We start from the raw sequence: 54,472 nt of genomic DNA, 5'->3' as shown, positions 1-54,472 counted from the left end.
TTGGCGCCGCACAGGCCGAAGATATTGCCGGGCTGGCTGCAGCGGGTCACGCCTCGGGACAGGCGGGTGCCGTCCTCCGGGTCGGTGAAGTCGGCGACCGGCAGCGGGGGGACGGCACAGGTGGGGCTGATCCAGCCGTCCACGGTTCGCAGACGCTCACGCATCACGGCGCATAGCGCCTGCTGGCGGCGGAGGGCGCGTATGTATTCGTCTGCCGTGATATCGAGCGCCGCAGCAATGCGGGCGGCCACCACGGGGTCCATATCCGCGCGGTGCGCCTCGAAGCGCTCGCGGCCCAGTGTCGCCAGTACTTCGGTGCCCAGAATGGCGGGTATGAGCTGCTCGCGTTCTTCAGCCTCGGGCAGGGGGACGTCTTCGATCGTAATGCCGGCGGCCTGCAACTGCGCGACCGCGGTCTCGAAGGCCGCATGAACATCGGGATCGATCTGTTCATCCATGTAACCGCGTATGCGGCCCAGCCGCAGTTGGCCGGGTTCGGGCGTCGGTCGGCTCGGATGGCTGCCGGGCGTCAGAGCCGCGAGCGCGACGGCCGCGTCGTCGGCGTCGCGGGTGAGCAGGCCGATGCTGTCCAGCGTGGTCGACAAGGGGAACACGCCTTGCGTGGGCCAGAGTCCGACCGTGGTCTTCAAGCCGAAGATGCCGCACATGGCCGCGGGCACGCGCACCGAGCCGCCGGTATCGGTGCCGATGGCGAAGGCACACAGTCCGGCCGCGACAGCGACCGCCGAGCCGCTGCTCGAGCCGCCCGGAAGCCGATGGATCTGCGCGTCCCAGGGGTTCCACGGCGTGCCTCGAACGCTGTTGATGCCGGCCGCGCCGAACGCGCATTCAACCGTTTTTGTCACGCCCAGTATCACGCAGCCGGCGCGCTTGAGGGTTTGCACGAACGGGCCTTCGTCACCGATCACGTCGCCCAGCGGCATGCGCGAGCCGGCGGTCACCGGCATGCCGTTAATGGCGAACAGGTCCTTGACCGCAATCGGCACGCCCATGAGCGGGCCGAGATCGACGCCGCTGGCGAGCAGGGCATCCATGGCGCGGGCCTGATGTATCGCGGCATCGGCCGCGACGTATTCGAATGCACCCAGTCGGGCGTCGAGTGCTTCGATGCGTGCCAGGCAGGCACGGGTGACGCTTTCGGCGCTCGTCTGGCCGGCGCGAAGCTGTCGCGCAAAACATTCCAGGCCGCCGTCGGCGAAAGGATCGGCAACCAGCGTGCGTGAATAATCTTCAGGCATCTCGAGGCGTGTTCGCGGGCTGAAGGATGCAGCCTAGCGTATTGCGCGTCGTGTTTGAGCCGGCTGTGTTTTAAACGAGCGAGGCGCGCTTGCCTTGTGGCAAATAAAAACGCGCCAGCCCCCGTGGACTGACGCGCCCGCACGTCACCTGTTTTCGATTATCGCGAGGGCGATGGCCAGGCGGCCCGTGCGCTTCGCGACATCGGTAATGATTCAGCTACGACGTTGGCGCATGCCGAACATCATCATCAGCAAAGCACCCAGACCGAGTATGGCCAGTGAGCCCGGTTCGGGCACGTCCTGGGCCGAGGCCGGCGAGAAGTTGTCGCCGAACGCCAAGTCGGTGAAACGGATCGTGGAGCCGCTGGCGCCGCGGGCACGCAGAGCCACATCGTTGAAGTCGAAATCGATGCCGGCGTTCTTGAAGATATCGCTGGAGCGCTGCTCGCCGTCGAAGGTCGCAAAGATCGTGCTATCGGCGGTCTTGCCCAGCACGACGTCGTGGCTTACCGCGTCACGAGGCGTGGTGTAGAACAGATACTGTTCGTTTGTGCTGCGTTCGGCGCCAGTGCCATAGGTCGCAACGGCGGTCTGTGTGGCGCCGAACAGCGAGCCGGCCGCGATGCGCGGCTGACCGGTTGCGGTTTCATCCTGAATGGCGAAATCGATGTTCTGGCCGGCGATGCCCGTGTCCAGAAACGAGAACGAGATGAACGGTGTGCCGTTGGCGTTGATGGGGGACGGGCCGTTGCCGCCGCCCGGCAGACGGTTCACATGTACGCCGAAGGCGGCGTCGCTGTCGGGCGTGAGCAGCAGATCGTCGTTGCTGTCGACCACGGCGGTGCCGTTGCCCTGGGTTTCGAACGAGACGCCTTTCCAGTTGATCATGGCGCCGAAAGCGCTGCCGGATCCGACGACGAGCGTCAGGGCGGTCACGGTTGCTGCCGCGGCGCGCGTCAAAGACGCGTAGCGATATTCAGACATTGAGGTCCCCTTGAATTTTATTGGTAAGAACAGCCCCGCACGGGCCGTGCTCTTGTATCGATTTGTCTGGTGCGCCTGGTCTTCTCGTGGCTTTTTTAAGCGTCCGGTGGTCCGGGTTATGTTCTTGCCTGTGCCGCTGAGTTGACTAGAGCGCCGATGAAACGTCTGCGTGCGTATGCCGGGTGGTTCACATCATTCGTCGTGCCTCGGCATTGCCATCGAGTTAGCATTTTTCGTGCCGGGAAAAATAGTTATTTGTTTTCATTTTGTTGCGCTTTTTCGGACTGTTGTGACCGCATTAGCTGTAATTTTTTCCGGCAGTAGGACAGTTCGGATTCGGACGTTTATGCTTGCCGCATGATCAGACCGATTCATGCCGGCGTGCTCGACGTGGCCTATCGCGAGGCAGGCGTGCCGGCGGGCGTACCCGTGATTCTGCTGCACGGCTTTCCGTACGACGTGCATGCCTATGACGACGCCGAGCGCGAACTGGCGGCCGCCGGTTGTCGCGTATTGACGCCCTACCTGCGTGGTTACGGGCCGACGCGGTTCCGCTCGCCGGATACGCCGCGCTCGGGCCAGCAGGCCGCCCTGGCCCATGACCTGCTGGCATTCATGGACGCGCTGGCCCTGCCCAGAGCTGTACTGGCCGGGTTCGACTGGGGCGGCCGGGCGGCCTGCATCGTGGCGGCCCTGTGGCCGCACCGCGTGTCGGGTCTGGTGTCCTGCGGCGGTTATAACATTCAGAACATTGCTGCGGCGGGGCGACCGCAGGCGCCAGCGCATGAATACCAGTACTGGTATCAATACTATTTTCATTCCGAGCGTGGCCGGCTGGGTCTGTCTGAAAACCGTGCCGAGTTCTGCCGCCTGCTCTGGACACTGTGGTCGCCCACCTGGGATTTCGACGACGCTCTCTACGCGCAGACGGCGGCGGCGTTCGAGAATCCGGATTTCGTTGACGTCGTCATCCACTCCTATCGACACCGGTTCGGTCTGGTGGCGGGCGATCCGGCCTTGGAAGACAGCGAGCGTCTGCTGGCAAACCAGCCGGATATTTCCGTGCCCAGCATCGTGCTCGACGGTGGCGCGGACGGTATTCCGGCTCTGGGTTCGCCGGCAGAACATGCCCGTCATTTCACTGGTTTCTTCGAACGGCGGCTGCTGGAGAATGTGGGTCATAATCCGCCGCAGGAGGCGCCGGTGGCGTTTGCCGACGCCGTGCTCGGCGTGATCGCGGCGGCAGGGCAAAAGCCGGAACCGGGGCCGGCCTGAGATACCCCGCGCGAGCGCTTCTGTTCTCTGCCGATGTCGACTGCAGCCGCAGCGCGTGCGGTTTCAAACACGTGGTTCAGAGCCGGGTGTTCGTCACCAACATGGGCCACTTCGACGAGGTGAACGGCGTGTATGCCAGCTACTTCGAAGACCCGTTGCCCACGCGTACCTGTGTCGGCGTGACCGGGCTCGCCGGGGGTGCCGACGTCGAGGTGGATATGATCGCCTGGATTCCGCCTCGCGCAGCCGCGTCCTGATGGTTCGAAGTCCGTCGCGTCGGTAAACAGGGACCGAGCATGTGCGCCCGGTCGGCTCAGCTGCGCAACGCCTGGCGTAGATCCTCGATCAGCGAATCGATGAGAGCCGGCGTGGTGTTCCAGCTGCACACGAAGCGCGCGCCGCCTTCGCCAATGAAGGTGTAGAACGTCCAGTGGCTGTCGCGCAGCGCCTGCTGGGTGGCGGGCGCGAGTTCCAGAAACACGCTGTTCGCCTGGACCGGGAACATGAGGCGCACGCCGTCGAGCGCTTCAACGCCGGCCGCCAGACGGCGGGCCATGGCGTTGGCGTGCTGCGCGTTGCTCAGCCAGGCGCCGCTCTCCAGCAACCCGAGCCAGGGCGCGGAGAGAAAGCGCATCTTCGATGCCAGTTGACCGGCCTGCTTGCAGCGGTAGCCGAAGTCCTCTGCCAGTTCGCGGTCGAAGAAGATGACGGCCTCGCCGAAGCCGAGCCCGTTCTTGGTGCCGGAAAAACACAGCACGTCCACGCCGGCGCGCCAGGTCAGATCCGCGGGCGAGGCATCGAGGCCGGCACAGGCGTTGGCGAAACGCGCGCCGTCCATATGGATGCGCAGACCGTGCTGGTCGGCGACGTCGTGAATCGCGTGCAGTTCGTCCAGCGCGTAGACAGTGCCGACTTCGGTAGCCTGGGTCAGCGAAACCGCCCTGGGCCGCGGATAGTGGATATCGCCCCGGCGCGTCACCGTGGTGGCGATGCGCTCCGGGGTGACGCGGCCGTTGTCGCCGGCGACCGTCAACAGTTTCGAGCCGTTGGAGAAGAACTCGGGCCCGCCGCATTCGTCGGTCTCGATATGGGCGAGCTGGTGGCAGATCACGCTGTGGTAAGACTGGCAGGTCGAGGCCAGCGCCAATGAGTTGGCAGCGGTGCCGTTGAAGACGAAAAAGACCTCGCAGTCGGTTTCGAACAGCTCGCGGAAACGATCACTCGCCTTCGCTGTCCAGCGATCGTTGCCGTAGGCCAGGTCGTCGACCTGATTCGCCTGCACCAGATACTCCATCGCCTCGGGGCAGATGCCGGAGGTGTTGTCGCTGGCGAGAAAGCGCGGCGCGCCAGGGTCGTCCACGGGCGTTGCGGACGACGTGGTGGTGGGCACGGAGTTGGGCATGGTGCGGTGTTTCTACCTGAAGCTGTAGACGTGATCACGTTATGACGATCGAGTACGGCGGGCAAGCCGCGATCAACGGCATTTTCGGTATTGCGGTCAGTATCGTGTGAAGAACACGACCGGCTCGAACCCACGCGGGTGATCGCCGCGGCCGGGTTGTCGCCGGCTCACGGATCCAGCGGCACCGGAGCTCTTTTGACGTACTCGTCGAAGAAGTCGATGAACGCTCGAACCCTGGGTGGCACGAACTGCTGATAGTGATAGACGGCGCTGATGTCGGCACTCGGCAACACGTAGTCGGCGAGCAGTTCTACCAGTTCGCCGCAGGCGATGTGGCGGGACACCTCCCACTCGGCGCGCTGGATCACGCCATGCCCCGCCAGCGCCCAGGCGACAATGCTTTCGCCGTCGTTGCAGGACAGGTTGCCGCTGACTCTGACCGCGATGTCACGGCCGGCATGTTCGAATTTCCAGATCGAGAAGGTGTCCTCGTTCTGGCGCAGGATCAGGCAGTTGTGTTCGGCGAGCTGGTCGGGGTGCGTGGGTGTGCCGTGGCGGGCGATATAGGCCGGCGCGGCACAGATCAGGCGGCGGTGAGAGACGAGCTTGCGCGCATGCAGGGTCGAATCCGGCAATTCGCCGAAGCGGATGCCGATATCGTAGGACGAGGCGACGAGATCGAGCGGATGATCCGATAGATGCATCTGTATTTCGACTTTCGGGTAGCGCGCGATGAATTCGGACACCATGGCGGCCATATACTTTCGTCCAAATCCGAGCGATGCATTGAGCCGCAGCAGGCCGTGAATATCACCGCTTTGCTGATTCAGGCGGTTCTCCAGCGCCTCGACGCTGTGCGCGATCTTGCGTGCCTCCTCGACATAGATCTCGCCGGCGGCGGTCAAGCTCATCGTCCGCGTGTTGCGGTTAAGTAACTGAACGCCCAGGCGTTTCTCGATGCCGGCCAAACGCTTGCTGGTCGCAGCCGCGCTGACATCCAGCTCGCGCGCCGCGGCGGACAGACTGCCTTTCTGGCAGAGCAGCACGAAGAATTCCAGATCTCGTAGCGCGTCCATATTCAACTTCCCGGTTGAAACTCAAATGAGCCGGCTGTCGTTGCCGCGCTCCGACTGTCCCCCTAGGCTCGGGTCGACTATAAATCCCGAAACCGGTCGCCAGCGCTTGGCCAAGGCTAGCGGCGGCGGCCCAGCATAGTGCGCCAGGAGCGTTTCATCATGAGAAAGCATCGCATCGCAGTCATCCCGGGCGACGGCATCGGCCTGGAGGTCATCGAGGCCGGCAAGAAAGTGCTCGAGGAACTGGCCGAGAAGAGCGGCGAGATCCAGTTCGATTTCAAGGATTTCGACTGGAGCTCGAAACGCTATCTGGAACAGGGCCACTATATTCCCGAGGGCGGCCTGGACGAGCTCAAGACCTTCGACGCCATCTATTTCGGCGCCGTGGGCAGCCAGGAAGTGCCCGATCACGTCTCGCTTTGGGATCTGCGCCTGGCCATCTGCCAGGGGTTCGATCAATACGCGAATGTGCGCCCGGCGCGGGTGCTGCCCGGCGTGACCAGCCGCCTGCAGGGCGCGGACAAGATCGACTGGGTGATCGTGCGCGAGAACAGCGAAGGCGAATACTCGGGCAACGGTGGGCGCGTGCATCAAGGCCTGCCCGACGAGATCGGCACCGAGGTGTCGATCTTCTCGCGCAAGGGCGTGGAGCGGATTCATCGCTTTGCCTTCGAACTGGCGATGACGCGCCCGCGCAAGAAACTGCTGCTGGTGACCAAATCCAACGCCCAGCGCCATGGCATGGTGCTGTGGGACCAGATCTTCTTCGAGGTCGCCCGGGATTTCCCGGAAGTCGAGATCCAGCGTGAACTGGTGGATGCGGTAACCACCCGCATGGTACTCAAGCCCGAGACCATGGACGTGATCGTGGCCACCAACCTGCACGCCGACATCATCTCCGATCTGGCCGCGGCCCTGAGCGGCAGCCTCGGCATCGCGCCGACCGCCAATCTCAATCCGGAACGCACCTTTCCATCGATGTTCGAGCCCATCCACGGTTCGGCCTTCGATATCGCCGGCCAGGGCATCGCCAACCCGATCGGTGCCTTCTGGACCGCGGTGATGATGCTCGAACACCTGGGCGAGGAGACCTCGGCCCGGCGCCTCATGGATGCCATCGAAGCCGTGACCCGTTCCGAGCTGCATGCCCGCGATCTGGGCGGCGCCGCCACCACCGCCGAGATTACCGACGCCGTCTGCCAGCACATCGACGAGCAGATGCGCGCGAAGACCGCCACCGGCTAGCGGCTGACCCCACCCCAGAAATAAAAGATCGCGAATCCGGCCCGTCGTCCGAACGACGGGTCGGTCGCGGCGTGCGCTGAAAAAGAGGAGAAACCGATGACACCTGCCATCCTGACGCTGGCGATCCTGCTGGTCGCCGTAGTCCTGTTCGTTACCGAAAAGATACCGCTGGCGGTGACCGCCATGCTGGTACTGATCAGCCTCGTGCTGAGCCATATTCTGACGCCGGAAGAAGCGTTTCAGGGCTTCGTCAACAAGAACGTGATCCTGTTCTGTGCCATGTTCGTGGTCGGCGGGGCGCTGTTCGAGACCGGCATGGCCAACCGCATCGGCGGGCTGGTCACCCATTTCGCCAAGACCGAACGCCAGCTGCTGGCCGGTGTGATGATCGTGGTGGCCTTGCTGTCCGGCTTTCTGTCCAACACCGGTACTGCCGCGGTGATGATTCCCGCGGTGCTCGGCATCGCCAGCCGCTCCGGCATCCGTCGTTCCAAGCTGTTGATGCCGCTGGCGTTCGCCTCGGCCATGGGTGGCAATCTGTCGCTCATCGGCGCGCCGGGCAATCTCATCGTCGACAGCACACTGGCGCAAATGGGCGATGGCGCCCATTTCGGGTTCTTCTCCTTCGCCCTGATCGGCCTGCCGATGATGATCGTCGCGCTGATCTATTTTCTGTCGGTGGGCTACAAGCTGCTGCCCGATCACGACGTGCCCGACGACGGCGCGTTCAGCGATCACGTGGTCGAATCGGCCCCCTGGAAACAGTACTTCGCGCTCGCGATTCTGGTTGCCACCGTGCTCGCCATGGTGTTCCAGAGCTTCATCGGCTTCGGCATGCACGTGATCGGCGTTGTCGGCGCGCTGCTGCTGATCCTGGTCGGCATCATGTCCGAGACCAAGGCCCTGCGGGCCATCGACGCGCGAGTCATTTTTCTGTTCGCCGGCATGTTGCCGATGGCGACCGCCATGCAGAAGACCGGGCTGGGCACGATGCTGGCCGAGAACGTGGTCGAGCAGCTCGGGCACGCGCCGTCGCCGCGGCTGTTGTTGAGCGTGCTGTTCGTGATCTCCGCGGGGTTGTCGCAGTTCATGTCCAACACCGCGACCACGGCCCTGCTGGCGCCGATCGGCGGCGCGATTGCCGTGGGCCTGGGGGCGGATCCGAGCGCGGTGCTCATGGCCATCGTCATCGGCGGTTCCTGCGCCTTCGCGACGCCGCTGGGCATGCCGGCGAACACCATGGTGCTGGGTCTGGGCGGCTACAGCTTCAATGACTATGTGAAGGCGGGACTGCCGCTGGTCGTGGTGGGTTATCTGGTCAGCGTGATTCTGCTGCCGATGATCTGGCCGTTCTACCCCAACGGGTGACTGCCGGGCATATCCGCAGGACGCCGAATCCGGAAGATAACGATGAAATCGGTCAGCTGTCCGTCTGCTTCACGCGTCGTGCGGCGACGGACTGGCGCGCGACAAAGCAGACGCGCAGCATCCGCCCATGAGCGGCGGGTCATGGGCGTGCGGACCGTCAGCGCAGCAGCTGTCCGCCGTCCACGGTCACGGTCTGCCCGGTGATCCACGACGCCAACGGCGACGCCAGGAACACCGCCGTGTTGGCGATTTCCTCGGGATGGCCGAAACGGCCGAAGGGAATACTGGCGCGGGTGTTCTCGTAGAGCGTCGGGTTGGCCGCCTTGCGCTGTTGCCAGAGACCGCCCGGGAAGTCGATCGAGCCGGGCGCGATGGCGTTCACGCGGATGCGTTGTGGTGCCAGTTCGGAGGCCTGCGACTGGGTGTACTGGATCAGCGCGGCCTTGATCGCGCCGTAGGCGGCGGTGCGCGCGGAGGCGGCCTGACCGGCGATCGAGGCGATATGAATGATGCTGCCCTGTTCGCTTTTCTCCAGCCACGGTCGGGCGGCCCGGGTGGCGCGGATGCTGCCGAGCAGATCCACGTTGATGCTCGCGGCCCAGCCTTCCTCGGTATCGCCGACGCCGAAGCCGGAGGCGTTGTTGACCAGGATATCGATGCCGCCGAGCGCGCTGGCGGCCGCGTCGATATAGCCTTCGATCGCCGCTGCATCGGCCACGTCGCACTGCGCGGCGTGAACGGTGGTGCCATGAGCGGCCAGTTGCTCGCGCGCGGTTTCCAGCGTATCGGCGCCGCGCCCGCAGATCGATACATGCGCGCCTTCGGCGGCGAGTGCGTCCGCGATCGCCAGGCCGATGCCGCGGCTACCGCCGGTGATCACTGCGCGGCGGCCGGCCAGATTGCTTTGCATGACGATCTTCACTGTAACGAGGATTGGATGTCGGGTGGGGCCCGAGGGTATCGCCGGATATTGCCTTATTCGTCGGCTGCAGAAAATCGCTGACGTGGGTCGGAAGTGAAAAAGCTGTACGTGGAAGCGCGGGCAACGTCGGATGTGACGGGGTTATACTGACAACTCGCGAATGCCGGCATCCCGTTGCCTATACCCGGAGTTCGAATGCGCGCGTTGCTTTGTTGTGGACTTGTTATCGTCCTGGCCGGCTGTGCCAGCCATCCGCGCGACCAGCGGCAGGCGGCGTACGAGGCCTACTGGAACTGCGCCTTCGCCGAGGCCCGGCCGTATATAGACGATCACCAGGTGTCGCCCAGTGCCGCGGCGATGCGCGCGCAGGCGCAGTGCAACGACTCCTATGCCCAATATCGGACGGTGAACTCAGACTATGTCCGGTCGGTGGTGCGCCCGGATGGTTATGAGATGGCGACTCGGCTCGCGGATCAGTCCGCGCTGCAGAAACGGCGGGACCTGACCCAGCGTCTGACCACCTGGGTGGCACAGGCGCGTCGTTGAACGACGCGCCATACGGCGCGTGCTGGACTCCCTTGCACGCGCCGTGCATCAGCGCTGCCGTTAAGCGACGTGCGCTGTCACTGACTCGAGCGGCGTCACTCGTGTTCGGAAAACGTCATCACCATGCGGGTCGTCAGATAGAGCCGTGGCGCGATCTGCACATGACCACGAATTCGTCCTGGCTGCAGTAGCGCCCGCCCACCAGAACCGCTTATCCAAGCACGGCCGGCTTTTTTCCTTGCGCCACGCATAGCCGGCGCTCGTGCCGCCACCGATTGGAATTCCGGGCACAGATGTGCCCTTCGGATCGAATGTCTTGTCTGGAAGACGCGGTTCGCGTGAGTCGATGACGACTCAGAACACCGTTCTCAGGATGATGAACACGAGGGCGCTCATGATCGCCGCAGCGGGCAGGGTGATGACCCAGGCCAGCGCGATGGGCTTCATCAGACCCCAGTTGGTGGAATGATTCACCAGCCCGATACCCAGCACGGAGCCGATCAGGATATGGGTGCTGGAGACCGGCAGGCCCAGCAGCGACGCAATCATCACCACGGCGGCTGCCGACAGCTCGGCGGAAAAGCCGGACGCCGGATGCATCCTGGTCAGGTTGTGGCCGACGGTGGCGATCACTTCCTTGCCGATGAACCACAGCCCGACGATGAGCGCGACGCCGAAGGTGAGCATGGTGACGGTAGGCACGGTGGCCTCTGACCCGATGGCGTTAGTGCGCATGACATCGAGAATCGCCGCGAACGGCCCGATCGCGTTGGCGATGTCGTTGGAGCCGTGGCTGAAGGCAAAGCCGGCGGCGGTGAACACCTGCATCCAGCTGAACAGCAGGAACGTCGAACGGCCCAGGGTGGCGCCCTTGAGCGTCTTCGCGAAGATGAAGATGGCCATCCAGACCACCGCACCGATCATGCCCACGATCATGTAGTTGTGCAGCGTGGTCAGGCCCAGATGCAGGTTCTTCAGGCCCTTGAACAGCATCATCGCCGAGATGATCATGGCCCCCAGGGCGGCGATCAGCGGCACCCAGTTCTGCAGCGCGCGATAGGCGTGTACGTTGTCGCGCCGGCGTTCGATATGGTGCATCTTGCGGAAATACTCCGACTCGAGTTCCTCCGGGTCGAAGTCGTCGTCGGTCATCACCGAGATGTCACGGGTCATGGCGTGGGTGTAGGAGATCTGCTGGATCTCGTCGAGGCGCTCGAAGGCCTGCTTGTGCGCTTCCTTGTGGGCTCGTTTTTCCTGGCGTATCTCGTCGAGATGGGCTTCGGCCTGCTCGTTGTAGCTCAGGATATGTTTCTTGATCTGGTAGAACAGCGCGTAGGAAAACAGCCCGCCGAGTACCGGCGAGAGCACCCACGAGATCGCGATCTGGCCGATCTTGCCCCACTGCACCAGGGCAAACGCGGAGCCGCCGCCGTCGAGGATGATGCCGAGCGTGATCGAGCTGCCGACCACGGCGCCGATGATCGAATGCGTCGTCGAGACCGGCCAGCCGCGCCGGGAGGCGAACAGCAGCCACAGCGCGCCGGCAACCAGCGCCGACATCATGATGTAGATGAAATCCAGCGGCTGCACGGTAATCGTCGACAGATCGACGATGCCGCCGCGGATGGTGTCGGTCACCTCGCCGCCGGCGATCACCGCGCCGCTGATCTCGAACACGGCCGCCACCAGCAGCGCCTGCTTGATCGTCAGCGTGCCCGCACCGACGCTGGTGCCGAAGGAGTTGGCGACGTCGTTGCCGCCGATGTTGAAGGCCATGAACACGCCGAACAGCGTGGCCAGCACGAACAGCACCACGTAGTTGTGGTTCGTGTACCCGAACCCCCAGTAGATGAAATACGCGGTGACGGCCAGCAGCACCGCGCCAAAGAAGAAGCTGAGCCTTGGCTCCGAATACGCCGTTTCGCCGGAGCCGATCGCGCCGATCGAGGAATCTGCCATGTGAGCCCCTTGTTGTTGTAAACCCGCGCGCTATCGCGAATCTTCAAAACAATGAGTGTTGGCAGTACAGGTGAATAATTGACGATCTTTGGATGAAACTTTCGTGACAGAAAGCTGGCGTGCCTCGCTGTTCAAGCCAGGCGGAAACAAGAACGCCTCCCGAAGGAGGCGTTCCGGATTGCGACTTGCCTGGCGCTATTCGTTTTCGCGCAGGATCTTGAGCATGCGCTTGAGCGGCTCGGCGGCGCCCCACAATAGTTGGTCGCCGACCGTGAACGCGGATAGATATTCGCCGCCCATGGCCAGCTTGCGTAGTCGCCCGACCGGAATGGTCAGGGTGCCGGAGACCGCGGTGGGGGTCAGCTCGCGCAGCGTGGCCTCTTTTTCATTGGGCACGACCTTGACCCATTCGTTGTGATTGGCGATGAGATCCTCGATCTCGTCGACCGGCACGTCCTTCTTCAATTTAATTGTGAAGGCCTGGCTGTGGCAACGCATCGAGCCGATGCGTACGCACAGTCCGTCCACGGGGATCGGGTCGCCGTTGCGGCCGAGAATCTTGTTGCTCTCGACGCCGGCTTTCCATTCTTCCTTGGATTGACCGCTTTCCATGATGGTGTCGATCCAGGGCAGGGCGCTGCCGGCCAGCGGATAGCCGAACTGCTCCACCGGGAAGTCCGTGGCTCGCATGCGGGCGGTGACGTCGCGATCGAGATCCAGGATCGCGGACGACGGGGTCGCCAGCTGGTCGGAGACGCAATCACGCAGGTCGCCCATCTGCACGAGCAGTTCGCGCATGTGCTGAGCGCCCGAGCCGGAGGCCGCCTGATAGGTCATCGCCGACATCCATTCGACCAGGCCGGCTTCGAACAGGCCGCCCAGGCCCATCAGCATCAGGCTGACGGTGCAGTTGCCGCCGCAGAAGGTCTTGGTACCGCGGGCGAGTTCCTTGTCGATGACGTCGCGGTTGACCGGGTCGAGCACGATCGTGGCGTCGTCGGCCATGCGCAGCGTGCTGGCGGCGTCGATCCAGTAGCCGGCCCAGCCGGCCTCGCGCAGGGGCGCGTAGACCGCATTGGTGTAGTCGCCGCCTTGGCAGGTGACGATGACGTCCATCGCCTTGAGCGCGTCGATGTCATTGGCGTCCTGCAGCTTGGGGACATCCATGCCGATGTCCGGGCCGTCCTGGCCGGCCTGCGAAGTGGAGAAGAACACCGGCTCCAAGCCCTGGTAGTCGTTGTCGTCCAGCATGCGCTGCATGAGCACGGAACCGACCATGCCACGCCAACCAACGAATCCGACTTTCAACATCCTGTTACCTCTTTGAATCGGGTGGGTCACACCCAAAGTGATGCCCTATTCTAACGCGGACTCGGAATACGAGCGCGTCGCCGGCGATCGCATCCAATCGAGGGCCGGATGGCTCCGATCAGCGGGCGAGAGGCCGGGCCGGGCGGATATCGCGCTCGATGATGAGCTCAGGCGGCCCGCATCATGAGATATCCGGCGAATATCCGCGGGCCGGCCGTGACCAAGAAATGACCAAAACAAACGACTCCGGGTCGTGATATCGCCGACATGCCGATTCCGGCAGCGAGCGAATGATTGCCTTGCAACTAAAGTTGCATTTACCAGTAACGCACGCGCTACTTAGTTTATTAGCAGTCTTAAATCAAGGCGATAACGAGGGGGAGTGGACGTGAGCGATAAAAAGAAGACTTGGATCGACACATCGATCAGCCGGCGCGGCCTGTTGAAAAGCAGCTCGATGGCGATGGGTGGCGTGCTCGCCACCTCGATGTTCCCGGGACGGGTACTGGCGGCGGACGGGTCGCCGCTGGGCAACTATCCCGTTGGCGTCGCCAAGGACAGCTGCTTCATCGGTCTGGGCTGTGAAACAACCGGCCCGTACAGCGCTCAGGGCGGCGACATGCTCAAGGGCTTTCAGTTGGCCATCGAGCATCTGAACGACGGCAACGAACTGATGCGCGCAATCTCGCCGAATTCCAAGAAAGGCATTCTCGGCAAGCGCGTCAAATACGGCAATGTGGATACCGCGTCCAAACCGGATCTGGCGATTCAGGGCATGACCCGTTTCATCAATCAGGACAAGGCGATCATGACCGCGGGCAGTGTGAGTTCTGCAGTGGCCATCGCCTGCGAGAAGCTGGCCCAGCGCGAAAAGGTGATCTACCTGGCCGGTATTTCCGGCTCCAACGACACCACGGGCGCGGATTGCCAGCGTTACGGTTTCCGCTCCTGTGTGTTCGGTTACAGCGCGGCCAAGGCGTTGCTGCCGGTGCTGGAAAAAGAAATTGGCAAGGACAAGAAAGTCGCCTACCTGATTCCGGACTACACCTACGGTCATACCGTGCGCGACTCGATGAAGGAGTTCACCCAGCAGATCGGCTGGTCGCCGGCCACCGAGCAGCTGTCTCCGCTGGGCACCAGCGACTTCAGCTCCTATCTGCTCAACGCCGCCGCCTCCGGCGCGGATGTGTTCGTCAACATCTGCTTCGGCGCCGATGCGGTCAACTCGATCAAGCAGGCCAAGAACTTCGGTATTCTCGACAAGATGACCATGGTCATTCCCTACATGACGCCGTTCCTGGCCAAGGAAGTGGGCGAGGACGTCATGCAGGGCATCTACTGCGTCACCGATTTCTGGTGGACGCAGGCCGAGAAGAACGAGCTGGCGCAGTCGTTCGTCTCCCAGTTCGAGAAGAAGAACGGCTACAAGCCGGAGTGGGGCGCCGAGGCGGCCTATCTGCAGACGGCCATGTATGCCGAGGCCTGCGAGCGGGCCGACACCTTCCGTCCGGAAGAGGTCATCAAGGCCTATGAGGCCGGCAAGGAACTCGAGACCATGCTCGGCAAGGTGCATATGCGCGCCGAAGATCATCAGCTCGTGCACGACGTGCCGATCATCCGCGGCAAGAAGCCGAGCGACATGCGCTCCAGTGACGACTACTTCGATCTGGTCAGCCTCACGCCGGGCGACGACGTCATGCCGCCGCCGGATCTGTTGGGCTGCAAACTGGGTTCGTATACCTGATTTCAGGTTTGTGCGGAGTGTCTGTCGGCTTCGGCCGGCAGCCTCCGCTTTTCGTCTATCCGGTCCGTAGAAAACGACCGTTGCTCAGGCAGCACCTCATACGATGCTCACCGATTTCATAAACAGCCTGCCGCCCTGGGGGCTGGTGGAAGCGCAGATGTTCAACGGTCTGCAGCAGGGCATGTTGCTCGCGCTGATCAGCACCGGTCTGACGATTGTGTACGGCACGCTCGGCGTGTTGAACGTCGCACACGGCGCGCTCTATACCCTGGGCGGGTATGCCGGTTACGTGGCGTATCAGGCCACCGGCTCGTTCCTGTCCGCCATTGCCGCGGGTGCACTGTGCACCCTGTTCATCGGCCTGGTGCTCGAGCGCTGCATCATTCGCTACTACTACAAGCGGCCCGACGAGGACCAGATCATCGTCACCTTTGGTCTGGGCATTATCATCGTCGAGTCGATCCGTACCTTCTTCGGCGGCACCAGTCAGAACATGCCCACGCCCAGTTGGGGCCAGGGTGCGTCGCAGCTGGGTTTCCTCGAGTATCCGTTCCCGCTCTACAAGATAGAGACGATCGCGATCTCCGCGGTGATTCTGCTGATCTTCTATCTGGTGCTTTATCGGACCAAACTCGGCCTCGTGGTGCGTGCCGGCATCGAGGACTCGGGCATGGTCAGCCTGCTGGGCGTCAATGTCTTCCGGGCATTCTTCGTGGTCTTCGCCATCGGCGCGATGGCGGCCGGCCTGGCCGGGGTCATCAACGGCCCGATCACGGCGCCCACGCCGGATGGTGGCGAGAAGTTTCTGGTGTTCTCGTTCGTGGTCGTGGTGTTGGGTGGCGTGGGGTCGTTCCCGGGCGCCATCGTCGGCGGGCTGCTTGCCGGCGAGATCATGACCCTGACCTCACTGTTCTATCCATCCCTGTCTGAAGTCATGCTCTATGTGGCGATGGCGCTGATCCTCATCTTCCGTCCGCGTGGCCTGTTCGGACAGGCGGGGCGGGTATGACGGCCTCGGCTCGCGCGACGACTGCGCCCGCCGCATCGCGCAAACAGCGTAACTGGGGTCATCTCGCGGTCGAAGCGGCGGTGCTGGCTGGCCTGCTCGCGGCGCCGTTCGTGCTGCCGCTGATCAGCATGAGCATGGACGTGATGACGCGCAGCCTGATCTGGGGGTTGTTCGGGCTGGGTTTTGCCATCCTGTTCGGCTTTACCGGCCTGTTGTCGCTGGGCCAGGCGGCGTTCTACGGCTCGGGCGGTTTCATTGCGGCTTATCTGCTTACCAACGGCGTGATCCATCAGACGCTGCTGGCACTGCTGATCGGCACCGTGGCATCCGCGATCATCGGGCTCGGCATCGGCCTGCTGGTGGAGCGCCGCAAGGGCATCTACTTCGCCATGATCACGCTGGCGTTCGGCGAGATGTTCTTCCACCTGGATTATTCCACGCTGTCGGCCTATACCGGCGGCGAAAACGGCATGGCAGGCGTGCCGGTACCGCTGATCGGCAGTTACACGATTCAGTCCAGTATCGGCATGTACTACTTCGTGGCGGTGCTGTTCTTTCTGGGTTATCTGCTGGCGCGACGCGTGGTGGCCTCGCCGGTCGGGCGCATGATGATGGCGGTGCGCGACAATGAGGAGCGGGCCAAGGCCACGGGTAACGCCACCCATCTCTACAAGCTGGTCGCCATCGTATTGTCGGCCGCCTATGGTGGCCTGGCCGGGGGGCTGTTGGGTATCTTTCAGAACTACATGCCGCCCGGCGCGTTCGCCTTCGAAAGCTCGGCGCAACTGCTGATCCAGACCGTGATCGGCGGTGCGAGTGCGTTGCTGGGGCCGCTGGTCGGGGCGGGTGTCTGGCTGTATCTGCAGGATCTGCTGCAGCATTCCTTTGGCCTGGGGCAGAGCTGGAAGCTGGTGCTGGGCGTGATCTTCGTGCTGCTGATCACTTTCCTGCCCACCGGTCTGCTGGGTGAAGCACGCCGCTTCATCCACTGGCGCCGCGCGGCCTCGCGCACCAGCGATGAAGGCGAAGCGGAGGCCCCTGCGAGCGCGGTCGAACCCGCCGATCGTGCCAGCAAGGCGCCGATTCCGGAATACGGGCCGGTGATTCTCGAGGCCCGCGGGGTGAGCAAGCACTTCGGTGGACTGGCCGCCAACAGCGACGTGGATTTCTCGGTTCGGGAATTCGAGATGCGCGCGCTGATCGGGCCCAATGGGGCCGGCAAGAGCACGTTCTTCAAGATGCTCGCCGGGGTCATGGCGCCCAGCGCGGGTACGATTCATTTCGATGGCGAGGACATCACCGGGGTCGGGGTCACGCGCGTCTGCCAGATGGGCATGAGCACCAGCTTTCAGATCAACCAGCTGTTCGACCGGCTGACCGTGCGAGAGAATCTGATGATTCCCTGTCTCGGCAAGTCACGCGGACGTTTCAAGCTCGACATGATCCGCCGCGCCGAGCGCGTCTCCGGTCTCGATGCGAGTATCGAGGAAACACTCGCGCAAGTGGGCCTCAGCCATCGCGCCGATACGCCGGTCTCGCATCTGGCCTATGGCGAGAAACGCCGGGTCGAGATCGGCCTGGCGCTGGCGACCCAGCCCAAGCTGCTGCTGCTGGATGAACCGCTGGCCGGCATGGGGCCGGAGGAGCGCGCAAGCACGGTAGCGTTGATCAAGTCGCTGCGCAGGGGGCGTACCGTGATTGTCGTGGAGCACGACATGGACGCCGTGTTCGAACTCGCCGACAGCATCAGCGTCCTGGTCGAGGGGCAGCTGCTGGTCGAAGGCCCGCCGGGAGAGATTCGCGCCCATCCCAAGGTTCAGGAAGCCTATCTGGGCGGGGTGGAAGCATGAGCCTGCTCCAGGTCGACAAGCTCAACAGCTACTACGGCGATTCGCATGTTCTGTTCGACGTGAGCATGAACGTCGAGCGCGGCGAAGTGGTCGCGCTGCTCGGGCGCAACGGGGCCGGCAAGACCACGACGCTGGAATCCATCGCCGGCGCGCTCAAGCCGCGTAGCGGCAGTATCCGGCTGGGTGATCACGAAGTGTGTGGACGCCCGGCCTTCGAGGTGGCCCGGCGCGGGCTGCAACTGGTGCCCGAGGAGCGGCGCATATTCGGCGCGTTGACGGTCGAGGAAAATCTCAAGCTGGCGGCGTTTTCGGTGACCGACGCCGAGCCGCTGAGCAAGATCTACGAGATGTTTCCCCGGCTCGAGGAACGCCGGCGTAGTGGCGGCAAGACGCTGTCCGGTGGCGAGCAGCAGATGCTGGCGATTGCGCGGGCCCTGGTTCGCAAGCCGGAGATCATTCTGCTGGACGAGCCCTTTGAAGGCCTGGCACCGGTGATCGTGCAGAACCTGATGGCGGTATGCGAGCGTATCGCCGCCGAGGGTCAGACCATTGTCGTGGTCGAGCAGAATGTCTATGCGGCGCTCAAGTTCTCTCACCGCGCCTATATCCTCAACAACGGCCATGTGGTCTACGAAGGCACGCCGGACGATCTTCGCGACAAGCCGGAGATACTGCACCAGTATCTGGGCGTATAGCGCAGTTCCGCTTCGGACCACACCGCGCCCGCAGCGGAACATATGCCGCAGCGCGTGATCCTCAGGGAATGATCTTCTCGGCGCGCAGGCGTGCAAACAGATCGAGGAACGCGGCCCGGGTTTCACGGAAATCGTCGAAACCGTAGTCGCGGCACTTGCTCAGGTCGTTGACGCATTCCAGCTCGCGGCCCAGGTCGGCGTCGGTGTGCCACCACGAAGCCAGCGCGTTGACGTTATTCTCGACGAGGCCGCGCTCGGCAGCGATCTTCGTCCATTCGGCTTCCACGCCCTGCATCTGCTCGGCCAGCGGCTGCGGGGTGTCCGGGCAGTCGGCAACTTCCAGCTCGAAGTAGTCACCGATCTCACGCCACATCCGGCGCCAGCGAAAGACATCGCCGTTGACCGTGTTGAAGGCCTGATTCCGTGCGCCGGGCGCGAGGGCGGCCCATTCCATCTGACGTCCCAGCAGCAGCGCATCGGTCATGTCGGTGAGCGCGTTCCATTGCGTCGTCGACCCCGGGAAGACGAAGGGGCGGCCGCTGGCGCGGCATATCGAGGCATAGACCGCGATCGTCACGCCCATGTTCATGACGTTGCTGCGGGCGCTGCCGATGAGTGTATGCGGACGATGAACGTTCCAGGCGAAGCCGTGGCGCTCGGCGGCCTCGATGAGGATGTCTTCCAGCGTGTAGTAGAAGTTGGGCCCGGGCACGCGCGGCTCGGATTCGCGAAAGGGCGTCTCGGCGGTGCCGCTGCCGTAGCTCTCGAACGAGCCCAGGTACTGCTTGGTGCCGGTGACCAGCGAGCCGTGCACGAGGGTGTCGGCGTCGAGCGCGGCGAACAGATTGTTCATCATCGCGCCGTTGGCTTCGACGTTCTCGGCTTCGCTGTTGCGACGGGTCCAGGTGCAGAAGAACACGTGACTGATCGGCAGGCCGGTCAGCGCGGTGCGGGTCGCATCGGCGTCGAGCAGGTCGGTCTGTACCGGAATGACGCCGTCCTGATTCGCCGGACGGCGCGACAGGCCGTAGACCGTCCAGCCGTTGGCGACGAGGACGCTGGCGAGATTGCCGCCGGTGAGGCCGGTGGCGCCGACGACGAGGGCAGTGCCTTTACGCATGGGGTTTCTTTGCTATCGAATGATGAAGCGCAGCATGCGCGTGTGCGCATGTTGTTAAAATAGATATAAATGCAAAACTTTATTGCAATATGAGCAAGTCGCCCGATTTGAACGCCCTGCGCCTGTTCGAGCGGGTGGCCGCGACCGGCAGCTTCACGGCAACCGCCCACCACTTCCAGCTGGCGGTCTCGTCGGTGTCGCGACAGATCGCGACGCTGGAAAAGACACTCGGCCAGCGGCTGCTGTATCGGCATACCCGCGCGGTGAGTCTTACCGACGCGGGCGAGCGCTATTACGACGAGGTGCGCGAGGCGCTCGAACGCCTGGACCTGGCCACCGAGGCGCTGGGTGATCGCGGCGCGCAGCCTGGCGGCACATTGCGCATCAACGGGCCGGTGGCATTCATGCGCCGCCAGATCGTGCCGCTGCTGTCGCGCTGGCAGGCGCGCTATCCGGCGATCCATGCCGAGCTGCTGCTCACCGATACCTTCACCGACCCGGTACGCGAAGGCAGTGACATCACGTTTCGTATCGGCACGCTGGCCGACTCGGGGCTGGTCGCCCGCCGTCTGGCGTCCATGCACTATGTGCTCGCCGCCGCGCCGGCCTATCTGCAGCGCCGCGGCACGCCCGATACGCCGACCGCACTGCGCGGGCACGACTGTCTCGTCTACCACGGCGAATTCGGCCGCCAGCGCTGGTTCTTTCGTCGCGGCGACGCTGGTGCGCATGAGCCCATGAGCGTGCCGGGCACGCTGTCCAGCAATGACGCGGAAAGCCTGGTCAGCGCGGCCCTGCTCGGTCAGGGCATCGTGCTGTTTCCCAGCTGGCTGATCGGCGCGGAACTGGCAGCGGGAACGCTGCAACCGTTGTTGCCGGACTGGGACAAGGAAATCACCCCGCAGCCGCAGACGATCCACGTCGTCGCCCCCGGCAAGCGCCTGCGTTCGCGCACCGTGAGCCTGTTCATGGACTATCTGTTCGACTGTGTCGGCGAGATACCGCCCTGGGATCGCTGGGCCGAGCCGCCCCAGCGCTGAGCGCTACCGGGCCGAATCGGCATGGCTCGCTATTGGTAGCGCTGGCCGGCGTGCTCGAGCCAGCCGCCGGCGTGGCGGCCGCCCGGGTCGCGGTGGGTCCAGTGCACGACGCCGCCGCGTTCGTTGTATTCATAGATGCCGTTGAAGCCTACCGTGTCGCCCTTGCGCAGGGACGGAATACGCGGCGCCAGATCGATGTTGTGCGCGACCAGAACGGTATTGCCGGAGGCAAGTCGCAGGATGAAACGCTGATGGCGGCTGCCCCGGGTGTCGTCCTGCAGCACGGCGCTCACCCGACCTTCGCCACGAACGCGTACATCGTGCGCCTTGGCACGGTAAGCCTTGGCGATGGCCGCGTCGGCGTCATTGCCGCTGCGCGTGCTGGGCGCGGACGGTCTTGACGTGGCCCGATCGGCAGAACTGTTGTCGGATAGCCCGAACTGTTCGGCGCCGAGAAACGCCGCGATCGCAACGACGAGGAGCGGCAGATATTTTTTGAGTGTGCTGTTCATCGCGCGCGGTATCGGCCGGTCCGGCAGGCTCCCAGGGTTTCAATAGTACGATCCGCCCCCGCCGATTGCTATTTCAGTTCGGGCGCATCTCAGTCCGGATAAGGCGCCTCGAGCGTGTCGGCGGATTCACCGGTCAGGGTGGTGCCGACCGAGGCCACGATCACGGCGGCAATCGCCAGCCACTGCAGCAGGCCGAGCGTCTGCCCCAGGAACAACAGGCCCGACAGCGCGCCGAAGGCCGGCTCCATGCTCATGAGCGTGCCGAACGTCTGCGTGGGCAGGCGCGGCAGGGCGAACATTTCCAGCGTGTAGGGCAGTGCGGTCGACAGGATCGCTACGGCCAGCGCCAGCAACAGCACTTCGGGCCGAAAGATCGCAGTACTGGCGCCGATCAGCCCGATCGGGGCGATGACCAGCGCGGCGATGGTGATTCCGAGCACCGCGCTCTGCATGCCGTTGACCGCGCCGGCCTTCTGGCCGAACAGGATATACAGTGCCCAGCAGCCGCCGGCGCCGAGCGCGCAGGCGATGCCGTAGATATCGAGGGCGCCACTCGTCGAGTTGTCCGGCCATAGCAGCACGAACAGTCCGCCGATCGCCAGGGCGACCCATAGCAGATCGAGTTTGCGCTTGGACGACAGCAGGGCGACCGTCAACGGGCCGGTGAATTCGAGCGCAACGGCAATGCCAAGCGGTATGCTTTGCAGAGCCTGGTAGAACAGGAAATTCATCGTGCCCAGGGCGACGCCGTAGATCACGATGTTGGTCCAGTCACCACGCGCGACCGGTCGGCGCCACGGACGAAAGATCAGCAGGAGCAGCACGGCGGCAAGGATCAGCCGCATCGATGTCGTCGTTGCCGCGCCTATGACCGGAAACAGGGTCGCCGCAAGCGAGGCGCCGCTCTGGATGCAGGCGATGGCCACGACCAGCAGCGCGATCGGTGCGAGCCGGGACACGACGGAACGAGACATATTAGCCATGACAAGACAGCCGATGGATGCGACCGGCCTATTCAGGTGCTGCCGGTCCAGGGCGTGGTCGCGCCGGTGTTCAGGGCCGGCATGATGGACGAGAATCAGGAAAAGCGCAATATATTGCACAGTCCCGAAAAGCGACCGGATGTGCTCGTTCATGTGGCCGACAATGTGCGTCGCCTGCGTCAGGACGCCGGGCTCAGTCAGCAACTGCTAGCCGAGCGTGCCGACGTGAGTCGGCGCATGCTGGTGAATATCGAAAAAGGCGACGTCAACGTCAGCCTCAACACCCTCGATCGTATCGCCGAGACGCTGGGCGTGTTGTTCCACGCGCTGGTGCAGCCGCGCGAAAGTGGCGACTCGGACCGCATCGAGGAAGTGGCCTGGGCCGGCCGCGACCCGGCCAGCCATGCCACGCTGCTCGCCAGCAAGGCCGCGCGCAACGAAGTCGAACTCTGGTCGTGGTCGCTGGCGCCGGGCGAACGCTACGATTCCGCCGCCAACCCGGGCGGCTGGCAGGACATGCTGGTGGTCACCGCCGGCACGCTGACCCTGTATGTGGCCGACGAGCCGCCGCGCACCATTCAAGCGAACGATTTCCATGTCTTCGCCAGCGATCGTGCCCATGGCTACGCGAACGAGGGCAGCCGCATCGTCACTTTCATCCGCAACGTGGTCTATTGATACGAATGCGTGGGCCCCTGCGAGCTACGCCCGGTAGTCGCCGGTCCGCTGGAGAAACGTCATGAGCCAGAACAACAGTTCCTCGGAAAGTCGGCTCAAGGTGCCTGAAGCTACCGACTGGCTCACGGACATGAATCCGTGGAAGGGAAGCGTCGAGGGTGTCCGGCTGGGCACCGGCGTTACCGTGCTGGCTTACTCGACCGACGAGATCGGCGTCGGCCCGACGCTGCATATGCATCCCTACGACGAAATCTTCGTGCTGCGCCAGGGGCGGGCGCTGTTCACGGTCGGCGACCGCAGGATCGAGGTCGGTGCCGGGCAGGTCGTGCTCGGGCCGGCCCATGTGCCGCACAAGTACCATAACCTCGGGCCGGGACGTCTGGAGAGCATCGATATTCACGTCAGTGAACGATGGGTTCAGACCGATCTGGATGACCCCGAAATCGATCCGCGCGAGGATTGATCAACGAGGTCTTGGTCGGATGCTCTCGGCGCTGGCGCGCCTGCGATGCATGATCACGGCGCGGTCTGCCCGATCGGCGCAACGAGCCAGAGCTGCGTTCAGTCGTTCAGGGCGCTCGCCAGCCAGTTCGTGACGACGGCCAGACGCCTGTCACCTGGCTGTTCAGCGGCAGCGCTCACCGTTCGGTAGACCGAGAGGCCGTCTGCCAATACCAGTTGCTCGCTTGTCGGGCGCACGAGTTGTCCGGTCGACAACAGGTATTCCACCCCGCGTCCCCAACCGAGACCGACGCCCTGGCCCATGACCGCGGCTTGCAACACCACCGGATAGTTGTCGAACACCAGGCCGCCGGTTGCGGTGGCCGGCGAACCGACTGCGTCGAACCACTGGTTCCAGGTCATCCAGCCATCCTGTGGATCATCGCGACAGTGCAGCAGTGGATAGGTCATCAGCTCGGCGAGGGTGAGCGAGCCTTCGGCAGCGACCGCGGGGCTGCAGACCGGGAACACGGCGTCGGGAACCGAAAACAGGGGCGTGAGCGCGCCGGCCGGGCGATCGCTGCATTGCAGGGCGATGTCGAACGATTCTTCGGCGTGGGTCAGCGGCTGGGTGGAGGCATTCACCCGTAGCCGGATATCCGGATGCGTTTCATGGAAGGCCGGCAGACGCGGGATGAGCCAGTACATGGCGACGTAGATCTCGGCCAACAGGATGATGTCGTCGTTGTCGCGGCGGGAGCGCAGCCGATGCGCGGTCGCCGCGATGGTCTCGAGCCCGGTGCTCAGGGCGCGCGCGAGCTGCAGGCCGGCGTCGGTCAGGCGTACGGCCCGATGCGAGCGCGTGAACAGCGGTGTGCCCAGATCGTTCTCCAGGGCCCGGATCTGGCGGCTGATGGCGGCCTGGGTGAGATGCAGCTCCGCCGCGGCCCGGGTGAAGCTCTCGTGGCGAGCCGCCGCCTCGAACGGCAGCAGGGTGGCCAAGGGCGGCAATTGACGACTCAGGCGATTCATATCAATACATTACCTCAGGTAATGAATCCGGATCGATAAATCGAGTGACGCCGGTACGCGCCCGGCGCAGCATCGGCCGCGATCGCTTCATCATGGATTGGATGGATGACTACACAGCTGATGCCGGCCGCGCGCGCCGGTGCGGGTCTGGGTTTCATCATGCTGGCGGCGGTCGTGCTGGCGCTGGGTGACGGTCTGGTCAAGATCGTGAGTGAACAGATCAGTGTCTGGCAACTGGTGTTGCTGCGCTCGCTGATCGCCGTACCGGCGCTGCTCGTGATGCTGATTCTGCGCCGTCGATGCGCGATCTGGCCCAAGCGCAGGTTATGGGTCGTGATACGCAGCCTGCTGCTGGTCGGTATGTGGTTGTTGGTCTATGCGGCGCTGCCGAGCCTCGACATGCCGACGGTCTCGGCGGCCCTGTATACCGCGCCCTTGCTGATCACGGTGTTGTCGGCGATCGGCAGCCGACGCCTGGGCGATGCCAATCTGCCGGCGGTGGCTGTCGGTTTCGTGGGCGTACTTCTGCTGCTGCGCCCCGGCACCGATGCCTTCTCGCCCATGCTGCTGCTTCCGCTGGCGGCTGCCGTGCTCTATGCGCTGGCTGCGCTTGTCACCGGCGCCCAGTGCCGCGACGAATCGCCGCTGGTGCTCTCGTTGTGTTTGAACATCGTGTTTCTGATGGTCGGTGTGTTCGGTGTCGTGCTGCTCGCCTGGCATCCGCTGCCGGCGCTCGCCGCGCATTCGTCGTTCATCTTCGGGGGCATGCGCGATCTGGCCTGGCCTGTGGCGCTGACAATCGTCGCTCTTGCGGCAATCCTCGTGACCGCCAATATCTGCATGGCTCGCGCCTATCAGACCGGCCCTGCGCCGGTGGTGGCCGCCGGCGATTACAGCTATCTGGTGTTCTCGGCCTTCTGGAGCGTGCTGCTGTTTCAGGCGTTGCCGGACACGCTGGGTCTGTGCGGCATCGGGCTGATCATTCTCGCGGGGGTGCAGTCGATGTGGTGGGGGCGCCGCTGTGCGCTGCCGCGCCGCAGGTTCGAGCGGGTCGATTGAGGTGCGAGGCGCAACAACCCCTTTTTTTCCGTATTTCGTTCGGGTCTCGCGGCGCGCTTGGGGTCGCGGGCGATAGGGTGATTCTCCTGTTCGTCCGGTCGATGTTCACATCGCTTACTACGGGACCGTCCCGATGCGCGAATCGTACCGAGCTGCCCCGATATGTCAGTGTGGTGGTCATGCCACGTCCGCGCATGTACCGCGTCGGTCACCGGCCGGCGTCCGCGCACTGGCGCTGCCTCAGGGGGTGCGTACCGCGGCGGCAGGCAAATGTATCGACAACAGGGCGAGGGAGTTGTTTTGAGCTATTTCAAGACTTTAGGGGCGATCGCGGTGCTGCTGGCCGGGCTCGCCGGCGGGTCGGTCGCGTCCGCGGCCGAGCCGATCACGATCTATACCGACAACTATGCGGCCGACGAGGCGATCAGTCGCATCGCGCGCGATCTGATCGAGGCGCACTACGACACGCCGGTGGAACTCAAGCAGGTGTCGGTGGGCGTGTCGTTCGTGGGCACGGCGCAGAACGAACGCGCGGTTTTCCTGGCCGCCTGGCTGCCGGTCACCCACGCAGACTATATGAACCGGGTGAAGGACAAGGTGGTCAATCTCGGCACGATCTATACCGGCGCGCAACTGGGCTGGGTGGTGCCGGACTATGTGCCCGCTGACCAGCTCGATAGCTTCGAGGATCTCACCAACCCGGACGTGGTCGAGCAGCTCGATGGCCGCATCCAGGGCATCAGCGCCGGGGCCGGCGAGATGCAGGTATCGAAGAAAGCGCTCGAGGCCTACGGGCTCGACGACTACCGGCTGATTACCGCAAGCGGCCCGGCGATGACCGCGGCGCTCAAGCGCGCCATCGACGCGTATGAATGGATCGTGGTTACCGGCTGGAGCCCGCACTGGAAATGGGAGCGCTACGATCTGCGCTATCTCAAGGATCCCAAGGGCGTCATGGGCGGCGAAGAACACGTCGATGCCATCGTCAATCCCGCGCTGGTCGACGCCGAGCCCGAGATCACCGGTTTTCTACGCCGGATGACGTTCACGCTCGAACAGATCAATCCGATGCTGGCCGAAGCCAACAACAGCTCTTACGATGCGGCCGCCAAGACGTTCATCGACGATCATCCCGACCTCGTCGCGTCGTGGATCGACGGCGACTGATAGCGGACTTCGTGCCTCAGCCGGCCGCTGCCGGCAACGCATAGCGGCGCTGCGATGTCCCGGCCTTGACCACCTGGCCGGGTACCGCGTGGCCGACGATGTCCGGCAGGGTCGAGGCCACCGCGAGCAGGGCGTCGAGATCGACGCCGGTGTCGACGCCCATCTGCTCGAACATGTGGACGAGGTCCTCGGTACAGACGTTGCCGGTCGCCCCTGGCGCGAACGGGCAGCCGCCGAGCCCACCGAGCGCGGCGTCGAAACGGGTCACCCCGACCTGCCAGCCCGCCAGTGCATTGGCCAGGCCCATGCCGCGCGTGTTGTGCAGATGGAGGGTGAGATCGAGACCGGGGTGCTGTTCGCGCACGGCGCGGCACAGATCGCTGACCTGACGCGGATTGGCCATGCCGGTGGTGTCGCAGAGGGTGACCCCGTCGATGCCGAGGCCGGCGATGCGGGCCGTGATCTCCAGCACGCGTTCGGGCGCGACGTCGCCTTCGAAGGGGCAGCCGAAAGCGGTGGAGATGGACGCGTTGGTCGTGGCATCCGCGCCGGCGGCCAGATCCACCATGCGGGCGAAACGCTCCAGCGATTGCTCGGCGCTCATGTGCAGATTGGCACGGCCATGGCTGTCGCTCGCCGACATGACGAAGTTCAGTTCATCGGTGCCACAGGCCAGCGCGCGTTCCACGCCTTTTTCGTTGGGAATCAGCGCCACATAAGCCACACCTGGGGCGCGCCGGATGCCGGCCATCACGTCGGCCGCGTCGCGCAGGTTGGGAATCGCCTTCGGTGAGGTGAACGATGTCGCCTCGATCTTGGCCAGGCCGGTGCTCGACAAGGCGTCGATCAATGCGATCTTGTCGCCGGTGGGCACGAATTCGGCTTCGATCTGGAAGCCGTCGCGGGCGGCGACGTCGTTGATGTGGATACGGTTTTTCATGTCAGGCGTTGTCTCTGGGAACCTCTGATTGACTGCTGGCGGATCGTGTTCGCCTAAAAGATTAGATTAGGCAAACGGCATAGATACAAGGCGCCGGGTAACGCGTCCGGCCCAAACATCAACCAGTCGCCGGACCGAACCCGGCAACGCCGTAGCGGGGCGGCTTGGGCCGAACCTTTCTTGCATTGCAAGAAAGGCCGGGGCTTTGCGCGCGCCTTGACGGCGGCGTTCATCATTCACGTGCAACTGGTCTATTGTCGGGCACGCTACATTCTTCTCTCCTTGCCAGCCGCACGCAAAGCACGCCGGCGCGACCGTGACGATTCAACCAGAGGTTCCCCCGGGTCCAAAACACACGCCGCGGGCATGCAGTTCGGCCTGGGTGTCGGCGTCGATGCCCAGTTCGTCGAGCACGGCCTGGGTGTGTTCGCCCAGTGCGGGGCCACCGCCGTCGATACGGCCGGGGGTGCGGCTCAGGCGCGGCAGCACCCCCGGCACCTTCAGCGACTCGCCGTCGGTAGTGGTAATGGTCCGGATCATCTCGCGCGCCGCGTAGTGCGGGTCCTCGACGATGTCCTGGGCGGTGTAGGGATGGCCGGCCGGCACCCGGGCCGCTTCCAGCACCTCGAGGACCTCGGCGCGGCTGTGTTCGCGCGTCCAGTCGTTGATGGCGGTGTCGATGCGCTCGGCCTGGGCGCTGCGGCCGTCGTTGTGGGCCAGATCGGGATCGTCGCCGAGATCGTCGCGGCCGATGGCGCTCATCAGGCGCTTGAAGATGCTGTCGCCGTTGCCGGCGATGAGCACTTCGCGGCCGTCCTCGCAGCGATAGGCGTTGGACGGCGTGATGCCGGGCAGGGCACTGCCGCTGGGTTCACGGACCACCCCGGCGCCATCGTATTCCGGAATCAGCGATTCCATCATGCCGAACACCGACTCATACAGGGCGACGTCGATGTACTGGCCTAGGCCGGAGCGAGCGCGCTCGGTGAGGGCGAGCAGCGCGCCGATCACGCCGTAGAGCGCGGCCAGCGAATCGCCGATGGAAATACCCACGCGGACCGAGGATTCGCCCGGGGCGCCGGACAGATAACGCAGCCCGCCCATGGCTTCGCCGATGACGCCGAAACCGGGCCGGTCGCGATAGGGGCCGGTCTGGCCGTAGCCCGAGATGCGCACCATGATCAGCTTCGGGTTGATCGCCGACAGGTCTTCCCAGCCGAGATTCCATTTCTCCAGCCGGCCGGGGCTGAAGTTCTCGACCACGATATCCGCCTCGGCGACCAGTCGCTTTACGATATCCTGGCCTTCTTCGGACTTGAGATCCAGCGACAGGGATCGCTTGTTGCGGGTCTGCACATGCCACCATAGCGAGGTGTCGCCGCGCATCACGCGCCAACGCCGCAGCGGGTCGCCGGTGCCGGGCGGCTCGATCTTGATCACGTCGGCGCCGAATTCGCCCAGCAGCTTGGTGGCGAACGGCCCGGCAATCAGCTGACCGAGTTCGAGTACCCGGATGCCTTCCAGGGCCATCGCGGCGCGGGTCTCGCTTGCATGATCGGCGGCTTCCATCGGGGCTCGTGCGTTCGGATGATGGATTCAGCCTAGGCACAACGCCGGAAATCGACAATCATCGGATCACAGAACGAGGCTTCGTGTTTCGCGTACGCGTAGCCGCGACTGTCGTGCCGGCGCAGTCGATTGATCTGTGAGTCCGACAGCATCCTAGGCGTCGCCCGGCCGCCCGATCAGGTGATCGACCATCTGCCGTGCCAGCACCGATAGCGCGTCGTAATCACGTACGGCGAGCGACAGCTGGCGCTCGGCCCAGCTGTCGCTCAGCGGCACGATCGAAAGATCCAGGCTGTGGCCGAGCGCGGCCACCGCATTGTCGGGCAGTACGCCCACGCCCATGCCGTAGCTGATCATCCGGCAGATGCCCTCGAAGCTGCGCACCTGGATACGCATGCGCAGGCGCGCGCCGCTGTTCTTGGCCGCGGTCGCTATGAGTTCGTGCAGCGATGCGTCCTGCTGCAAGCCGATGAAGTCGTAGGCTACGGCTTCCTGCAGGCTCACCGAGGTGCGCGCGCCCAGCGGATGATCGCGCGGGGTGACCAGCACCAGCCGGTCGCGGCGATAGGCAAAGGTCTGCAGATACTGCACCGGCTGCTGACCGGCGAATACGCCGATATCGGTCAGGCCTTCCCGCACCGCGTGTACCACTTCGCTGCTGATGCGCTCCTGCAGATCGATCTTGACCTCGGGATGACGCTGGCAGAATCGGCTCAGGTCCGCGGGCAGGAATTCGATGATCGCCGATGTGTTGGCATAGAGACGGACATGTCCGCGCACGCCGCGACTGTATTCGCTCAGATCCGCCTGCAGCCGTTCCATGTCGTCGAGCACGGTGCGCGCATGGTGCAGCAAGGCATCGCCGGCGGGGGTCAGTTCCACGCCGCGCGGGCGTCGATAGAGCAACTCGGCTTCGAGCTGGGTCTCCAGATCGCGTATGCGCTTGCTCACCGCGGCCAGTGCGATGTGTTCGCGGTCGGCGGCCCCCGTCAGGCTGCGCTCATGGGCAATGGAGACAAACAGCCGGAGCGTCGTGAGATCGATTCGTTTCATCGCCTGGCCATATCCGTTGCGCCGCGGCGGGCAATGTTATTAACCCGGCCGGTTCATGTATTTTTGTGCCGGACTGATAATACTAGGGTCTGTTGCCGCGTCGTCCGAGCGCCGCGTTGGCGTCCTCAAATTGCGTTAGACAAGGCGCGAGTCGCCGGTCGTGGCTCGCCACGATCAAGACTTGCAACGCCGGCTGAGGTGATTTGAGGCCCAACCCTACGGGACAAGGGCTGTTTTACGGCAACAGACCCTGGCGTGGTTTCGTCTTTCGCGAAGCCAGGCTTGCCGATTGCCTGATTGTGTCAGCGGCGGCCCCCCGGCCATCCTGCTCCGATTGCGTCAAAGTGATAAGGGGTGGCGCGTGGCAGCAATAACAAGGACAAGGAGGAGACAAATGAAAAGAAAGACCAAGGAGCCGGTCAAGAGCCCGCTCGTATGGCTCGTGTTCGTGGTGATCTTTGCACTGATCAACCCGTGGTATTTCCCGGCCGGCTCGTATACGCCGTTGTTCTGGGGCGTGCCGTACTGGGCGTGGATCATTCTCGCGGCATCGCTCGCCCTGTCGGTGTTCATCACCTGGGTGGTGTGCTGCCAATGGGATCTCGACGCCGACAACGACCACAACGAGCCAGGGGAGTAACGCATGGAACTCGCATTCGGCGGCGTCTCCGGCATCGTGGTGCTGGTGGCCTACGGCGCACTCATGCTCGGCGTGGGGCTCTATACCTATCTGAGCAATCGCAATATTCGCGAAAGTCTGGACGAATACTATCTCGGCGGGCGGGGGCTCGGCGTGATGGTGTTGTTCTTCACCTTCTTCGCTACCCAGTACAGCGGCAATACCGTGGTCGGCTATCCGCCCACCGCGTATCGCATCGGCTATCAGTATCTGGTGTCGGTGCCGTTCTTCATCCTGATCATCGCGAGCTATCTGTTCTTTGCCCCGCGCCTGTATCAGCTCGGGCGCCGATTCAGTCTGCTCACGCCGGTCGACTGGCTGGATATCCGCTTCAAATCGAAAGCGGTGACGATTCTGGCGGCCATCCTGATGCTCTATGCGCTCGGCAACTATCTGCTGGAGCAGTTCGTGGCCATCGGCCAGGGCGTCTCGGGGCTGACCGGCGGCACCATTCCCTATCAGGTCGGCGTGGTGTTCTTCATCGTCATTATGGTTGCCTACAGCTGGCTGGGCGGCATGCGCTCGGTGGCCTATACCGACACGATCCAGGGCATTGCACTGCTGTTCGGCGTGTTCATGCTGCTGATCGGCTCGCTGATCTATTTCGGCGGCCCGGCGACGTCCGCCGAACTGATGCTGCAACAGACGCCGGAGAAACTGGGGGCGCCCGACGCGGGCGGGGTGACCCACTGGTTCTGTCTGTTACTGCTTGTCGGCATCGGAGCGGCGGTGTATCCCCACGCCATTCAGCGCATTTTCGCTGCGCGCAGCGAGGCCACGCTCAAGCGCTCGTTCATACGGATGGCGTATATGCCGTTCGTGACCGCGGGCGTGGTGTTCGTGGTCGGCATCATCGGTATCGCGGCGTTCCCGGATCTGACCACCGCCGAGTCCGAACAACTGGTCGGGCGCATGGCCAACGCGCTGGCGAACAAGAACATCATCTTCTACTGGGCGATGATCATGCTGTTCGGCGGCGTGATCGCGGCGATCGTGTCGACCGCCGACTCGGTGCTGCTGACCTTCTCGTCGATCGTGTCGAACGATCTGTACGGCCGCTATATCAGCCCCGATGCCTCCGAGCAGCGCAAGGTGCTGGTCGGCAAGCTGGTGGGGCTGGTCGCGGTAGTGGTGCTGGTGATCATCGCCTGGTATCCGCCGTCGACGCTGTATCAGATCTTCGTACTCAAGTTCGAGCTGCTGATCCAGGTCGCACCGGCGCTGATTCTGGGCCTTTACTGGGCCCGCCTCAACCCGCGCGCGTTGTTCGCGGGCATGCTCGCCGGTGCGGTGCTGGCAGCCAGCATGACCTTCATCGGCTTGCGGCCGCTGGGCGTATTCAGCGGGCTCTGGGGGCTGTTGCTCAACCTCGTGATCTGCGTCGCGGCCAGTCTGGTCATGGGCGTGCGCGATGATGAACAGCAGCATGCCGCCAAGGTGATCGGCACCTACTGACGGGCCGGCCGCGGTCTCGGCTGACCGGCCCCGTGGTCGGTCAGTCGGGATAGTCGGTGGCGACCGAGACATCCCGCCAGGCGTCGATTTCGTCGAGCACGCTCTTGAGATACCCCTCGACCTTGTCCACACCCCAGGCACCGAGCACCAGATGGTGCGGCGGGTTGGGATGGGCCACGAGATCGATCATCGCCCGGGCCGCGCGCTCGGGATCGCCGGGCTGGGCGCCGCTGCCATCGCGGGTGCCCTGCATGCGCGCCGCTGCCGTGTCGGCATAGTCGGCGATGCGGCTCGACGTCTGCTTGAGGGAACGGCCGGCCCAATCGGTTCGGAAGGGGCCCGGCTCGATACAGATCGAACGGATACCCAGCGGTGCGACCTCGGCGTCCAGTGCGTCCGACCAGCCTTCCACGGCGTGCTTGCTGGCGGCATAGAAGCCCGAGCCCGGAAAGCCGATGAAGCCGGCCACCGAGCTGATGTTGAGAACATGCCCGCGCCGACGTTCGCGCATGCCCGGCAGAATCGCCTGGGTGATGGCGAACAGGCCGAAGACGTTGGCCTCGAACTGGGCCCGTATCTCGCTGTCCTCGGCTTCTTCCACCGATGATTGATAACCATAGCCGGCGTTGTTGACCAGCACGTCGATACGGCCGAATTTCTCATTTGCCGCGGCGACGGCCGCCTGAATCTGAGCCGCGTCGGTCACGTCCAGCGTGACCGCAAGCGCGCGATCCGGGGCCGCCTCGGCGAGATCCGCGACGCGGGACTTGTCGCGCGCGCTCATCACCGCGCGGCCGCCGTCGTCGATGATCTGCTGGGCGAGCGCACGGCCGAAGCCGGTGGAGCAGCCGGTGATGAACCAGACCGGGTCGTTGGGCTGTGTCATGGCATCGATTCCTTGTGGAGCGTTCATTCGGGCGATAGATGCAGACTGCATGAATCGCCGCCACCGCTTATATGGGACCGGGCGTTAGCGATGCAAACGGGTCTGTTCAGTCCAGCACCTCGAACGTCACTCCGGCGTGCGCCTGCAGACGCTGAATGAGTTTGTTGCCCAGCAGCGTGGCCGGCGTCCAGAAACCGCCGGGCGTATCGGCGTCGATATCGCGGGCCAGACAGGCGCCGGCTTCGCCGAGCATCTTGCAGGTCGAGCCATAGCCGGGATCGCGGTCGCCCAGAACTTTTGCCTTCAGGGTCCGGCCGTCGGCGGTCGTGCCGAACAGGCGGATGTCGTAGAAGCCTTTGTCCTGGGCCTCGGGGCTGGGGCCTTCGCCGGGGGCGGGCAGCACGAAGCGTTCGAGCAGCGTGCGGGTCGGTGCCAGCGCCACGCCGAGCAGAAATCCACCCAGGCCCAGGGTCATGCCGTAGGCGGCCAGCCGGCCTTTGCTGCCGCGGCCCATCATCACCGCCTCGTCATAGCGAAAACCGGCGCCATAGGCCTGGTTCGACAGGGCATTGCTGCGTTGCACGATACGTTCGTTGGTGGTGGCCATGATGAACGGCGCGATCCAGGCCTCGGCGTCCGCGTCGTGCTGGGCGCCGCGCACGCTCGGCTGACGCACGTCCGGGCTGTAGCCGGGCGGGCAGATCGAGTAGGGATTGGCCAGTTCCTTGCGCAGGGCCGGATTCTTGCGCAGCTGTTTGGCCAGCGCGGTCATGCTCGCCACGGTGCCGCCGGAAAACCCGCCGCGCATGGCCTTGACCCTCATCTTCACGCGCGTGCAGGGCGCGGCGAATCGCTTCTGCGCCTCCTGCTGCAGGAAATACACGCCCAGATCAGAGGGCAGGGAATCGAAGCCGCAGCAATGCACGATACGTGCGCCGGAGGCCTTGGCGGCGTCCTCGTATTTGCTCAGCATCTGCCGAATCCAGTGCACCTCGCCGGTGAGATCGCAGTAGTCCGTGCCGCTTTCGGTACAGGCCGCGATCATCGGTTCGCCGTAGAGCGCATAGGGGCCGACGGTCGACACCACCACGCGGGTCTGTTCGCAGAGCGCGGCGAGCGTGGCCGGCTCGTTGGCATTGGCCACGATCAGGGGCGCGTCGGGCTGGCCGATGTCGGCGCGGACTTTCTCCAGCCTGGCCTTGGAGCGCCCGGCCAGGGCCCAGCTCAGCGCGCCGCCGCTGCCGTAGCGCTGGGCGAGATAGGCGCAGACCAGCTGGCCGACGAAGCTGGTGGCACCGAAGATCACGAGGTCATATTGGTTTTTCGGCACGGGTTGTCGTCCATGAAAACGGGTTTGATCTCAGCCTACGGGAAACATCGATTACGCCGCGTGTGCAGCGGTCCGGGTCGGCCGTCTGCTTGGCCGCTTGGTGTGCCTCGCGTAAGCTTGCCCCAGCTCTAATTCCAGGTCTGACATGACCCAGCACGACAATCCCGAACGGCCCGGTGCCAATGCCGCCGGTGCCGGCTCGAACAACGATCCCGAGACCATAGATTTCGGCTACGAGCGTGTCTCCCGGCGCGACAAGCAGGGCCGTGTCGCGGCGGTGTTCGATTCGGTGGCCGACAACTACGACATCATGAACGACCTGATGTCGATGGGCATCCATCGGGCCTGGAAGCATTTCACCCTGGAACTGGCCGCCGTGCGCGAAGGCGATCGCGTACTGGATCTGGCCGGCGGCACCGGCGATCTGGCCGCCGGCTTTGCCCGCCGTGTCGGCCCCAAGGGGCGCGTGCTGCTGTCGGATATCAACGGCGCGATGCTGGCCAATGGCCGCGACCGGATGATGGACCGCGGCGTCGTCGGCAATATCGATTACTGTCTGGCCAATGCGGAAAAACTGCCGTTCGCCGACAACAGCTTCGACTGCGTGACCATCGGCTTCGGGCTGCGCAACGTCACCGACAAGCCGGCGGCGCTGGCGGAGATGGCGCGCGTGACCAAACCCGGCGGCCGTTCGCTGGTGCTCGAGTTCTCCAAGCCGGCCGTGCCCGGGCTCGACAAGCTCTACGACCTGTATTCGTTCACGGTGCTGCCGTGGCTGGGCAAGAAGGTCGCCAATGACGAAGCCTCGTATCGCTACCTCGCGGAGTCGATCCGCATGCACCCCGATCAGCAGACACTGCAGGCGATGATGAGCGATGCCGGTTTCGTGCGTTGCGGCTATCACAACCTCACCGGCGGGATTGTTGCGGTCCACCGCGGCTACAAGGCATGAGCGCTGGCGAGTTGCGGAGTCTGCCGACGGCGGCGCTCGGCGCGATCGAGATCGCGCTCAACAAATATGTCGCCAGCGATGAGCGCGCGCTCGCCCGCTGCCGGGATCTGGCCGGCCGCGCGCTGGAAGTGCGTTTTTCCGATCTGGCGTTTCGGCTGGCGTTCGTCGCCGAGCAGCACGGCCTGCAGGTGCGCGCCGCCGCCGAAGGCGAGGCCGACGTGGCGTTGACCGGTACCAGCGCGGCCTTCGGTCGCATCCTGTTTTCCGGTGGGCGCGACGGCCTTACCGGCGGCGGCCTGCGTATCGAGGGCGATATCGGCGTGGCGCAGCGGTTCGCCGATCTGTTTTCGAGCGTGGATTTCGACGTGACCGATATTATCGATGCCCGGCTGGGGCCGGTGCCGGCATATTTCGTGGGCAAGGGCCTGCGCGGCGCGCGGTCATTGCTGTCCCGGGCCATGCGCGAGTTGCCGGAACAGGCCGCCGAATACCTGCGCGAGGAAACCCGCGACGTGATCGGTGCCTGGGAACACGAGAAATTCGTCACCGCGGTGGAAACCCTGCGCGACGATAGCGAGCGTCTCGACGCCCGCATGCGCCGTCTCGAGAGCGCCCGCTGATGTTCTCACGCAGCCGGCGCCTGCTGGAAATCCTGCGCGCCGTGCGCGAGTACGGTCTGGGCGAGCTGATGGGCGACGCCGCGCCGACCTGGCTGGTCGGCCGCCGGCGCGATTTCGATCAATCCGTGAACGTGCGCCTGCGGCTGGCGCTGGAAGCGCTGGGGCCGGTGTTCGTGAAGTTCGGCCAGACCCTGTCCACGCGCCGGGACCTGCTGCCGGACGGCATGGCCGAGGAACTGTCCAAGCTGCAGGATGACGTGCCGCCGTTCGAAGGTGCCGAGGCGCGCCGGCTGATCGAGGCTGCCTACGGCCACCCGCTGGACGTGTTCTTCGCCGAATTCGATGAACAACCGCTGGCCGCGGCCTCGATCGCCCAGGTGCATGTGGCGCGCCTGCATCCCCGCGCCAATGAAAATGAAGGCCGCGAGGTGGTGGTCAAGGTGCTGCGCCCCGATGTGCATGAACGCATCGAGCGCGATATCGCCGTGCTCTACCGGCTCGCGGGCCTGGCGGCGCGTTTTCATCCCGAGGCGTCGCGGCTGCGGCCGGTCGAGATCGTGGCCGAGTACGACCGCATCATTTCCGACGAACTCGACCTGATGCGCGAGGGTGCGAACGCCAGCCAGTTGGGGCGCAACTGGGCCGGGTCGGATCTGATCATCCACCCCGAGATCCATTTCGACTACAGCACCGAGAACGTGCTGGTCATGGAGCGCATGGTCGGCGTACCCATCGACGATGTGGAAACGCTCAAGGCCGCTGGCGTGGACTTCAAGGTGCTGGCCGAGCGCGGCGTGGAGATCTTCTTCAAGCAGGTCTTTCGTGACAATTTCTTTCATGCCGACATGCATCCCGGCAATATCTTCGTGCAGACCGATCATCCGCACCGGCCGCGCTACGTCGGCCTGGATTTCGGCATCGTCGGCTCGCTGACCGCCGACGATCAGCGTTATCTGGCCGAGAACTTCCTCGCGTTCTTCAACCAGGACTACAAGCGCATCGCCGAGTTGCATATCGAATCCGGCTGGATGCCGGCGGATACCCGCCTGGAGGAATTCGAGGGCGCGATCCGCACGGTGTCCGAGCCGATCATGAACAAGCCATTGGCGGAGATCTCCTTCGGCCTGTTCCTGGTACGCCTGTTCAAGATTGCGCGCCGCTATCGCTATCAGGTGCAGCCGCAGCTGGTACTGCTGCAGAAGACCGTGCTCAACGTCGAGGGTCTGGGCCGTGATCTGTACCCGCAGCTGGATCTCTGGGCCACGGCCAAGCCGGTGCTAGAGGAATGGATGCTGCATCGCGCCAGCCCGAAAGTGGCTGCGGCGCGGTTCAGGAATCAGCTGCCGCAGATCATGGACAGCCTGCCGGGGTTGGCGAGCACGCTCATGCGGCGTCTCGACGAAGGGACCAATCCGGCCGCGCGCGAGCTCGAGCGCGCGCTCGGCGATATCACCGACGAGCTGCGCATTGCCCGCCGCGCCATGCGCTGGACCGTGGTCGGCACCGGCGCCGTGGTGTCCGGCGTGCTGCTGGTGGTCTATCCCGAGGCGCCGGACTGGCTCGGCGGCGCGGTCGGCGTGATCGGCCTGGGCTGCTGGATTCGCGCCTGGCGCGGATGAACCCGCCGGCAGCGCCGTTACCCGTCGGGCCGGTCGCGCCCAGGCTGAGGCTACGCGCGGTACGCGCCAGCGACTACGACCGCGTCTACGCCTGGCACGTCGCTGCATTCAAGACGCACATCGAGCAGATCTGGAATTGGAACGAGGATTGGCAGCAGCGCGACTTCGCGGCGTTGTTTGCCGCCGTGCCGCCGCGGATCGTGATCTACGAAGGCACGGCCGTCGGATATATCCAGATTCAGGCGCGCGCGAATGATCTGCATCTGGTGAATATCGCGCTGGACGAACAGGTGCGGGGTCTGGGGCTCGGCGGCCGGTTGATCGGCATGCTGCAGGCGCGGGCCGCGGCCAACGACCAGGGCGTCACCCTGAAAGTGTTCAAGAGCAATTCCCGTGCGGAAGCGCTGTATTCCCGGCTGGGGTTCCTGCGCTGCGGTCAGACGGCCGCGCATCACCGCATGCAGTGGCTGCAGTCGATGATCTCCTAGAGCCTGTTGCCATCTCACAAGAGGCCGCTCCGGCGGCCATTTTTTTCGCAAGGCAAGGCGCAGCGAGCGCGGCATAGCCAAGCTACATGAACGAGCTGCAACGCTGTATTGCGGAAAAATGGCCGTCGGCGCTAGCGCGAACGCAGGATATGCAGGCCCTTGAGCAGATTGAGCGCTTCGTAGAGCGGATAGTCCTTGGCCGCCAGGTCGCTGTTCTTGCCTGCGGCCTCGCTGGCCGCCTTGGCCTGCTCGGGCGTGCGCGTATCGTTGGCCAGTGCGCCGGCCAGATCGGCCTCGGAGAACGGCGTGATGCCGTTGCTCTTGGCCGCGGTCACGTTGACGTCCTGGATGCCGACATCCGGCTGGATGCCGTCGCCCTGGATCGAGCGCCCGCTGGGCGTGTAGTAGCGCGCAGTGGTGAGCTTGAGCGCGGCGCCGTTCTGCAGCGGGATGATGGTCTGTACCGAGCCCTTGCCGAAGGTGCGCGTGCCCATGATCACCGCGCGGCTGTCGTCCTGCAGGGCGCCGGCGACGATCTCCGAGGCCGAGGCCGAGCCTTCGTTGACCAGCACGACAATCGGCGCCCCGTCGAGCATGTCGCCGGGTTTGGCATCGAACTGCTGGTCGGTGTTCTGGGCCCGACCGCGAATCGACACGATGCCGCCCGAGTCGATGAAGGTATCCGACACATCGACCGCGGAACTGAGCACGCCGCCGGGATTGTTGCGCAGATCCAGCACGATGCCGCGCAGACCGGCCTTGCCGGCCTTGTCCTTGAGTTTCTCGATGGCGCGGTTGAGGCCGTCACCGGTATTGCTGGAGAACTGGGTGATCCGCACATAGCCATAGTCGGCGTCGAGCATGCGTGATTTCACGCTCTTGACGCGCACGACCGCGCGCTTGAGCGTGACCTTGAACGGTTCGTCCTGGCCCTCGCGCAGAATGGTGAGGGTGATATCGCTGCCGATATCGCCGCGCATCTTCTTGACCGCGTCCATGAGGGTCATGCCCTTGACCGCGGTATCGCCGATACGCACGATCAGGTCGCCCGGCTGGATGCCGGCCTTGCTCGCCGGGGTGTCGTCGATGGGCGCGACCACGCGCACGAAGCCGTTCTGCAACTGCACCTCGATGCCCAGGCCGCCGAACTTGCCGGAGGTCGAGATCGAGATCTCGCGGAATTCTTCCTTGTTCAGATACGCCGAATGCGGGTCCAGGCCATCGAGCATGCCCCGGATCGAATTCTCCAGCAGATCCTGATCGCTGACGTCCTCCACGTAACCCTGTTTCACGCGGTTGAGGATTTCGACAAAGGTACGCAACTCGTCCAGAGGCAGACCGTGGGCGGCGACGTCGTCGTCGGCAGGCGCCGGGCTCTGTTGCTGGGCCAGACCGGCCTGACTGAAACTCACCAGGGCGCCGATGGCAATGCCAAGCGCAATCAACAGCGAGCTGCGGGTTTTCGATCGCATGAAGCAGAACTCCCCTGGGGCGGTCAACGGCCCGAACGCGCAAGTCGCGCGCAAAGATTAAGCGGTCTGCGACCGCAATTATTTCGTCGAAAAGATAGCATAAAACGCGTATCTAACAGGCGTTTGCCCTGCATCGGGACGATTTTCATCAACGCGCTCGTAAGCCGGATTACCCAGATTGCCCGGATCGGCCTGGCCGTGGCCGTGCCGCGTCGGTCAGCCGGACAGCCAGCTCGAAGGATTGATCGGTGTCTGGCCGCGACGAATCTCGAAATAGGTGCCGCTGCGGCTGTGGCCACCGCTGCGGCCGGCCTTGGCGATGGCCTGGCCGCGATCGACCGAGTCGCCGACCTCGACGTAGGTGCTCTCGGCGTGACCGTAGAGGGTGTAGTAGTTGTGGCCGTGGTCGATGATCACGATCAGGCCGTAGCGGTGCATATAGCCCACATAGACCACGCGCCCGCCGGCCACCGCCGTGACCGGCGTGCCTTCGGGCGCGGACAGCCATTCGCCCTGCCAGCGCAGCGGCCCGCCGGCCTTGCGGGTGCCGAAGCGCGCCAGCACCGAGCCGCGCACCGGCGGTGTCATGCGGCCCTTGAGCTGGGAGAAGGGCGTGTTGTCGCCGCTCGGCTCGGGCAGCGTGGCCAGCTGTTTGCGCAGCGAGCTCATCAGGTTTTCCAGACGCGCCGCGTCGGCTTTCATTTCGTCGAGGCTGGCGGCCCGGGACGACAGCCGCTTGTCGAGCGCGGCAATGGTGTTGCGCCGCTGCTGCTGATTGGCTTCCAGTTGTGCGAGGGTGTCCGAGCGCGCCTCACGCTGGCGGGTGAGCGTGGCCTGCTCTTTTTCCAGCGCTTTCTGGCGCACCACCAGATCGGACAGCGCCTCGCGCAGGCTGGCGACCTGCCGCGTCTGGGCTTTGGCGAAATACTCGTAATAGACCAGCATGCGGCCGAGTTTTTCCGGCGACTGGCCCGACAGCAGCAGACGCATCTTGTCCATGCGCCCGTTGGCGTAGGCAGCGCGGACCTGGGCGCGCAGCGCGTCGAGCCGATCGGTGAGCTGATCGCGCTCTTCGTTGCGGCGCCCGGCGAGACTGGCGACGCTGGCCCTGGCCTTGCCGATGTCCGCGTCGAGGGTGCGCAGGCGTCTGGAGGCGGTACTGATCTCGTCTTCGGCCGCCGCCAGCCGCGACGACAGATCGCCACGCTTGCTCTTGTCGGCCGCGATCTGCTTGCGCACCTTGTCGATCTTGTCCTGCAGCGCATCGAGTTCCGCGCGCGCGCGATCCGAGCGGTCGGAGTCGCTGGCCGCGGGCGCGGGCAGCGCTGGGAGCAGGGCGAACAGGCAGACGCCGATCAGTCGGGACAAACGCATGGCCGCGATTGTAGAGCGTTGTCACCCTGCAGTGGGCGGCGGGCGCGCCCGGTATGCAATAATCGCGGCCGGCGCGCGGGCTGGCCCGCGTATTTCGAACGTGACTTGACGGCCCGAAACGGCCGAGCGGACCGCATTCTATGCAGCAGATTCAGGAATTCGTCACCAATCACCCGCTTCTATGGGGGGCGCTGCTCGCGGCCCTGATTGCGCTCGCGGTCACCGAGGCTATGCGCATGTTCAAGGGCCAGCGCCCGATCCCGGCGACCGAAGCGGTCCGCCTGATGAACGTCGAGGATGCGATCGTGGTCGATACCCGCTCGGCGGCCGACTACAAGAAGGGCCATATCCTCAACGCCAAGCATATCCCGATGGCGGGCATCGACGAGCGCGCCGGAGAAATCACCAAGAACACCGATCGCACCATCATCTGCTATTGCGGCATCGGCAACGTCGCCCCGCAGGCCGTGGTCAAGCTGCGCAAGCAGGGCTACGCCAAGGTTTATGCGCTCAAGGGCGGCATCAACGCCTGGCAGGGCGACGGCATGCCGGTGACCAGCAAGTAGCAACGCGCCCGAGGCATCGCGCGACCACGTCAAGTCAGAACGAGGAGATCATCACATGGCGGAAGACACATCCGACAACGGCCAGGCACAGCGCCAGGTCGCATTGCAGAAAATCTATGTCCGGGACGCCTCGATCGAAGTGCCGGACGGCCCGCGCGTATTCACCGAGGACTACAAGCCCGAGGTGAACGTGGACCTGAATACGCGTATCGAGAGTCTGTCCGCCGAGACCCATCAGGTCATCGTGACCGTGACCGTGACCGCCAAGCAGGCCGATCGCACCGCGTATATCGTCGAGGTCCAGCAGGCCGGCGTATTCCAGGTCGAGGGCTTCGAGGACGACGGCGAGCGTGGCCATGTGCTCGGCGCCTATTGCCCGTCGGTGCTGTTTCCCTATGTACGCGAGAGCATCGGCGACATGGTCCAGCGCGCGGGTTTCCCGCATTTTCTGCTGCAGCCGGTCAATTTCGACATGCTCTATGCCCAGCATCAGCAGAACCAGACCGGCGCGCCGACCGACGCCGGCAGCGCGACGCATTAGACGCCCGTGAGTGAACCCGCAGCGCACGAGCGCGACGTGACGCGCCGGATGGCCGTGCTCGGTGCCGGCTCCTGGGGCACCGCGCTGGCCATCCAACTGGCCCGCAACGGCAACGCTGTGCGGCTGTGGGCGCGTGATACCGCGGCCGTAACGCAGATGGCCGAGGCACGCGAGAACAGCCGCTATCTGCCCGGCTGTCCGCTGCCCGACTCGCTAGCCCCCGAACCGGATATGGCGGCAGCGGTGGCGGCCGCCGACGATGTGCTGGTGGTCGTGCCCAGTCACGCCCTGCGTGAATGTCTGACTGATCTCGAGGCCGTCCTGCGCCCCGAACAGCGGGTGATCTGGGCGACCAAGGGCCTGGAGCCGGAATCCGCGCTGTTGCCGGACCAGGTCGCCGCCGAGGTGCTGGGCGTGGATCGCGTCACGGCGGTGTTGTCGGGGCCGAGTTTCGCCGGCGAAGTCGGTCAGGGCATGCCCACCGCGGTCACCATTGCCTCGATCGACGCCGAATTCGCGCGGGCCATGGCCGGGGCGTTTCACGACGGCGTGTTTCGCGTCTATACCACCGCCGATGTCGTGGGCGTGGGCGTGGGCGGCGCGGTCAAGAACGTGCTCGCCATCGCGGTCGGCATTTCCGATGGCCTGGGCTATGGCGCCAATGCCCGAGCCCTGCTGATCACGCGGGGCCTGTCCGAGATGATGCGGCTGGGCGAGAAACTCGGTGGTCATCGCGAGACCTTTACCGGCATGGCCGGTCTGGGTGATCTGCTGCTGACCTGTACCGACGATCAATCGCGCAATCGCCGCATGGGCCTGGCGCTGGCCGCTGGCGCCGACGTGGAAGGCGCCCAGCGCGAGATCCAGCAGGTGGTGGAGGGCGTGCGGGTGGCGCGCGAAGTCCATCGCATCGCCCAGCAACTGGGCGTGGAGATGCCGATCTCCACGCAGGCGTTTCGGGTTCTGCACGAAGGCGTGGCGCCGCGTGATGCGGTGCGTAAACTGACCGATCGCCCGTTCCGGGCCGAAAAAGACTAAAATACAGCCATGCGGCGATGTCATGGTTGCGCGCCGCCTGTTTGAAACCAAAGGGAAAAGACACCGCGGCATGGCGAATTGGGTTACTTTTGGGCGCTTCCTGCTGCTTTTCGTGCTGCTGGCGATCATTTATTCGGGTCTGCCGGCGCTGCAGCTGGTCAACGCACCGTTGACGATTCTGATCATCGCGCTGGACGGCGTCGATGGCTGGGTGGCGCGTCGTTTCGGCGAGGAGTCGCTGTTCGGGGCCACCTTCGATATCGCCATCGACCGTATCGTGGAGACCGTACTCTGGGTGGTTCTGGCCCATCTGGATTTCATCGGTGTATGGATACCGCTGCTGTTCATCATCCGCGGCAATCTCGTGGATGCGATCCGCAGCAAGGGCGCGGCCGCCGGCACGGCCGCCTTCGACATGATGCAGTCGCCGATCGGGCGTTTTCTGGTGGCCGGGCGCTTCATGCGCGGTTTCTATGCCGTGCTCAAGGCCGTGACCTTCGCCTGGATTCTGGCGTGGCAGCCGTTCCCGATCCTGGCGCCCGATTTCTGGGCCGCGAACGGCGCCTGGCTGACCGGGATTGGCCTGGCCCTGGCCTGGGCGTCGGCGGCGATCTGTATCGCGCGCGGCCTGCCGGTTATCATCGAGTTCTGTGCGAACGCGGGCCCCAACGCGCAGGAGAAGACATGAAACTCGTCCTGTTCGATATCGACGGCACGCTGGTGCCGGATGCCAGTTCGGAAATGCGGTTTGCGCGCTATATGTGGCGCACCGGCGAGCTCGGCCTGCGCCAGCTGCTCGCGTTCGTCTGGTTCTGCGTGCGTTATTTTCCGCGCTACGGGCGCCACGTCATGCAGAAGAACAAGGCCTATCTGAGCGGCCACAGCCGTGCACATGTCGCCGCGCTGGCGCGGGCGTTCGTCAACGAGGAACTCATGCCCGCGCTGTACGCGCCGGCGGTCGAGCGGCTGCGCGCCCATCAACAGGCCGGCGATCATATCGCCCTGCTGTCGGGCACGCCGCAGTTCATTGCTTCCGCCCTGGCCGATGCGCTGGGCGTGGCGCACAGTTTTGCGGCGCTGTGTGACATGCGTCGCGATCGCTATACGGCGAAACCGCCGCAGCGCCATCCCTACGGCCCGACCAAGATCGATGCGGCCTATGCGCTGGCACAACAGGCCGGCCTGCCGTTGTCGCAGGCGATCGCCTTCGGTGACTCGATAACCGATGCCTATCTGTTCCGGGTGGTCGGCGAAGCAGTGGCGGTGCAGCCCGACCGGCGCCTGTCCGAGGCCGCCACCGGCGCGGGCTGGGAAGTCATGCTCGATCGCGTGGATCGGGCGTAAGGCGCGACCCACGCGATCGGTCGCGCGCCTGCACGAGGCGATGATGTGCTGACAATCGAGTCGCTATCCGATCAGCAGATTCTCGACGCCGTCGAGCCGATCATGGACAACCTCATGGCCGGTTCGGCCGCCGTCGATCACGCCCGCCACACCCGCGACTTCACGCCCCGAATGAAATGCATCGTGACCGCGCAGCGGCTCGAGGAGATCTGTGCCGATTATCAGCAGCGCATCGGCCATTTCGGCGCCCGTCGCTTCGTCGCGTTGTTTCGGCGCGAGCAGTCGGTGGCCGTGATCTGGAAGCAGGCCTGTTCGAAATCGACCGACGAGTTCGTCGCCGAAGCGGTTTTCGTGCCCCAGGGCGGGCGCTGGCTCGTCGACCACGCGATGGTCTTCTAGGTTCCAGCTGACAACAAACGACAAAGTCCGTCGCGCATCTGCTGATGAAGTACTCGGGCAGCGCTTCGGGACGGGGCACAGCTGACATCAGTGCTATGGGTTGCCCGGGTTTTGGACCGCTCGGCATTTCTAGCGCGATCAGCTAACGCGTGTGCTGGTGGCATTTCGCCAGGTCAGCTATCGGCCAGCAGCGGACGTTGCGCCCGAAGGGTTAGCAGCACCGTTGACGCTAGATCCGAGCGGTGGCTAATTCGCGAAGCGGTCGCCACGGGCGCAGTCATGAAGCGAGGCCAATTCTCAAAAAAGAGGAATCACAGCTCCCCCGTCAAGAACTGCGCTTTCCCGCGACCAAAGCTCCAGTCAGCCTCTCCGTTCTCGATCACCGCAACGACCAGGTCATTGGAATCCAGGGCGCATCTTTCAGCCAAATTATCGGCTAACGCCGCATAGAGATCGGACTTCATCTGCGTCGACCTCGACTTGCTAATAACCGTTATCACAACGGCGTTGTTAGTTCTGCTGAATCCCAAGCCAGTGTCGCGTAACACCATTTCGCCGAGTTTATGGGTATATACGATCTGGTATCTGTCTGACTCCGGGACGTGGAACGTCTTCACTACTGCCTCGTGCGCCGCATCAAGTAGTGCCTGCAGTTCAGAATCCTGTCTGCCTTCCAGCACGTCGATTTTTACTAGCGGCATTTGGAGCTCCCGTTGCATCGCTTGATCGCTGATCCTTCAACAGATCCAGCCTGCCGGCCTTGCCTGCCACTCGTGCAGTAGTGCTGAAGCCGGGCACTGTCATCGCAGCTCGAATTCATGTTGCAGCTCTGATCTCTTCCAAAGGCACTTCGACCCGCATGTCGATCGTGTTCTGTTGAACTTGTTTTTCGGAAAGGCAGTTCAACCAAGCCTGCAGCGGCCTGGCCCGATAAAACCGTCTAAGGCCGGACTCGAAAAAATCATCCAAGTGGATCTCTTCATTCGGATAGAGCAGTTTATGAGCCTCGCGTCCTTCGTTCTTGTCAGAGACAACCGCGGCTTCGCAAAGAAGATAGAGACACCGAAGGTTGTTGGTGCCTCGCTCCCGCATGGAATCGTAGTACGTGATGAAGACACGCGGATTGGCGAGGATATTCTTTGAATGAACGGCCTCGGTCCAGGACGACCAGTAGAGATTGAGGTTCGAATCCGGGACCGCGGTTGCCGGAGTGTTCCACGGCTGATCGTTTTGCGCTGTGGCAATGTTTGCGTACAGGCAGGTGCCTAGAATTTCGGCACACCGTGCGCCTAGATTTTGGTCTTCCATCGGATTCTCCATTGAATAAACGTTCAGACAAGCGGGATGCGCCTATCTCGTCTCATAGCAATCAAGCGTCGGGCGTCGCGCGCCTTTGAAATAACGGGGATCGCCCCACCAAGCCAAGAGGATGGCCACAAGCAAAGCTGCGGCGCCGATACCAAAGGTAAGGCGATAGTCCCCGACGACTGCATAAAGCCCGGACAGGCCATAGCCGGCGATCGCTTGTGCCAATGCGAACGCAGCGGTTGCCCGGCCCCAGAGCCGCTTGTGTTCGATCGGGCTGACCATTTCGGCCAGCCGTCCGGACGAGAGTGCGACGATGCCGGGCACGAGCGCCCCGACCAGAACAGAAGACATCGATCGCGTCCAGAAACCGATCGCCAGGAACGGCAGTCCGACGGCCAAACCTTTGATCATGAATCCTGCTGTCAGGCTGACGCGCCAGCCAGCGCGCGGCACGATAAAGCGTATTGCGATCGGGCCGAGTACCGCGCCCAACCCGAACAATGCCCATTGCACGTTCGCGGCCGCCATGCCGAGCCCAACTTCGCGTGCCAGATAATCGACCCAGAACATCGTATGCGGCACGAAACCGATCCCATCCAAGGCGTATGCGCCAATAACCAGCACCACGGCCCATGGGATTACGGCGTCGGAGGCCGGTGTTTTCAGGTCTGATCTATCACTGACCTGGGCTGGTGCCGGAAGTCGATAGAGCGCCACGTCGCCCACCGTTCCCGCGATCAGCGTCAAAGCGCCTAGCGTGAGCCATGCGACCCACAGACCTGCCTGTAACAAAACGGGCACGACTACCGCAGATAGGAGGGCCCCCAGGCCGATACCCGTGAACAAGAGGGTGCCTACGACGGGGCGTCGTTCGGTGTCGGTCGCGGCCAAGGCAGTCGCAGGGCCGACCACCATCAGCCAGCCTCCTGCCAATCCGGAGAGCAGTCGCCAACCAAAGAACCAGACAAAAGGCGCCGCATGCACGCAGGCGACGAAACTGAGCGTCGCTATTGCAAACGACACCGCGAGCGTCGCGCGCGCACCAAATCGCTCGGACACCGTGTGCGCCGTGACGGCACCTATCAAATAGCCCAACAGGTTGGCCGCGCCAAGATAAACCGCAGCCGAAGTCGTGAACCAGTGGGCGCCCACGACCGCCGGGATGAGCGACGTGTATGCGAACCGAGCCAGGCCGATCCCAACAAGCGTGGACGTTAAGCCCACGAGTACAGCCGGAATGACCGACTCTGTGCTTCGTTTTGTTGCGGTCATGAAACCCGTCGATCGCAGCCAGTATCAGAATCCGGAGATTAGATCGAGCGGGGTTTCATTGGAAACGATTTATATAGATACTGATTATCGTTTTTAACGATTCAAAGTCCGCATGCAATTACAATCGCTACGTCTGTTCGTTGCGGTGGCCGACAGTGGTAGTTTCAGTGCCGCAGCGAAACAAATGCACACCGTGCAGTCCAATGTGACCGCGCATATAAAAAAGCTGGAGACCGAACTGGGCGTCGTCTTGTTTGTGCGCCAGGGACATATCCATCTTTCGCCGGCTGGCCGCGCGCTCATGACCCATGCCCAGCGCACCCTGTCCGCGCACGACAATGCGTTGGCCGCCTTCCAGCAACCCGAGAATCCGCGCGGCGTCTTGCGCATCGGCTCGATGGAAAGCACCGCCGCAGTGCGACTGCCGGGCCTGCTGGCCGCTTACCACGAAAAATATCCGCGTATCGATCTGCGCCTGACGACGGGTACCACGACCGATATCGTCGCGCGTCTGCTCGATGGTACGTTGGACTGCGGGTTTATTGCCGGTCCGGTAAGCCACTCGCGCCTGTACGGGGTGGAAGCGTTCCACGAATCACTCGTGTTGGTAGCCGGTGAACCACTCGCGACCATACCCTCAACCGATTCGCTCATGGACACACCGTTCCTGGCATTCAGGCAGGGCTGCCACTATCGACACTGTGTAGAGCGCTTGTTGGCTCGCCAAGGCGTTGCAGGTGGCCGAATATTCGAGTTCGGCTCCATTGACGGCATTTTGGGTTGTGTGGCCGCGGGAATGGGATATGCCCTGTTGCCCAAAACCGTCGTTGAAGCGCACCAATCCCGGTTTGCAATTCATACACTTGATCTACCCGCCGACATCGGCGATGTCGTCACCCGTTTCGTAGCGACTGCGACCGTCGGATGGTCTCCAGCGCTGGTCTCGTTTGAACAACTGGTTCTAAGCGCGCAGCGCTCGACGACATACGATGAACGGCCAGCTGACGCGATGATGTGAAAATGTGCAGTGGTTAAAGGCGTAGCGCGTTACCCACCCTCGTTGCCAAGACAGGCCGTAAAGGACCAAAAGCGGACGCCCGAGACCGCGCTCCAAATGAGAAAAAGCATATTCGCCCGAGGGCTGCTATGGGCCGCATTCGCCCCAATGGGGTGTCGCAATAGCGCCCAAGCCGGCTGCGCCCCAGCTTGTGAGCGCAGACTAGGTGGTTGTTTCGACTGAACGCTCAGGCGTGTCGAACCCGACGCGTTGCAGGCGTTCCTTGACGATCTGCACGGCCGGCGTATCGGTCGCCGATACTTGCGGCGCGGTGACCAGGTAGGCGAGACAGGCAGGCAACGACGGTAACCCTTCCGGCGGGACGAGCGCTCGCATCTCTGCGGTGAGGCGCGCTCGGTCGAGTACGCTGATTGCCAGCCCACTCGCCACCGCCGCTTCTATGGCGGCGACGCTACTACTGGCGAACACTGTTTCCCAGGAACGCCCGGCAGCGTTCAGCGCGGCCAGGCCAAGGGCTCGATAGGGACAGTCTTCCGGATGCAGTGCCAGCGGTAGCGTGTCCTCGTAAGGCTGGCGCCGGTGGGCAGCGCCGGCCCAGACTGGTCTGGTCTTCCACAGCGGCATCCCCGTGGATGGCGGGCGGTCGTCACGGGCGACGAGAATCGCCAACTCCAGTTCGCCATGCGCTACCGCGCGCTGGAGTTCGCCACTGGTGGCGGTCTGCACATGCAGACGTATTTCCGGGTGGGTCTGGCGAAGTGCTGGAAGCAGGCTCTGCAACAACCGGGGCACGTACTCTTCCGGTAAGCCAAGACGGACGATGCCCGCCGCTGGATGACTCAACAGGCGATCGAGCAACGCGTCGTGCTCACCGAGCAGTGCGGCGGATTGCGCCCGCAGTTGTGCCCCTTCGGCGGTCAGGCGCACGCCGGTCCTGGAGCGGACGAATAACTGCCGGCCCAGTTGCTGTTCAAGACGTTTGATCTGCTGGCTGACCGCACCGAGCGTGAAATGCTGCCGTTCGGCCACCGCTCGGAATGTCCCCAGAGCGCTTGCCATATGGAATGTGCGTAGCAATTCGATATCGAGCGCGTGGCGTTTTGTGTTTAGCAAGACTAAACCATGTGAATCTTATATTTAGATTTAATTATCCATCGACTTGTCCGACCCTGACAACAGTTTCTTTCCCAAAAGTACCTGCCATGCCGTCGTTCGTCTTACCCGTATTCGTCAGTCTGGGCCTCGTTGTGTGCTGGAGTTCAGGCTTTATAGGCACCCAGATGGCCTCGGATACCGCGATGCCGGCCACTGTGGTCTTTTTCTGGCGTTTCATCCTGGCAGCAAGCCTGTGCGCGCTGATTCTGGTGGTTCGAAGTCGTGTGTTCAGGCACCGCCTGGCGACGACGCGGCAATCGATTGTTCGAGAACTGGCGGCAGGAAGTTTCAGTGTCGGTGGCTATCTGCTCGGTGTCGTTTTCGCCATGGATCTGGGGGTTGGCGCCGGGATCACCGCGTTGATTACGGCGCTCCAGCCGCTGCTGGCGGCACTGGTGATGAGCGTGTTGGTCGGCGAGCGAATCAGCCTGCTGGGCTGGTTCGGTGCGTCACTCGCGGCCGTCGGCGTTTCTGTCAGCGTGGCCGGTGATATTCACGGCATTGGCGGTGCGCCTTTGTGGGCCTACGCGTTACCCTGTGCCTCGGCGATCAGTCTGACCGTCGGCAGCATTCTGTCGACCTATCGGCCGGCCAACCTGGACTTGATCCAACGCTTGATGTGGCAGCTACTGGCGGCCGCGGTGCTGTTCGGCCTCGCCGGCATGATCAAGACGAACCATCTGCCTGCGCTGCCGCGGGCCGACCTCGATGTGTGGCGGGCGCTCGTGTTCCTTGTGGTGTTGTCGAGTTTCGGCGGTTACGGCTTTTTCATTGCGTGTCTGCGGCTCCAGGGGGTGACGCTGACTTCGATGCTGTTTTATCTCACGCCACCCGCAACAATGCTCTGGGCTGCCGTACAACTGGGCGATGGCGTGTCGACATCCGGCATCGTCGGCGGCTTGATCGCGGCGGTTGGCGTCGCTCTGGCCTTGCGGGCGCTGTTGTGGCCAAGGTCCGGCCGCGAGTCTTCCCCGACTGAATCGTCCGATTCCAGTGGCGGCGCGGTGCTGCCGGATGAAAAAGCGCCACTGGACGGCACCCGCAAGTGCATACCATCGGGCGGCGTCGCCCGTTGAACGCAGACCATCATTGAGGCACTTGATCAGGTTCGGAACGCCGTCTACCTGGACTCGTGTTCGGCCGCCGGGTTACCGGGGAGGGCGAGCAGGCCCACGACGCGCTCAAGAAACGCGTGGCGGCCTTGAGCGTCGATTTTCATCGCCGGAAACGATTCGACGCGCTGTGGTTTGCCCAACTAAGCAAACCCGTTCTGTCGCCAGGCCTCGTAGGCGACCACGGCCACGCTGTTGGACAGATTCAGGCTGCGGTTGCCGGCGCGCATGGGAATCACGATCACGGCGTCGGCGTTGTCGACCAGCGACTGCGGCAGGCCGGCGGTCTCGCAGCCGAACAGCAGGGCATCGTCGGGCCGATAGTCGATGCGGTCGTAGCGGGTGCTGCCGTGTTTGGTCGCCGCGATCACGCGATGGCCGCGGTGGGCGGCACGCCAGTGGTCGTAGTCGTCCCATTCCCGGATCACGGCCTGGTCTTGATAATCCAGCCCGGCGCGGCGCAGGCGCTTGTCGTCGATAACGAAGCCCAGCGGGTGGATCAGATGCAGGGTGGCGCCGATATTCGCGCACAGCCGGATACTGTTGCCGGTGTTGGGCGGAATCTGCGGCTGGTGCAGCACGATATGCATCAGTCGGCGGGTTTCGCGGTCTGACAGTTCCAGCACAGCTCGAACTGGGCATCGAGATATTCGCCGCACTGCGGGCACTGCCATGGCCGCCCCTGCTTGATCGGGCCGCGCTCGAAGGTACGGATCAATGCCTTGGCTTCGATGAAATCGCGGTCGTCGTCGACCCACACGCTGGGGTAGACGTTGGCCGGCAGGTCGCCCATGCCGCCCCATAGATACTGATTGCGCACATGCGCTTCGATGCCATGACCGGCGAGTAGATCCTTGGCGATTTCGGCGTTGACGGGGTCGGCGGCAAGATAGACTTCACGGGCGCTCATGTCAGGCGTGCAATCCGTTGACGCAGCGCCGTGCCGGTGTCAATTGACTTGCGACGATGCTTTGTTAATCTGACCTTTACGCTGTTATCCGGGGGTTGTGTCATGTCTGTCTTCTCCGCGCGCCGTGCGCTCATCGTTTTCGTTGCCGCGCTTGGGATCGGACTGGCCAATCCGGCCGCGGCCATCGACGATTATGCCTCGTCCGGCCCGCCTTCCGCTGCGGCCATGGGGGTCGACGTGGCGCTGGTGCGTCCGTTCAGTCTGGCGGCGACCGTGCTCGGCACCGGGCTGTTCGTGGTGGCGCTGCCGTTTTCGCTGCTGGGCATGAATGTCGGCGAGGCCGGCGAACGCCTGGTGGTCGAACCGGCGAAGTATACGTTCGTACGGCCGCTGGGTAATTTCCAGGCCAACAGTCCCGCGCCGCGCTGAGCGCTCGGACCAGTGGACTGAAAAGGCCGGCCGCGTGCCAAGCGTCCGGCCTTTTTCATGGGCGGCTGGTCGTCATCCGCCCGGGGAGAAACCGCGCAGGGCGTTGCCCGGCGTGACCCGGATTTCGACGCTGCGGCCGTCGCGCTTGCCCTCGACGTTGCCCGGGCGAATACCGATCTTGTCGCCGTCGACGCCGTGGGTGCCGAGATAGTCCGCCACGCGCGCGGCCTGCGCGGCCGAGCCGCCGGTATCACGACTGTCGGCGATGGGCGGGCCGGTGACGGTGATGTTCTCGGCTTCGCCCTGCGCGAGTGCGGCGGCCAGGCGGTCGAGCACATTATGGCCGCGGGCGGTGATCCGCGGTCGGCCGTTGGCCAGGATCACGACGCTGTCCAGGCTGACGCTGTGGGGTTCCGGCCCCAGGTTCTCGTCGACGTCCGCTGCCGGGCTCGCGGTCGTCGGCGCGGTGGCGATCGGCGTGGGCGGCTCGGTTTTCAGGGCCGTGCCTGGTGTGGTCATGCGCTGACGCTTGGGCAACGGCAGTTCGGCCGATGGCGCGGCCGGTGCGGTTTTCTTCGGTTGGGAAGGCGCGGCTGCGCCCGCGACGTCGTTGACCCGATAGCGGATCGTGAAGGCGATATCGTTGACCTGCTCGCCGCGCCAGCTGAGGGTATTACCGCGTTGCTGCCACTTGCCGGAACGGTTGGCGCGATAGCTGACGATATCGATATTGTCCGGTACCACCCAGCTGTAGGCGAAGGAGGCGAAGTCGTCGGGTGAGTTCCACTTGCCCAGATGGCCGTCGCTGCGGGTGACGCCGTTCCAGCTGGAAAAGATCCGTTCGCCGTTATCGGCCCGGCTGATTTCATCGTCGAAACGGCCGGTGGACATGATCGCGTAGCTGCCGCTGTCAAAACGCAGCTGGGTGCCGCCGTTGTCCAGCGCGGTCGACTGGTAATCCGAAGGCACGATGAACAGGGCGTCGTCCGGGGCTTCATCCGGGCCCAGATACAGCACGCGCGCGCTCAGATCCGAGCGTAGTGTCTTGTAACTGGTGAAATGACGCCCGTCGGCGGCGAGCATGATGATGTCCTCTCGCTCCACGGCCGCCAGCGCCGGCAGGGCGAAACCCGCCAGCAGCACCGTGACGGCGAACGCGCCCGCCCGTGTTCTATTCATTCGTTCCCTCGTCGGTCGGCGCGTTGGCCTCGTCGCTGGACTCGTTATCGGCTGATTCAGCAGCCTGTTGATTGACCAGCGCCGCCGGATCCACCACGTCGACCTTACCCCAGCCCAGCGCCCGGATGGAGGACTCGATCTGGTCGAGATCACCGACCACCACCCAGGTCAGCCCGCCGGCATCGATCATCGTACGCGCGGCGTTTTCGAGCGTGCTGCGGTCGAGGCCGCGAATGCGCTCGACGTAGCTGTCGTAATAATCGTCGGGCAGATCGAAGACCACCGACTGGCTGAGCGTGGAGGCCAGCGCCGGGGTGGTCTCGTTCTCACCGGGCAGGCTGCGGGTGAGATTGGCCTGGGCTGCCGACAATTCGCCGTCGGTGACCGGCTTGTCACCGCGAATCGCGCTCAGTTCCTTGCGCATCTCCTGCATCGACGGCGCGGTCTTGTCGATCTGCACCGAGGCGTAGGCGATGAACGGCTGCTGGGCGCGCGCGTTCATCAGCAGGCTGCGTGCGCCATAGGACCAGTGCTTGGCTTCGCGCAGGTTGAGATTCAGGCGCGAATTGAACAGGCCGCCGAGTACTGCGTTGACGGTTTCCATGGCGATGTCGTCGTCGCTGGATTTGGGCGGCGCCACGTTGCCGGCGATGACCGTGGCCTGATTGCTGCCGGGTCGGTCGACCAGATAGATATGCGGCGTAGTGGGCGGCGTCACCTGCGGCAGGCGTTTCTGGGGCGGCGGCGTATCGCTCTTGGGCTGCCAGTTGCCCAGATGTTTTTCCAGCATGGGCTTGAGTTCGGCCATGGTGGTGTCGCCGACCACCACCAGCGTGGCGTTGTCGGGCCGCAGCCAGGTATCGGCGAAACGATGCACATCGTCGACCGTCATCGCCTGCACCGCGGCCTGCGTGCCGCTGCCGGTGAGCGGTGTGCCGTAGGCGTGGTCCTTGCCGTAGAGCAGCGGGCCGAGGGTGCGCAGGGCCAGACTCGTGGGCTGGCGTTTTTCCTGGGCAATGCCGGCCAGGCGCTGTTTCTTGAGTCGGTCGAATTCCTTGGCCGGAAAATCGGCGTTGCGGACCACGTC

General features: G+C 64.0%; 55 protein-coding genes (2 of these 55 only partly in view). 29 read left to right on the top strand and 26 right to left on the bottom strand.

What is annotated here, in order from left to right; translation table 11 throughout:
- Together ACFOSU_RS06430 and ACFOSU_RS06425 are read right to left on the bottom strand one after the other, a co-directional pair.
- A protein-coding gene (locus ACFOSU_RS06430; protein WP_380687633.1) for an amidase crosses the window boundary here: on the bottom strand, positions 1-1,259 show its 5' portion. It extends 154 nt beyond the left edge of the window; only the first 1,259 of its 1,413 coding nucleotides appear in the window; its start codon is at positions 1,257-1,259; its stop codon lies off the left edge, out of view.
- 213 nt (positions 1,260-1,472) lie between these two features.
- Positions 1,473-2,243: a PEP-CTERM sorting domain-containing protein gene (locus ACFOSU_RS06425; RefSeq protein WP_380687631.1), complete on the bottom strand. Its 771-nt coding sequence runs from the start codon at positions 2,241-2,243 to the stop codon at positions 1,473-1,475.
- A 357-nt stretch (positions 2,244-2,600) separates the two neighbouring features.
- Here ACFOSU_RS06425 and ACFOSU_RS06420 point away from each other — a divergent pair, with 357 nt between their 5' ends.
- Together ACFOSU_RS06420 and ACFOSU_RS06415 are read left to right on the top strand one after the other, a co-directional pair.
- Positions 2,601-3,518 (top strand): alpha/beta fold hydrolase, encoded by a 918-nt coding sequence (locus tag ACFOSU_RS06420; protein ID WP_380687629.1) that lies wholly within the window; start codon positions 2,601-2,603, stop codon positions 3,516-3,518.
- Positions 3,515-3,775 carry a RidA family protein gene (locus ACFOSU_RS06415; protein ID WP_380689190.1) on the top strand — a complete coding sequence of 87 codons (261 nt, stop codon included), beginning with the start codon at positions 3,515-3,517 and terminating at the stop codon, positions 3,773-3,775. Before ACFOSU_RS06420 ends, ACFOSU_RS06415 begins: the two co-directional genes overlap by 4 nt.
- A gap of 56 nt (positions 3,776-3,831) precedes the next feature.
- Here ACFOSU_RS06415 and ACFOSU_RS06410 read toward each other — a convergent pair whose 3' ends face one another.
- Together ACFOSU_RS06410 and ACFOSU_RS06405 are read right to left on the bottom strand one after the other, a co-directional pair.
- On the bottom strand, positions 3,832-4,920 hold the full coding sequence (locus tag ACFOSU_RS06410; RefSeq protein WP_380687623.1) for a threonine aldolase family protein: 1,089 nt from the start codon (positions 4,918-4,920) through the stop codon (positions 3,832-3,834).
- A 167-nt stretch (positions 4,921-5,087) separates the two neighbouring features.
- On the bottom strand, positions 5,088-5,996 hold the full coding sequence (locus ACFOSU_RS06405; protein WP_380687621.1) for a LysR family transcriptional regulator: 909 nt from the start codon (positions 5,994-5,996) through the stop codon (positions 5,088-5,090).
- Positions 5,997-6,155: 159 nt separating this feature from the next.
- On the opposite strand from ACFOSU_RS06405, the gene ACFOSU_RS06400 reads away from it, so the two are divergent.
- Positions 6,156-7,241 carry a tartrate dehydrogenase gene (locus ACFOSU_RS06400; protein WP_380687619.1) on the top strand — a complete coding sequence of 362 codons (1,086 nt, stop codon included), beginning with the start codon at positions 6,156-6,158 and terminating at the stop codon, positions 7,239-7,241.
- A 96-nt stretch (positions 7,242-7,337) separates the two neighbouring features.
- The gene (locus tag ACFOSU_RS06395) at positions 7,338-8,609 is read left to right on the top strand and encodes an SLC13 family permease (RefSeq protein WP_380687617.1); all 1,272 of its coding nucleotides are present in this window, start codon (positions 7,338-7,340) and stop codon (positions 8,607-8,609) included.
- A gap of 157 nt (positions 8,610-8,766) precedes the next feature.
- Here the strand turns inward: ACFOSU_RS06395 and ACFOSU_RS06390 are convergent, their stop codons facing one another.
- Complete coding sequence (locus tag ACFOSU_RS06390; RefSeq protein ID WP_380687615.1) at positions 8,767-9,519, bottom strand: SDR family NAD(P)-dependent oxidoreductase; 753 nt, start codon at positions 9,517-9,519, stop codon at positions 8,767-8,769.
- A gap of 207 nt (positions 9,520-9,726) precedes the next feature.
- Between ACFOSU_RS06390 and ACFOSU_RS06385 the strand changes: the two genes are divergently transcribed.
- A complete protein-coding gene (locus ACFOSU_RS06385; RefSeq protein WP_380687613.1) occupies positions 9,727-10,077 on the top strand; it encodes a hypothetical protein in 351 nt (116 codons plus the stop codon).
- 354 nt (positions 10,078-10,431) lie between these two features.
- Here the strand turns inward: ACFOSU_RS06385 and ACFOSU_RS06380 are convergent, their stop codons facing one another.
- Both ACFOSU_RS06380 and asd read right to left on the bottom strand, forming a co-directional pair.
- Complete coding sequence (locus ACFOSU_RS06380) at positions 10,432-12,036, bottom strand: inorganic phosphate transporter (RefSeq protein ID WP_380687611.1); 1,605 nt, start codon at positions 12,034-12,036, stop codon at positions 10,432-10,434.
- A 195-nt stretch (positions 12,037-12,231) separates the two neighbouring features.
- On the bottom strand, positions 12,232-13,347 hold the full coding sequence (gene asd / locus ACFOSU_RS06375) for an aspartate-semialdehyde dehydrogenase (protein WP_380687609.1): 1,116 nt from the start codon (positions 13,345-13,347) through the stop codon (positions 12,232-12,234).
- Between the two features lie 457 nt (positions 13,348-13,804).
- On the opposite strand from asd, the gene ACFOSU_RS06370 reads away from it, so the two are divergent.
- The 4 genes from ACFOSU_RS06370 (at position 13,805) to ACFOSU_RS06355 (ending at position 18,645) form a co-directional block, all read left to right on the top strand.
- Positions 13,805-15,091, top strand: coding sequence for a substrate-binding protein (locus ACFOSU_RS06370; RefSeq protein WP_380689188.1), 1,287 nt, complete (start codon positions 13,805-13,807; stop codon positions 15,089-15,091).
- Between the two features lie 103 nt (positions 15,092-15,194).
- Entirely contained in the window at positions 15,195-16,100 is a 906-nt protein-coding gene (locus tag ACFOSU_RS06365) for a branched-chain amino acid ABC transporter permease (protein ID WP_380687607.1), read from the top strand.
- Positions 16,101-16,228: 128 nt separating this feature from the next.
- Positions 16,229-17,950: a branched-chain amino acid ABC transporter ATP-binding protein/permease gene (locus tag ACFOSU_RS06360; protein WP_380689185.1), complete on the top strand. Its 1,722-nt coding sequence runs from the start codon at positions 16,229-16,231 to the stop codon at positions 17,948-17,950.
- Complete coding sequence (locus ACFOSU_RS06355) at positions 17,947-18,645, top strand: ABC transporter ATP-binding protein (RefSeq protein WP_380687605.1); 699 nt, start codon at positions 17,947-17,949, stop codon at positions 18,643-18,645. Before ACFOSU_RS06360 ends, ACFOSU_RS06355 begins: the two co-directional genes overlap by 4 nt.
- Before the next feature lie 61 nt (positions 18,646-18,706).
- Here the strand turns inward: ACFOSU_RS06355 and ACFOSU_RS06350 are convergent, their stop codons facing one another.
- Positions 18,707-19,765: an SDR family oxidoreductase gene (locus tag ACFOSU_RS06350; protein WP_380687603.1), complete on the bottom strand. Its 1,059-nt coding sequence runs from the start codon at positions 19,763-19,765 to the stop codon at positions 18,707-18,709.
- A gap of 89 nt (positions 19,766-19,854) precedes the next feature.
- Between ACFOSU_RS06350 and ACFOSU_RS06345 the strand changes: the two genes are divergently transcribed.
- The gene (locus ACFOSU_RS06345) at positions 19,855-20,805 is read left to right on the top strand and encodes a LysR family transcriptional regulator (RefSeq protein WP_380687601.1); all 951 of its coding nucleotides are present in this window, start codon (positions 19,855-19,857) and stop codon (positions 20,803-20,805) included.
- A 29-nt stretch (positions 20,806-20,834) separates the two neighbouring features.
- Here the strand turns inward: ACFOSU_RS06345 and ACFOSU_RS06340 are convergent, their stop codons facing one another.
- Together ACFOSU_RS06340 and ACFOSU_RS06335 are read right to left on the bottom strand one after the other, a co-directional pair.
- Positions 20,835-21,317 (bottom strand): DUF3465 domain-containing protein, encoded by a 483-nt coding sequence (locus tag ACFOSU_RS06340; RefSeq protein WP_380687599.1) that lies wholly within the window; start codon positions 21,315-21,317, stop codon positions 20,835-20,837.
- Between the two features lie 89 nt (positions 21,318-21,406).
- The gene (locus tag ACFOSU_RS06335; RefSeq protein ID WP_380687597.1) at positions 21,407-22,300 is read right to left on the bottom strand and encodes an EamA family transporter; all 894 of its coding nucleotides are present in this window, start codon (positions 22,298-22,300) and stop codon (positions 21,407-21,409) included.
- A gap of 84 nt (positions 22,301-22,384) precedes the next feature.
- Between ACFOSU_RS06335 and ACFOSU_RS06330 the strand changes: the two genes are divergently transcribed.
- Positions 22,385-22,978, top strand: coding sequence for a helix-turn-helix domain-containing protein (locus ACFOSU_RS06330; RefSeq protein ID WP_380689182.1), 594 nt, complete (start codon positions 22,385-22,387; stop codon positions 22,976-22,978).
- Between the two features lie 130 nt (positions 22,979-23,108).
- Positions 23,109-23,441 carry a cupin domain-containing protein gene (locus ACFOSU_RS06325; RefSeq protein WP_380689180.1) on the top strand — a complete coding sequence of 111 codons (333 nt, stop codon included), beginning with the start codon at positions 23,109-23,111 and terminating at the stop codon, positions 23,439-23,441.
- Positions 23,442-23,539: 98 nt separating this feature from the next.
- Here ACFOSU_RS06325 and ACFOSU_RS06320 read toward each other — a convergent pair whose 3' ends face one another.
- Positions 23,540-24,451, bottom strand: a complete 912-nt coding sequence (locus ACFOSU_RS06320; protein WP_380687595.1) for a LysR family transcriptional regulator — start codon at positions 24,449-24,451, stop codon at positions 23,540-23,542.
- A 105-nt stretch (positions 24,452-24,556) separates the two neighbouring features.
- Between ACFOSU_RS06320 and ACFOSU_RS06315 the strand changes: the two genes are divergently transcribed.
- Positions 24,557-25,510, top strand: coding sequence for a DMT family transporter (locus ACFOSU_RS06315; RefSeq protein WP_380687593.1), 954 nt, complete (start codon positions 24,557-24,559; stop codon positions 25,508-25,510).
- A 300-nt stretch (positions 25,511-25,810) separates the two neighbouring features.
- A complete protein-coding gene (locus tag ACFOSU_RS06310; protein WP_380687591.1) occupies positions 25,811-26,677 on the top strand; it encodes a glycine betaine ABC transporter substrate-binding protein in 867 nt (288 codons plus the stop codon).
- Positions 26,678-26,693: 16 nt separating this feature from the next.
- Here ACFOSU_RS06310 and ACFOSU_RS06305 read toward each other — a convergent pair whose 3' ends face one another.
- From ACFOSU_RS06305 to ACFOSU_RS06295, 3 genes are all read right to left on the bottom strand, one after another.
- Complete coding sequence (locus ACFOSU_RS06305) at positions 26,694-27,617, bottom strand: hydroxymethylglutaryl-CoA lyase (RefSeq protein ID WP_380687589.1); 924 nt, start codon at positions 27,615-27,617, stop codon at positions 26,694-26,696.
- Positions 27,618-27,941: 324 nt separating this feature from the next.
- Positions 27,942-29,186, bottom strand: a complete 1,245-nt coding sequence (locus ACFOSU_RS06300) for a CaiB/BaiF CoA transferase family protein (protein WP_380687587.1) — start codon at positions 29,184-29,186, stop codon at positions 27,942-27,944.
- Positions 29,187-29,339: 153 nt separating this feature from the next.
- Positions 29,340-30,239: a LysR substrate-binding domain-containing protein gene (locus ACFOSU_RS06295; protein ID WP_380687585.1), complete on the bottom strand. Its 900-nt coding sequence runs from the start codon at positions 30,237-30,239 to the stop codon at positions 29,340-29,342.
- A gap of 394 nt (positions 30,240-30,633) precedes the next feature.
- Here ACFOSU_RS06295 and ACFOSU_RS06290 point away from each other — a divergent pair, with 394 nt between their 5' ends.
- Together ACFOSU_RS06290 and ACFOSU_RS06285 are read left to right on the top strand one after the other, a co-directional pair.
- Positions 30,634-30,879, top strand: coding sequence for a hypothetical protein (locus ACFOSU_RS06290; protein WP_380687582.1), 246 nt, complete (start codon positions 30,634-30,636; stop codon positions 30,877-30,879).
- Between the two features lie 3 nt (positions 30,880-30,882).
- Complete coding sequence (locus ACFOSU_RS06285) at positions 30,883-32,373, top strand: sodium:solute symporter family protein (RefSeq protein ID WP_380687580.1); 1,491 nt, start codon at positions 30,883-30,885, stop codon at positions 32,371-32,373.
- 40 nt (positions 32,374-32,413) lie between these two features.
- On the opposite strand, the gene ACFOSU_RS06280 is transcribed toward ACFOSU_RS06285, so the two are convergent.
- Positions 32,414-33,259 carry an oxidoreductase gene (locus tag ACFOSU_RS06280; RefSeq protein ID WP_380687578.1) on the bottom strand — a complete coding sequence of 282 codons (846 nt, stop codon included), beginning with the start codon at positions 33,257-33,259 and terminating at the stop codon, positions 32,414-32,416.
- 106 nt (positions 33,260-33,365) lie between these two features.
- Positions 33,366-34,589, bottom strand: coding sequence for a saccharopine dehydrogenase family protein (locus ACFOSU_RS06275; RefSeq protein WP_380687576.1), 1,224 nt, complete (start codon positions 34,587-34,589; stop codon positions 33,366-33,368).
- A gap of 145 nt (positions 34,590-34,734) precedes the next feature.
- On the opposite strand from ACFOSU_RS06275, the gene ubiE reads away from it, so the two are divergent.
- From ubiE to ACFOSU_RS06255, 4 genes are read left to right on the top strand one after another with little or no spacing between them, the layout of a single operon-like run.
- The gene (ubiE, locus tag ACFOSU_RS06270) at positions 34,735-35,541 is read left to right on the top strand and encodes a bifunctional demethylmenaquinone methyltransferase/2-methoxy-6-polyprenyl-1,4-benzoquinol methylase UbiE (protein ID WP_380687574.1); all 807 of its coding nucleotides are present in this window, start codon (positions 34,735-34,737) and stop codon (positions 35,539-35,541) included.
- On the top strand, positions 35,538-36,161 hold the full coding sequence (locus ACFOSU_RS06265) for a ubiquinone biosynthesis accessory factor UbiJ (protein WP_380687571.1): 624 nt from the start codon (positions 35,538-35,540) through the stop codon (positions 36,159-36,161). Before ubiE ends, ACFOSU_RS06265 begins: the two co-directional genes overlap by 4 nt.
- A complete protein-coding gene (gene ubiB, locus ACFOSU_RS06260) occupies positions 36,161-37,780 on the top strand; it encodes a ubiquinone biosynthesis regulatory protein kinase UbiB (RefSeq protein ID WP_380687569.1) in 1,620 nt (539 codons plus the stop codon). The genes ACFOSU_RS06265 and ubiB overlap by 1 nt, the downstream gene beginning before the upstream one ends.
- Positions 37,777-38,268 carry a GNAT family N-acetyltransferase gene (locus tag ACFOSU_RS06255; protein WP_380687567.1) on the top strand — a complete coding sequence of 164 codons (492 nt, stop codon included), beginning with the start codon at positions 37,777-37,779 and terminating at the stop codon, positions 38,266-38,268. The genes ubiB and ACFOSU_RS06255 overlap by 4 nt, the downstream gene beginning before the upstream one ends.
- Positions 38,269-38,399: 131 nt before the next feature.
- Here ACFOSU_RS06255 and ACFOSU_RS06250 read toward each other — a convergent pair whose 3' ends face one another.
- Positions 38,400-39,740 (bottom strand): S41 family peptidase, encoded by a 1,341-nt coding sequence (locus tag ACFOSU_RS06250; protein WP_380687565.1) that lies wholly within the window; start codon positions 39,738-39,740, stop codon positions 38,400-38,402.
- Between the two features lie 216 nt (positions 39,741-39,956).
- Positions 39,957-41,114 carry a murein hydrolase activator EnvC family protein gene (locus ACFOSU_RS06245; RefSeq protein WP_380687563.1) on the bottom strand — a complete coding sequence of 386 codons (1,158 nt, stop codon included), beginning with the start codon at positions 41,112-41,114 and terminating at the stop codon, positions 39,957-39,959.
- 140 nt (positions 41,115-41,254) lie between these two features.
- On the opposite strand from ACFOSU_RS06245, the gene ACFOSU_RS06240 reads away from it, so the two are divergent.
- From ACFOSU_RS06240 to ACFOSU_RS06215, 6 genes are all read left to right on the top strand, one after another.
- A complete protein-coding gene (locus ACFOSU_RS06240; RefSeq protein WP_380687561.1) occupies positions 41,255-41,680 on the top strand; it encodes a rhodanese-like domain-containing protein in 426 nt (141 codons plus the stop codon).
- Between the two features lie 55 nt (positions 41,681-41,735).
- Positions 41,736-42,221, top strand: coding sequence for a protein-export chaperone SecB (secB, locus tag ACFOSU_RS06235; protein ID WP_380687559.1), 486 nt, complete (start codon positions 41,736-41,738; stop codon positions 42,219-42,221).
- A gap of 48 nt (positions 42,222-42,269) precedes the next feature.
- On the top strand, positions 42,270-43,259 hold the full coding sequence (locus ACFOSU_RS06230) for an NAD(P)H-dependent glycerol-3-phosphate dehydrogenase (protein ID WP_380689178.1): 990 nt from the start codon (positions 42,270-42,272) through the stop codon (positions 43,257-43,259).
- Between the two features lie 70 nt (positions 43,260-43,329).
- Complete coding sequence (locus tag ACFOSU_RS06225) at positions 43,330-43,947, top strand: CDP-alcohol phosphatidyltransferase family protein (protein ID WP_380687557.1); 618 nt, start codon at positions 43,330-43,332, stop codon at positions 43,945-43,947.
- Positions 43,944-44,603 (top strand): HAD family hydrolase, encoded by a 660-nt coding sequence (locus ACFOSU_RS06220; protein ID WP_380687555.1) that lies wholly within the window; start codon positions 43,944-43,946, stop codon positions 44,601-44,603. Before ACFOSU_RS06225 ends, ACFOSU_RS06220 begins: the two co-directional genes overlap by 4 nt.
- 45 nt (positions 44,604-44,648) lie before the next feature.
- Complete coding sequence (locus tag ACFOSU_RS06215) at positions 44,649-45,002, top strand: hypothetical protein (protein ID WP_380687553.1); 354 nt, start codon at positions 44,649-44,651, stop codon at positions 45,000-45,002.
- Positions 45,003-45,313: 311 nt separating this feature from the next.
- Here ACFOSU_RS06215 and ACFOSU_RS06210 read toward each other — a convergent pair whose 3' ends face one another.
- The 3 genes from ACFOSU_RS06210 to ACFOSU_RS06200 form a co-directional block, all read right to left on the bottom strand.
- Positions 45,314-45,703 (bottom strand): tautomerase family protein, encoded by a 390-nt coding sequence (locus tag ACFOSU_RS06210; RefSeq protein WP_380687551.1) that lies wholly within the window; start codon positions 45,701-45,703, stop codon positions 45,314-45,316.
- A 115-nt stretch (positions 45,704-45,818) separates the two neighbouring features.
- Positions 45,819-46,310 carry a pyridoxamine 5'-phosphate oxidase family protein gene (locus tag ACFOSU_RS06205; protein WP_380687549.1) on the bottom strand — a complete coding sequence of 164 codons (492 nt, stop codon included), beginning with the start codon at positions 46,308-46,310 and terminating at the stop codon, positions 45,819-45,821.
- A gap of 42 nt (positions 46,311-46,352) precedes the next feature.
- A complete protein-coding gene (locus ACFOSU_RS06200; protein WP_380687547.1) occupies positions 46,353-47,582 on the bottom strand; it encodes a YbfB/YjiJ family MFS transporter in 1,230 nt (409 codons plus the stop codon).
- Positions 47,583-47,694: 112 nt separating this feature from the next.
- Between ACFOSU_RS06200 and ACFOSU_RS06195 the strand changes: the two genes are divergently transcribed.
- Positions 47,695-48,600, top strand: coding sequence for a LysR family transcriptional regulator (locus ACFOSU_RS06195; protein ID WP_380687545.1), 906 nt, complete (start codon positions 47,695-47,697; stop codon positions 48,598-48,600).
- 201 nt (positions 48,601-48,801) lie between these two features.
- Here the strand turns inward: ACFOSU_RS06195 and ACFOSU_RS06190 are convergent, their stop codons facing one another.
- Positions 48,802-49,713: a LysR family transcriptional regulator gene (locus ACFOSU_RS06190; RefSeq protein WP_380687543.1), complete on the bottom strand. Its 912-nt coding sequence runs from the start codon at positions 49,711-49,713 to the stop codon at positions 48,802-48,804.
- Between the two features lie 11 nt (positions 49,714-49,724).
- Here ACFOSU_RS06190 and ACFOSU_RS06185 point away from each other — a divergent pair, with 11 nt between their 5' ends.
- A complete protein-coding gene (locus ACFOSU_RS06185; RefSeq protein ID WP_380687542.1) occupies positions 49,725-50,831 on the top strand; it encodes a DMT family transporter in 1,107 nt (368 codons plus the stop codon).
- A gap of 179 nt (positions 50,832-51,010) precedes the next feature.
- Here the strand turns inward: ACFOSU_RS06185 and ACFOSU_RS06180 are convergent, their stop codons facing one another.
- Together ACFOSU_RS06180 and ACFOSU_RS06175 are read right to left on the bottom strand one after the other, a co-directional pair.
- Positions 51,011-51,460: a tRNA (cytidine(34)-2'-O)-methyltransferase gene (locus ACFOSU_RS06180; RefSeq protein ID WP_380689176.1), complete on the bottom strand. Its 450-nt coding sequence runs from the start codon at positions 51,458-51,460 to the stop codon at positions 51,011-51,013.
- Positions 51,457-51,777, bottom strand: coding sequence for a putative signal transducing protein (locus ACFOSU_RS06175; protein ID WP_380687540.1), 321 nt, complete (start codon positions 51,775-51,777; stop codon positions 51,457-51,459). The genes ACFOSU_RS06180 and ACFOSU_RS06175 overlap by 4 nt, the downstream gene beginning before the upstream one ends.
- Positions 51,778-51,879: 102 nt before the next feature.
- Between ACFOSU_RS06175 and ACFOSU_RS06170 the strand changes: the two genes are divergently transcribed.
- The gene (locus ACFOSU_RS06170; protein ID WP_380687538.1) at positions 51,880-52,206 is read left to right on the top strand and encodes a hypothetical protein; all 327 of its coding nucleotides are present in this window, start codon (positions 51,880-51,882) and stop codon (positions 52,204-52,206) included.
- A gap of 72 nt (positions 52,207-52,278) precedes the next feature.
- Here ACFOSU_RS06170 and ACFOSU_RS06165 read toward each other — a convergent pair whose 3' ends face one another.
- Positions 52,279-53,385, bottom strand: a complete 1,107-nt coding sequence (locus ACFOSU_RS06165; RefSeq protein WP_380687536.1) for a hypothetical protein — start codon at positions 53,383-53,385, stop codon at positions 52,279-52,281.
- Positions 53,378-54,472, bottom strand: the 3' end of a protein-coding gene (locus tag ACFOSU_RS06160; protein WP_380687534.1) for a M16 family metallopeptidase. The gene runs 1,893 nt beyond the window's last position; only the last 1,095 of its 2,988 coding nucleotides appear in the window; the start codon falls outside the window, past its right edge; the stop codon is at positions 53,378-53,380. The genes ACFOSU_RS06165 and ACFOSU_RS06160 overlap by 8 nt, the downstream gene beginning before the upstream one ends.

The organism is Salinisphaera aquimarina, assembly GCF_042643355.1.
Taxonomy (GTDB): domain Bacteria; phylum Pseudomonadota; class Gammaproteobacteria; order Nevskiales; family Salinisphaeraceae; genus Salinisphaera; species Salinisphaera aquimarina.
Note: the sequence above shows the minus strand (reverse complement) of the source record. Positions and strands in the feature narration are given on the sequence as shown.

Excerpts from the sequence above, each read along its gene's own strand:
- ACFOSU_RS06395 (WP_380687617.1), top strand. The coding sequence starts at position 7,338 with ATGACACCTGCCATCCTGACGCTGGCGATCCTGCTGGTCGCCGTAGTC.
- ACFOSU_RS06245 (WP_380687563.1), bottom strand. The coding sequence starts at position 41,114 with ATGCGTTTGTCCCGACTGATCGGCGTCTGCCTGTTCGCCCTGCTCCCA.
- ACFOSU_RS06165 (WP_380687536.1), bottom strand. The coding sequence starts at position 53,385 with ATGAATAGAACACGGGCGGGCGCGTTCGCCGTCACGGTGCTGCTGGCG.
- ACFOSU_RS06355 (WP_380687605.1), top strand. The coding sequence starts at position 17,947 with ATGAGCCTGCTCCAGGTCGACAAGCTCAACAGCTACTACGGCGATTCG.
- ACFOSU_RS06315 (WP_380687593.1), top strand. The coding sequence starts at position 24,557 with ATGACTACACAGCTGATGCCGGCCGCGCGCGCCGGTGCGGGTCTGGGT.
- ubiE (WP_380687574.1), top strand. The coding sequence starts at position 34,735 with ATGACCCAGCACGACAATCCCGAACGGCCCGGTGCCAATGCCGCCGGT.
- ACFOSU_RS06300 (WP_380687587.1), bottom strand. The coding sequence starts at position 29,186 with ATGGAAGCCGCCGATCATGCAAGCGAGACCCGCGCCGCGATGGCCCTG.
- ACFOSU_RS06205 (WP_380687549.1), bottom strand. The coding sequence starts at position 46,310 with ATGGAAGACCAAAATCTAGGCGCACGGTGTGCCGAAATTCTAGGCACC.
- ACFOSU_RS06425 (WP_380687631.1), bottom strand. The coding sequence starts at position 2,243 with ATGTCTGAATATCGCTACGCGTCTTTGACGCGCGCCGCGGCAGCAACC.
- ACFOSU_RS06255 (WP_380687567.1), top strand. The coding sequence starts at position 37,777 with ATGAACCCGCCGGCAGCGCCGTTACCCGTCGGGCCGGTCGCGCCCAGG.
- ACFOSU_RS06195 (WP_380687545.1), top strand. The coding sequence starts at position 47,695 with ATGCAATTACAATCGCTACGTCTGTTCGTTGCGGTGGCCGACAGTGGT.
- ACFOSU_RS06225 (WP_380687557.1), top strand. The coding sequence starts at position 43,330 with ATGGCGAATTGGGTTACTTTTGGGCGCTTCCTGCTGCTTTTCGTGCTG.
- ACFOSU_RS06265 (WP_380687571.1), top strand. The coding sequence starts at position 35,538 with ATGAGCGCTGGCGAGTTGCGGAGTCTGCCGACGGCGGCGCTCGGCGCG.
- ACFOSU_RS06175 (WP_380687540.1), bottom strand. The coding sequence starts at position 51,777 with ATGAGCGCCCGTGAAGTCTATCTTGCCGCCGACCCCGTCAACGCCGAA.
- ubiB (WP_380687569.1), top strand. The coding sequence starts at position 36,161 with ATGTTCTCACGCAGCCGGCGCCTGCTGGAAATCCTGCGCGCCGTGCGC.
- ACFOSU_RS06250 (WP_380687565.1), bottom strand. The coding sequence starts at position 39,740 with ATGCGATCGAAAACCCGCAGCTCGCTGTTGATTGCGCTTGGCATTGCC.
- ACFOSU_RS06295 (WP_380687585.1), bottom strand. The coding sequence starts at position 30,239 with ATGAAACGAATCGATCTCACGACGCTCCGGCTGTTTGTCTCCATTGCC.
- ACFOSU_RS06350 (WP_380687603.1), bottom strand. The coding sequence starts at position 19,765 with ATGCGTAAAGGCACTGCCCTCGTCGTCGGCGCCACCGGCCTCACCGGC.
- ACFOSU_RS06240 (WP_380687561.1), top strand. The coding sequence starts at position 41,255 with ATGCAGCAGATTCAGGAATTCGTCACCAATCACCCGCTTCTATGGGGG.
- ACFOSU_RS06285 (WP_380687580.1), top strand. The coding sequence starts at position 30,883 with ATGGAACTCGCATTCGGCGGCGTCTCCGGCATCGTGGTGCTGGTGGCC.
- ACFOSU_RS06340 (WP_380687599.1), bottom strand. The coding sequence starts at position 21,317 with ATGAACAGCACACTCAAAAAATATCTGCCGCTCCTCGTCGTTGCGATC.
- ACFOSU_RS06230 (WP_380689178.1), top strand. The coding sequence starts at position 42,270 with ATGGCCGTGCTCGGTGCCGGCTCCTGGGGCACCGCGCTGGCCATCCAA.
- ACFOSU_RS06380 (WP_380687611.1), bottom strand. The coding sequence starts at position 12,036 with ATGGCAGATTCCTCGATCGGCGCGATCGGCTCCGGCGAAACGGCGTAT.
- secB (WP_380687559.1), top strand. The coding sequence starts at position 41,736 with ATGGCGGAAGACACATCCGACAACGGCCAGGCACAGCGCCAGGTCGCA.
- ACFOSU_RS06290 (WP_380687582.1), top strand. The coding sequence starts at position 30,634 with ATGAAAAGAAAGACCAAGGAGCCGGTCAAGAGCCCGCTCGTATGGCTC.
- ACFOSU_RS06335 (WP_380687597.1), bottom strand. The coding sequence starts at position 22,300 with ATGGCTAATATGTCTCGTTCCGTCGTGTCCCGGCTCGCACCGATCGCG.
- ACFOSU_RS06330 (WP_380689182.1), top strand. The coding sequence starts at position 22,385 with ATGGACGAGAATCAGGAAAAGCGCAATATATTGCACAGTCCCGAAAAG.
- ACFOSU_RS06345 (WP_380687601.1), top strand. The coding sequence starts at position 19,855 with ATGAGCAAGTCGCCCGATTTGAACGCCCTGCGCCTGTTCGAGCGGGTG.
- ACFOSU_RS06370 (WP_380689188.1), top strand. The coding sequence starts at position 13,805 with ATGGCGATGGGTGGCGTGCTCGCCACCTCGATGTTCCCGGGACGGGTA.
- ACFOSU_RS06410 (WP_380687623.1), bottom strand. The coding sequence starts at position 4,920 with ATGCCCAACTCCGTGCCCACCACCACGTCGTCCGCAACGCCCGTGGAC.
- ACFOSU_RS06405 (WP_380687621.1), bottom strand. The coding sequence starts at position 5,996 with ATGGACGCGCTACGAGATCTGGAATTCTTCGTGCTGCTCTGCCAGAAA.
- ACFOSU_RS06210 (WP_380687551.1), bottom strand. The coding sequence starts at position 45,703 with ATGCCGCTAGTAAAAATCGACGTGCTGGAAGGCAGACAGGATTCTGAA.
- ACFOSU_RS06400 (WP_380687619.1), top strand. The coding sequence starts at position 6,156 with ATGAGAAAGCATCGCATCGCAGTCATCCCGGGCGACGGCATCGGCCTG.
- ACFOSU_RS06170 (WP_380687538.1), top strand. The coding sequence starts at position 51,880 with ATGTCTGTCTTCTCCGCGCGCCGTGCGCTCATCGTTTTCGTTGCCGCG.
- ACFOSU_RS06305 (WP_380687589.1), bottom strand. The coding sequence starts at position 27,617 with ATGAAAAACCGTATCCACATCAACGACGTCGCCGCCCGCGACGGCTTC.
- ACFOSU_RS06200 (WP_380687547.1), bottom strand. The coding sequence starts at position 47,582 with ATGACCGCAACAAAACGAAGCACAGAGTCGGTCATTCCGGCTGTACTC.
- ACFOSU_RS06385 (WP_380687613.1), top strand. The coding sequence starts at position 9,727 with ATGCGCGCGTTGCTTTGTTGTGGACTTGTTATCGTCCTGGCCGGCTGT.
- ACFOSU_RS06390 (WP_380687615.1), bottom strand. The coding sequence starts at position 9,519 with ATGCAAAGCAATCTGGCCGGCCGCCGCGCAGTGATCACCGGCGGTAGC.
- ACFOSU_RS06365 (WP_380687607.1), top strand. The coding sequence starts at position 15,195 with ATGCTCACCGATTTCATAAACAGCCTGCCGCCCTGGGGGCTGGTGGAA.
- ACFOSU_RS06420 (WP_380687629.1), top strand. The coding sequence starts at position 2,601 with ATGATCAGACCGATTCATGCCGGCGTGCTCGACGTGGCCTATCGCGAG.
- ACFOSU_RS06280 (WP_380687578.1), bottom strand. The coding sequence starts at position 33,259 with ATGACACAGCCCAACGACCCGGTCTGGTTCATCACCGGCTGCTCCACC.
- ACFOSU_RS06360 (WP_380689185.1), top strand. The coding sequence starts at position 16,229 with ATGAGCATGGACGTGATGACGCGCAGCCTGATCTGGGGGTTGTTCGGG.
- asd (WP_380687609.1), bottom strand. The coding sequence starts at position 13,347 with ATGTTGAAAGTCGGATTCGTTGGTTGGCGTGGCATGGTCGGTTCCGTG.
- ACFOSU_RS06325 (WP_380689180.1), top strand. The coding sequence starts at position 23,109 with ATGAATCCGTGGAAGGGAAGCGTCGAGGGTGTCCGGCTGGGCACCGGC.
- ACFOSU_RS06320 (WP_380687595.1), bottom strand. The coding sequence starts at position 24,451 with ATGAATCGCCTGAGTCGTCAATTGCCGCCCTTGGCCACCCTGCTGCCG.
- ACFOSU_RS06220 (WP_380687555.1), top strand. The coding sequence starts at position 43,944 with ATGAAACTCGTCCTGTTCGATATCGACGGCACGCTGGTGCCGGATGCC.